The organism is Neisseria benedictiae (assembly GCF_958267435.1).
In the GTDB taxonomy this organism is placed as follows: Bacteria; Pseudomonadota; Gammaproteobacteria; order Burkholderiales; family Neisseriaceae; genus Neisseria; species Neisseria bergeri.
Genome location: NZ_CATQFV010000022.1, coordinates 1 through 55566, shown reverse-complemented (window position 1 = coordinate 55566; position 55566 = coordinate 1). Strand labels below are relative to the sequence as shown.

The window sequence follows — 55566 nt, the reverse complement described above, 5'->3', positions numbered from 1 at the left end:
CACTTCTTTTTGCAGCATAAAGTGCATATCGACGACATCGTCCGCCACCTCCGCCAGCTTGAACAAAAGCGGCGTGGAAATATTGTACGGCAGGTTGCCGACGATTTTCTTTTTGCCTGCGATGCCGTTGAAATCAAACTGCAATACATCGCCTTCGTGAATCACCAGTTTATCCGCAAACGGCAGCGTTTTCAGACGGCATACGATGTCGCGGTCGATTTCGACAACGTGCAGGCAGTTCAGTTTTTTCGCCAAAGGTTCGGTAATCGCCGCCAAACCCGGACCGATTTCAATCACGACATCATCCGCCTGTGGGTGCACGGCGTTGACGATATCGCTGATGATCCGCGTGTCCTGCAAAAAATTCTGCCCGAAACGCTTGCGGGCTTTGTGTTCTTTCATCGGGTTTCCTTGACCGGTGCAACCGGTTTTGAGGATACGGGCCGGATTTTTGGGAAGGTGTCCCTTCTGTTTCGAGGGAATCCGGCAAGCCGTATGGACATCTTGTTCGGCATTTAAATGTGAATATGTTTACAATATCGGTTTGATGTGGACATTGTAACCGAAAACGGCGGGGCTTGATAATGCTGTTTTGTTCGGTCTTATCCGTCGGTTTGGTATTTTTACGGTTGGATACTGTATGAGGACTTATCTGATTCATGTGAAGCTCTTGGGTATGGCGGTATTATGGGGTGCGTCTTGGCCTATGGGCAGGATATTGGGGCAGTCTCTGCCGCCGTTGACGGGCGGGGCGGTCAGGTTTCTGCTGGCTTCGGTTTTGTTGTCGGGTTGGTTGTTTGCGCGCAGCAGGTTTGCGGCTTTGTCGGTTTTGTCGTCGCGGCAATGGCTGGGTTTGGCGGTTGCCGCTTTGTTCGGCGTGTGCGGGTATGCCGTATTCTTCATGTTGGGCCTGCAGCAGATGCCAGCCGGCAAAGCCGCGGTCGTCATGAGCGTGAACCCGGTGTTGACGCTGCTGTTGGCGGTGTGGTTGTTCGGGGAATATTTGAATATGAAAATCCTGACGGGTATGTTGCTGACCGTCGGCGGTGCGGTCACTGCGGTTACGCAGGGTAATCCGGCAGAGGTGCTGGCGGACGGGTTGAAGCCCGGGGAATGGCTGATTTTCGGATGCGTGGTTTGCTGGTCAGCTTATACGTTGATAGGGCGCAAGGTTTTGCGCGGGATTGATGCGCTGACGGTTGCCGCGGTTACGTCGATGTCCGGTGCGCTGATGTTGTCCGCCGTGGCATGGTTTGCGGAAGGTTTGCCGCTTGGGGCGGTAGCAGTCATGGATGGGCGCGGCTGGCTTGCATTGCTGTGGTTGGCGGTCGGTGCGACTGTTTTGGCGTATGCGTGGTATTTTGAAGGCGTGAAAGTATTGGGGGCGGGCGGTGCGTCTGTTTATGTAACATTGGTACCGATTTTCGGTATGTTGTGTTCGGTCTGGTTTTTGGGGGAGCCGCTGCATATTTCTTTGGCGGCGGGTTGTGCGGCGGCAGCCGGCGGCATGATTTTGATACATTTGGGACAAAATGCCGCCTGAAGCGGGCGGCCGGGTATATGGGGTGAAAATGGAAAATAATGCGGTCGGGTTGGAAATTGAAAGTTATCCGTTCGATCCCGTTTTGCCGAACGGGGCATCGGTCATGATGATGGGGACGTTTCCGCCCAAGGAAGACAAACGCGCGATGCAGTTTCATTATCCGAATTTCCAAAACGATATGTGGCGCGTTTACGGACTGGTGTTTTTTAACGATGCGGCGCATTTCCAGATGCCGTCTGAAAAAGCATTCGACGGATGCAGGATAAGGGATTTCCTGAACAGGGCGGGGATAGCGTCCTGTCCGACCGTGTTGAAGGCGGTAAGGGAACACGGCAATGCGTCCGACAAGTTTTTAAAAGTAGTCGAAACCGTCGATTTGGCGGCGGTGTTGGCAAAAATACCCCGGTGCCGCCATATTTGTACGACGGGCGGCAAGGCGACGGAAATCCTGCTCGATATTCAGGGCGGCGGCATCAAAATGCCAAAAACGGGCGAAACCGTGCCGTTTCCGTTTGCCGGACGGGATTTGACCCTGACCCGCCTGCCTTCGACTTCGCGTGCTTATCCTTTGAGTTTGGCGAAAAAGGCGGCGGCGTATCGGGCGTTTTTCGAAATGGCGGGTTTGTGTGAAAAACAGTTATAATTGCCGACAATTTCCCGTTCAGACGGCATGTTTGCAAAAATGGAGAGGCCGTCTGAAAATTTGAAGCACAAGAAAGAAATCCGATGAAAAACTACCAAGCGCCCGACGAGAAGGGCTTTTTCGGCGAACACGGCGGACTTTATGTTTCCGAAACCCTGATTCCGGCTTTGCAAGAATTGGCAGAAGCCTATAAAGCAGCGAAAGAAGATCCTTCATTTTGGGAAGCGTTCCGCCATGATTTGAAACATTATGTCGGCAGGCCCAGCCCCGTTTACCACGCCGCGCGATTGTCCGAGCATCTGGGCGGCGCACAAATCTGGCTGAAGCGTGAAGATTTGAATCACACCGGCGCGCACAAAGTCAACAACACCATCGGTCAGGCATTGCTCGCCCGCCGCATGGGCAAAAAACGTGTCATCGCCGAAACCGGCGCGGGTCAGCACGGCGTGGCGAGTGCCACCGTTGCCGCACGCTTCGGTATGACTTGCGACGTGTACATGGGTGCGGACGACATCCAACGCCAAATGCCTAACGTGTTCCGCATGAAATTGTTGGGCGCGAACGTGGTCGGTGTAGAAAGCGGCAGCCGCACGCTGAAAGACGCGATGAACGAAGCGATGCGCGAATGGGTCGCCCGCGTGGATGACACGTTCTACATCATCGGTACCGCCGCCGGTCCCGCACCGTATCCCGAAATGGTGCGCGATTTCCAATGCGTGATTGGCAACGAAGCCAAAGAACAAATGTTGGAAGCCATCGGTCGCCAACCTGATGTTGCCGTTGCCTGCGTGGGCGGCGGCTCGAACGCCATCGGTTTGTTCTACCCCTATATCGAAGAAGAAAACGTGCGCCTCGTCGGCGTGGAGGCCGGCGGTTTGGGCGTGGATACCCCCGATCATGCCGCGCCGATTACTTCGGGCGCACCGATTGGCGTACTGCACGGCTTCCGCAGCTATCTGATGCAGGACGAAAACGGTCAGGTTTTGGGTACGCACTCCGTTTCCGCAGGCTTGGATTACCCAGGCATCGGCCCGGAACACAGCCACCTGCACGACATCAAGCGCGTCGAATACACCGTTGCCAAAGACGAAGAAGCACTCGAAGCCTTTGATTTGTTGTGCAAATACGAGGGCATTATCCCCGCGCTCGAATCCAGCCATGCCGTTGCTTGGGCGGTGAAAAACGCGCCGAAAATGGGCAAAGACCAAGTGATTTTGGTCAACCTCTCAGGTCGTGGCGACAAAGACATCAACACCGTGGCGAAGCTCAAAGGGATTAAACTGTAACCTCGTCCGTCTGATAAAAATGCCGTCTGAAGCCTGAGTTCAGACGGCATTTTTACGAACTTTCCTTTATGACGGTTTTTTGGATTTGCTTTATTATCCGTTTATTTTTGAAATATAGGGAGTGGGGAGACGTGTTCCGTCGTTGGTTTTTGCCGTGTTGGGTTGTCGGCGTGGCGGCTTCGTTTGCGCTGCCGGTCGTGCCGCATTGGCTGTTTTGGCTGGCGGCTTTTGCGGTTTTGGCTGTGCTTGCAAGGCGTTTTGCGTTTGCCGGTCTGATGCTGTGCGTGTTGGCGGGTGCTGCCTACGGTGTGTTCAGGACGGAGGCGGCATTGTCTTCCCAATGGCGGGCAGAAACCGTTTCAGGCGTGCCGTTGACGGTGGAAGTGGCGGATATGCCGAGGTCGGACGGGCGGCGCGTGCAGTTTGCGGCAAAGGCTGTGGACAGCGGTGGTCGGACGTTCGATTTGCTGCTGTCGGATTACAAACGACGCGAATGGGCGGTCGGGAGCAGGTGGCGGATAACGGCACGTGTGCACCCCGTCGTCGGGGAGTTGAACCTGCGCGGTTTGAACCGTGAGGCGTGGGCATTATCCAACGGGATAGGCGGCGTGGGGGCGGTCGGTGCAGACAGGGTTTTGCTGGATGACGGAAGCGGTTGGGGGATTGCGGTTTGGCGCAGCCGCATCAGCCGTAATTGGCAGCAAGCGGATGCGGACGGCGGGCTTTCAGACGGCATCGGGCTGATGCGCGCGTTGAGCGTGGGCGAACAGTCGGCATTGCGCCCCGAATTGTGGCAGGCGTTCCGGCCGTTGGGGCTGACGCATCTGGTCAGTATTTCGGGTTTGCACGTTACGATGGTGGCTGTGTTGTTTGCGTGGCTGGCGAAGCGGCTGCTTGCCTGTTCCCCGCGCCTTCCTGCCTGGCCGCGCGTGTGGGTTTTGGCGGCGGGGTGTGCAGGCGCGCTGTTTTACGCGCTGCTTGCCGGTTTTTCCGTGCCGACGCAGCGCAGTGTTTTGATGTTGGCGGCGTTTGCGTGGGCGTGGCGCAGGGGAAGACTGTCGGCGTGGGCGACGTGGTGGCAGGCGTTGGGGGCGGTACTGCTGTTCGACCCGTTGGCGGTCTTGGGTGTCGGTACCTGGCTGTCTTTCGGTTTGGTGGCGGCTCTGATATGGGCGTGTGCAGGGCGTTTGCATGAGGGGAAACGGCAAACTGCTTTGCGCGGGCAGTGGGCGGCTTCGGTGTTGTCGTTGGTTTTGCTCGGTTATCTGTTTGCCTCGCTGCCTTTAATCAGCCCTTTGGTCAATGCGGCGGCGATTCCGTGGTTTTCTTGGGTATTGACGCCGCTGGCGTTGCTGGGTTCGGTCGTGCCGTTTGCGCCTTTGCAACAGTTGGGGGCATTTTTGGCGGAATACACTTTACGGTTTTTGGTGTGGCTTGCCGATGTGTCACCGGAGTTTGCCGTTGCCGCCGCACCTTTGCCGCTGCTGGTGTTGGCGGTGTGTGCCGCTTTGCTGTTGTTGCTGCCGCGCGGCTTGGGTTTGCGTCCGTGGGCGGTGTTGCTGTTGGCAGGGTTTGTGTTTTACCGTCCGCCCGGCGTGCCGGAAAATGAGGCTGCGGTTACGGTTTGGGATGCGGGGCAGGGCTTGTCGGTGTCGGTTCAGACGGCAAATCATCATCTTTTGTTTGACACCGGAACTGCATCGGCGGCACAGACGGGGATTGTGCCGAGTTTGAATGCGGCGGGTGTCCGCCGTTTGGACAAGCTGGTTCTGTCGCATCACGACAGCGACCACGACGGCGGTTTTCAGGCAGTCGGCAAGATACCGAACGGCGGGATTTATGCCGGACAGCCGGAATTTTATGAGGGGGCGCGGCATTGTGCGGAACAGCGTTGGCAATGGGACGGCGTAGATTTCGAGTTTTTGAGGCCGTCTGAACGCAAAAACATCGATGATAATGGGAAAAGTTGTGTTTTGCGTGTTGTGGCTGGTGGTGCGGCACTGCTGGTAACGGGCGATTTGGATACGAAGGGAGAGGAAAGCCTGGTCGGCAAGTATGGAGGCAACCTGTACAGCCAGGTGTTGGTGTTGGGGCATCACGGCAGCAATTCATCATCTTCAGGCGTGTTCCTGAATACGGTTGCACCCGAATATGCCGTTGCTTCAAGCGGTTATGCCAACGCCTACAAACATCCGACCCAAGCGGTGCAGAATCGTGTCCGCGCACACGGCATCAAACTGCTGCGTACCGATTTGTCGGGCGCACTGGTATTTGGTTTGAGTCAAGATGGTGTGAAGGCCCAACGTTTGAGAGGGTATAAATTCTATTGGCAGAAAAAACCGTTTGAGTGAACGAAAAGGCTTGCGCCGGAACGGAAAATGCCGTCTGAAAGGGCTTCAGACGGCATTACGAAGATGAGCTTAATGCCAGTAACGCCACCAGGGCATATCGTCGGGCTGCCAAGCGTGCGTCAAAAACGGGCTTTTTGGAAAGTTGGCTTCCAAAACGCGGTGTGTGTCGGCGGCAAGCTGGGGCTTGTCCAACTTCTTGTAGGCAAGTTCCAATATGGCCAGTGATTCTTCGACATAGCGTGTATTTTGATAGCTGCCGATGATTTTTTGGGCGCGGTTGGCGGCGGCGATATATGCGCCGCGTTTCATGTAGTAACGCGCTACCGACATTTCATTGCCGCCCAAAGCATCGACCAGTTTGATCATGCGTGCGGTCGCATCGGCGGCGTATTTGCTGTTGGGGAAGCGTTGGACGAGTTCCGCAAAGGCCTGATACGCTTCGCGGTTGGCTTTCGGGTCGCGGTCGGACCAGTCTTGCGAGGCCAGTTTGTTCAAGAAGGACTGGTCTTCGTTGAACAGCACCAAGCCGCGCAGGTACAGCGCGTAGTCCATATTCGGGTGTTGAGGGTGAAGTCGGCGGAAGCGGTCAATGGCGGCCAGTGCCTTATCCTTCTCATCATCTTTATAGTAGGCGTATGCGGTATCCAGTTGCGACTGCCGGGCATGTCGGCTGGTGGGGAAGCGCGATTCCAAGATTTCGTATAACTTGACAGCCCGCGTATAATTGCTACTGTTCAATTCGTCCTGGGCTTCGGCATAGAGTTTTTCCACACTCCAGTCTTGGGTAATCTGGGCATCTTTATCGACCGTACCTTTGGTGGCACAGGCACTCAGTGCCAAACCTAATGAAACCGTTAAAAGAATTTTTTTCATGCAGAATACTTCCTTTGATAATGAATCCGATTATAGCGACGATTCAGACTTTGCGTCAGCTTCCGAAACTGAAAACCGTATCGGTCTGACCGTTCCGCTCGAGCTTGCCGGCGGGCGGCTGGATGCGGTGTTGGCGAAACTTTTGCCCGACTACTCGCGCAGCCGCCTGACATCATGGATTAAAGAAGGCGCGGTTATTGTAAACGATAAACCTTCGCAACCCAAAGACAAAATGATAGGCGGCGAGCAAATTTGTGTAACCGTCCGTCCGAGTGAGGAGAATCTGGCATTCATGCCGGAGCCTATGGCTTTGGATATTGTTTACGAAGACGATACCGTCATTGTTGTCAACAAACCGGCCGGACTGGTGGTGCATCCGGCGGCGGGCAACTGGACGGGGACGCTGCTCAACGGCCTCTTGGCGCATTGCCCCGAATTGAGCCAAGTACCGCGCGCGGGCATCGTCCACCGCCTCGACAAGGAAACCAGCGGGCTGATGGTGGTTGCCAAAACCCTGCCCGCGCAAAATTCCCTTGTGCAACAGCTTCAGGAGCGCACGGTCAAACGCATCTACCGTGCCGTCGCCAACGGCATCGTCCCCTTCGACGGCAAAATTGAAACCCAAATCGGACGCGATCCGCACAACCGCCTGAAAATGGCGGTCGTCAAATTTGGCGGCAAGCCTGCCGTAACCCACGTCAAAGTGTTGGAACGCTATCTGGCGCACAGCTATATCGAGTGTTCGCTCGAAACGGGCAGGACGCACCAAATCCGCGTGCATATGCGCGAAGCCAACCATCCGCTTGCTGCTGACCCGATTTACGGCAACCTGCGCCACCCGTGCAGCGAACCGGTGAAAGAAGCCGTTAAAAGTCTGGGCGCGCGTCAGGCATTGCACGCCTACCGCTTGAGTTTCGTCCATCCGGAAAGCGGCGAAACCGTTTCGTTTGAAGCACCGATTCCGGACGACATATATCATTTGTTGTCCGTTCTCCGTCTTGAAGCCGGTTTGGATTCGTCTTTGAGCAATGAAGAGGAATGGCAGGACAAACTCGGCGCGAACGACGATGATGATTGGAACGAAGACGACTACGATGTCGAAGTGGTTTATGTAAGGGAGTGAGGCGGCTTGAAAGGCGGGGCGAACGCAGGCAGCCGAATCGGAGCAGCCGGACAATCGTCCCTGCCGATTTCAAACAAAGGCCGTCTGAAGGGGTCGGGCAGAAACCGCCGGTTTCGTTTGCCCCGTTCAGACGGCATTATGATGAAAGGCGTTTAGGGTTTTTTTATGTTTACCGGCTTTAGCTGCCCAATAAGTTGCCAGCAGCGAACCGGAGATATTGTGCCACACGCTGAACAATGCGCCCGGAACGGCAACGACCGGCGCGGCGGCAAAGTGTGCGGCGGCAAGCGCGGCGGCCAGACCCGAGTTTTGCATACCGACTTCGATGGCCAGCGTTTTTTGTGCATCATAAGGCAGGCCGGTCCATTTGGCGGCAAAGAAGCCGAGCAGGTAGCCGATGCCGTTGTGGAGTACGACAACCGCAAAAATCAGCAGGCCACTTTCCATAATCTTGCCTTTGCTTGCCCCGACTACCGCGCCGATAATCAGCACGATGGCGGCAACGGAAACCAGCGGTAGTGCATCGGTCAGCTTTTCGGTTTTACTGCCCAAAACCTTATGGACAATCAAACCCAAAACAATGGGGAGCAAAACCATTTTGACGATGGACATCAACATACCGGCTGCTTGGATTTCCAGCATTTCACCGGCAAGCATCAGGAAGATGGCGGGAGTCAGCAATGGGGAAATCAGGGTGGAAACAGACGTAACGGCAACCGATAAAGCCACATTGCCACGCGCCAGATAGGTCATCACATTGGAAGCCGTACCGCCCGGGCAGCAGCCGACCAAAATCACGCCGACCGCGATTTCGGCAGGCAGGTCCAACAGTTTGGACAGCAGCCAGGCGGTTGCCGGCATAATGGCGAATTGTGCGATTACGCCGATGATGACGGCTTTGGGATGTTTGAACAAAATATCGAAGTCGGAAGGTTTGAGCGTCAAACCCATACCGAACATAATAATGCCCAACAGCCAAGGAATATAAGGCCCCGCCCATTTGAAGGTGTCGGGCGCGAAAAAAGCGGCGGCGGCAAAGAGCGCGGCCCAGAGGGGAAATGTTTTTCCGATAAAGTTGCTGATTTTACTGAGGATATTCATAATAATGCGTTGTGTATTTGTTTTTAAGGGAAGGCAAGCATACACGCCTTAACCTTAATTTGCAAAATGACCACGCCTAAACAATGCCGTCTGAAAGTGGAGATTAGTTTTCAGACGGCATCGCCCGAGAGGTGTCGGAAACGGACTGCATCCGGTTGAAACCCGTCTGTTTATAGCGATAGAATCTAATCGGAGGGTAGTCTCGTTCGGGCAACACGCAGTGCGGTGCTTGATGTGCCATCCCCTGTTGAAACATATAGTGGATTAACAAAAATCAGGACAAGGCGACGAAGCCGTAGACAGTACAAATAGTACGGAACCGATTCACTTGGTGCTTCAGCACCTTAGAGAATCGTTCTCTTTGAGCTAAGGCGAGGCAACGCCGTACTGGTTTTTGTTAATCCACTATATAAAGCTCGGAGAAGGTATATAAGGGCATCATTCCCGCGCCTGCAAGAATCCGAATCCGAACGTTTGAACAATTGAAAGCAATCCTGAATCTCCGAATTCCCGCCTGTGCGGGAATGACGAAAAAACAAGCATCCATTTGCCTCGAAGGTAGTTAATCAACCCTTTCCGCCACACACCTATTCCAATATCCAATGAAAACCATCACAGAAACCCTAAATCTTGCCCCGAAAGGCAAAAACTTCCTGACCGCCGATTGGCCCGCGCCCGCCAATGTGAAAACCCTGATTACCACGCGCAACGGCGGCGTGAGCCAAGGTGCGTATCAGAGTTTGAACCTCGGTACGCACGTCGGCGACAATCCCGAAGCCGTGCGCCGCAACCGCGAAATCGTGCAACAGCAGGTCGGCTTGCCCGTTGCCTACCTCAATCAAATCCACAGCACCATTGTCGTCAACGCTGCCGAAGCGTTGGGCGGCACACCCGATGCGGACGCTTCCGTGGACGACACGGGCAAAGTTGCCTGTGCTGTCATGACTGCCGACTGCCTGCCTGTTTTGTTTTGCGACAGGGCAGGTACGGCGGTTGCCGCTGCACACGCGGGCTGGCGCGGTTTGGCGGGCGGCGTATTGCAAAACACCATTGCCGCGATGAAGGTTCCGCCCGTCGAAATTATGGCGTATCTCGGCCCCGCCATCAGTGCGGATGCGTTTGAAGTCGGACAGGATGTGTTTGATGCGTTCTGCACGCCCATGCCCGAAGCCGCCACCGCATTTGAAGGCATAGGCGGCGGCAAATTCCTTGCCGACCTTTACGCGCTCGCCCGCCTGATTCTGAAGCGCGAAGGCGTGGGCGGCGTGTACGGCGGCACGCATTGTACGGTTTTGGAACGGGACACTTTCTTTTCCTACCGCCGCGACGGAGCGACAGGGCGTATGGCGAGCCTGATTTGGATGGACGGCAATGCCGTCTGAACACGCCGCTGATATAATCTACCGATTTTGTGCTTTTGAGAAAGGCAAGCCATGAACAAACTGTTTCTTACTGCCGCAGTGCTGATGCTGGGCGCGTGCGGTTTCCACCTGAAAGGTGCAGACGGCATTTCTCCGCCGCTGACCTACCGGAGCTGGCACATCGAAGGCAGACAGGCATTGCAGTTTCCTTTGGAAACCGCGCTGTATCAGGCTTCGGGCAGGGTGGACGATGCTGTCGGCGCGCAGATGACCCTGCGTATAGACAGCGTTTCCCAAAACAAGGAAACCTATACCATTACCCGTGCGGCAGTCATCAACGAATATCTTTTGATATTGACGGTTGAAGCGCAGGTATTGAAACGCGGCGAGCCAGTCGGCAAACCGATGACCGTGTCCGTCCGCCGCGTTCTTGCTTATGCGGACAACGAAATTTTAGGCAAACAGGAAGAAGAAGAAACCCTGTGGGCGGAAATGCGGCAGGATGCCGCTGAACAGATTGTCCGCCGCCTGACCTTTCTGAAGGCGGAATGACGTGGTGGCACATATCGGACGCATCGACACGGACACGCCTTTGAAATCTCTGTACGTCATCCACGGCGAGGAAGAACTGTTGCGTATCGAGGCATTGGACGCATTGAGGGCGGCGGCAAAGGAACAGGGCTACCTCAACCGCGAAGCCTATACCGCCGACGCGTCTTTCGATTGGAAAGAACTGCTGCAAACCGCAGGCAGTGCGGGTCTGTTTGCCGATTTGAAGCTGTTGGAACTGCATATCCCTAACGGCAAGCCCGGCAAAACCGGCGGCGAGGCGTTGCAGGATTTTGCCGCCCACCTGCCGGAAGATACGGTAACGCTGGTTTTACTGCCTAAACTGGAGAAAACCCAGCTCCAGTCCAAATGGTTTGCAGCATTGGCGGCAAAGGGGGAAGTGTGGGAAGCCAAACCGGTCGGCGCGGCGGCCTTGCCCCAATGGATACGCGGACGGCTGGACAAAATCGGTTTGGGTATCGAGGCAGACGCATTGGCACTGTTCGCCGAGCGCGTGGAAGGCAATCTGTTGGCGGCGCGTCAGGAAATCGACAAGCTCGGGCTGCTGTATCCGAAAGGGCATACCCTCACTATCGATGAAGCGCAAACCGCCGTCGCCAATGTTGCCCGCTTCGACGTGTTCCAACTGGCAGGCGCGTGGATGAAGGGTGATGTGCCGCGCGTATGCAGGTTGTTGGACGGATTGCAGGAGGAAGGCGAAGAACCGGTGCTGTTGCTGTGGGCGGTAGCCGAAGACATCAGGACGCTGATCCGTCTGGCTGCTTCCTTGAAACAGGGGCAGAGCATCCAATCCGTACGCAACAGTCTCAGGCTTTGGGGTGAAAAGCAGACGCTCGCACCGCTTGCGGTCAAGCGGATTTCCGTCGTCCGCCTGCTTGACGCGCTCAAAACCTGTGCCAAAATCGACAGGATTATCAAAGGTGCGGAAGAGGGCGATTCATGGGCGGCGTTCAGACAACTCGTCATTTCACTGGCAGAATAAAGCGGCAATCCCTAAAATCCGAAAATACTGTAAAATACCGTTAATCCTGAAAAGTATTCACCAATCCGTCCGAAAACATTTCAGACGGCACGACCACCTCAATAAAGGAACATCAACCCTATGGACAATAAGACCAAACTGCGCTTGGGCGGTCTGATTTTACTGACTACCGCCGTTTTAAGCCTCATTATCGTATTGATTGTCGATTCCTGGCCGCTTGCCATCCTGCTTGCCGCCATCATCGTCGCTGCCGCCGCGGGCGGTTTTGTTTGGACCAGCCGCCGTCAGCAGCGTCTGTTTGTCGAACGTCTGAAAAAATTCGATATCGATCCGGAAAAAGGCAAAGTCAATGAGGCCAACCTGCGCCGTATGTATCATAGCGGCGGACAATACCAGAAGGATGTCGTTACTTTAATCTGCCTGTCACAAAAATGTTCGGTTGACGAGGCGCATGCCATGTTCAAAAAACGTCCGTCCCGTCAGGAAATCAACCAAATGGCGGCAAAACAGTCGCGCGGTCAGAAACGTCCGCACCGTTAATCGTCCGAGGCATATTCCGACTGAAAAGATGATGATACTGAAAACCGCCCCGCTCAAACGCCGCTTTGCCGCCATGCTGTATGAGATGCTGCTGGTCGGTGCGGCAACCTGTCTGGCGGCATTGCTTGCCGGCATTGCCGCCATTTTCCTCAATCCCGTCTCCGCCGCGCTTTCGGCATTGGTTACGAGCATCCTGATTGTCAGTTCGTGGTGGCTTTATTTCCGTGCCAACTGGCACGGGCAGGGACAGACCTTGGCGATGAGGACATGGAGGATAGGCTTATGCGATGTTAACGGTATGCAGCCGTCTCTACACTTGCTCCGCCTGCGTTTTATTTGGGCATGCATATTTATCGTATTCATCCCTATGTTAGCCTATGCCGGATTACGCCACCTGCTCGGTATTTCACCCAAGGATGCATTCGGTGCGGCATTGATTTGGCTGATTTTACCGTGGGGGTTCGCACTGCTGAATCCCGATCGGCAGTTTCTGTATGATTTTCTTGCAGGAACAAGATTGGTGGAGGTCAAAGGAAAGCCTTAAGCCTTTATACCGCAAAGGTTTCAAACTGAAAAAATGCCGTCTGAAAGGGCTTTCAGACGGCATTTGGTTATCGGGGAAACCGATTATTCGATATTTTGCACTTGTTCCCGCATCTGCTCGATTAAGACTTTCAGTTCGACAGAGGCTCGGGTGCATTCGGCAGCAATAGATTTGCTGCCCAAGGTGTTGGCCTCACGGTTTAATTCCTGCATCAGGAAATCCAAGCGTTTTCCGCTGCTGCCTTTGTGTTCGGTAACGATGCGGCGTACTTCGTCGATATGCGTGCGCAGGCGGCTGAATTCTTCGTCGATGTCGGATTTTTGAATAAAGAGGGCAAATTCCTGTTGCAGCCTGTCATTATTGATGTCGCCGACTGCTTCGACGAGGCGCAAGCGGATTTTTTCTTTATGTGTTTCCAACAGGGTAGGAAAGAGTTCGCTTAATGCATCTATGATTTCTTCCATGCTTTGAAGGCGTTGTAACAGGTGCTCGCCTAATTTCTTACCTTCCCGCTTGCGTGCGGCAGTAAAGTCTTTTAACGCTTTTTCGGTCAGTTCGGTAATGCTTTTTGCCAATTCTTCCGTATTTTCCCTTTGGCTTGCCAATACGCCGGGAAAACGTAAAATATCGGCAACCCCCAATTTTGCCAGATCATGATGTTTACGGAGGGTTTGGTTGATTTCTGCAAGTTGTCCGACCAAGTCGTGATTCAGTTCCAAAGATTGGTTTCTGTTTTCCGTATCTTGAATTTGGATTTTGCATTCAACTTTGCCGCGCGCGATATGGGATGAAATTTTCTCGCGGATACCGCTTTCCAAATGGCGCAAATCATCCGGCATCCTGATTTGAATATCTAGAAAACGGTGGTTGACCGCACGCAGGTCGAGATTGATGCGTTTGCTGCCGCATTCTTCTGCCGTATTGGCAAATCCGGTCATACTGTGGATGTGGATGGTTTTGCTCATTTTCTCCTCCGAAGTCCGTTAAAATATAATCAATATATCACATCTGTATGGGACTAAGTGCTTCAGGATGTAAAAATTAAAGATTTGGCGCGCTATATGGGCACCATGAGCTCTTGTCACTGCAAGAAAGGGATGTGTATCAGGCAAAACTTCCAAAATTGGAACAGGCTATGGGTGTCTTTACCAAAATAATTTTGACAAGCCGTTGGTTGAAAGTACTGATTTATACAGATTTGATTGTGGTACAGGCAATTTATCAATTCGGTCAATCTTTCTGAGAAACAGTTATATGGCACTGTCTGATTCATGTTGGTTTTTTAATTTCGGCAATGGCAACGGCGTGGACGGATAAAATCGTGTGCAGCACGACACACAAGCCTCATCAGGGTTTCTATTATAAAAAAACACCCGACAAGCCGACTTGTCGGGTGTTTAATTATGCCTATTTCAAACCGCTTCGGCTTCTTCGGCAAGAAAACCACGCAGTTTCTGCATAGCTTTCGCTTCAATCTGGCGGATGCGCTCGGCAGAGACACCGTATTCTGCAGCAAGCTGGTGCAGCGTCAGACCGCCGTCATCTTGAAGCCAGCGGCTTTCCACAATACGGCGGCTCCTGTCATCCAGTTGCGCCAAAGCATTTTGCAGGCCTTCTGTTTGCAGCGCGTAATGTGCCTGTTTCGACAGTTGCCGGCTCGGTTCGGAATCGTGGTCGGCAAGCCAGTCGATAGGGGCGAAACTGTCCTCGTCGTCGCTGTTGTCTGCCATGATGGCGATGTCGTGTCCCGTCATGCGCTGTTCCATTTCCAGAACTTCGGAAAGTTTGACACCCAAATCGTCGGCGATGTCTTGTGCCTCTTTAGGAGACAGTGCATTAAGGTTTTTACGCATGCTGCGCAGGTTGAAAAACAGCTTGCGTTGCGGTTTGGTGGTGGCAACGCGGACAAGGCGCCAGTTTCTCAGGATGAATTCGTGAATTTCCGCTTTAATCCAATGCACGGCAAATGAAAACAGGCGTGCACCTCGACCTGGCTCGTAGCGTTTGACCGCCTTCATCAGACCGATATTTCCTTCCTGAATCAGGTCGGCCTGATTCAGTCCATAGCCGTCATAGCCGCGTGCAATGGAAACGACCACACGAAGGTGGGACAGGATAAGTTGTTTGGCGGCATTGAGGTCGCCTTTGCGTTGGCGTTCTGCAAGGTGCGTTTCTTCGTCCAATGTCAGCATGGGAATGCTGTTGACGGTGTGGATGTATTGTTCGAGGCTGCCGTTGCCGCTTTGGATGGCGGGTAATGCGAAAGCGTTATTCATTTGAGGCATTTCCTTTCGGCTGAAACTGCGTATCGGCGGTTTGGTGTGTTGGGATGCAGTATATCACTGCTTGGATTGTGTTTCGTACGTTTGATAAAAGATATGCGGTAGGGGTTGATAAATAGGGAAATTTTATATCTGATTTCGATTGATTTTTTAAACCTGATATTTTAGGTCGATTTGGATATTATATTACATTCGGTTCTGTATGTAAACAGTATCATGGAAAAGACTGTCCGCTTTGGCGGACAGTTCCGGCATTAGGATTTTTTGTTTCGGAAAAGGCAGCCTGAAACCGAGTTCAGAGAAACCAAAACCGCGTGTGCATAAATTACACCCTACCATTTCACATTTTTGGTTGGTTGCACAGGCTACGCTGGCTTAATCTAAATCCAAGAGTATTTCAGAACAATTTGAATATGACTTATCCCATTGAATTGAAAAGATTAAATCACAACCATTCCCAAACGAATCTATGTTTATAACAATATTGTTATCAATGCAAAAATATTTTCCAAAGGTTTTATGTTCTTTAATTGTTAAATAGCGGTATTGCTCAAATACCTGCTCTATATTATGTTTAGTATTAGGAGAACATTGCAGAAATCTAATTTTTCCATTAGAAAACTTAAATTCATTACTTTGATTGATACGTGGCTTACCCAAATCCCATGTTGCAGATCCCATTCTTCTCGATATATCAGAGATAAAATTAGTTGCATGGGTTTGCTTGATTTTAGCTATTCCAATCTCACCATCATTTTTTCCATTAGTATCTCCAAAATAAACCAAAATAATCAATAAAGGAATAGCCCCAAGACAAAACTCTCCTAATTTTACTTTTAATCGTAACCATGTTTTATTTACCATTATTTACTCTATTCATTGTTTTCTCAATCGATATGTTGTACCATGACTGAAAGAGGCATTTGGTGTACCTATACCTGTTTCTACTGCCCATCTACCATCTCTTGTTTTTATAATTTTAATATTCCCACCCCAATTGCCAAAACTTACTGTAGTACTTTCCCCTGGTAAAAAATCATTTGTTTCTTTTTTCCAAATATCAGATATTTCTTTTGTATAGTGTAATTTAGGGTTAGGAACATAGACACCTTGCTGGATAAGTTCATTACATTATGAAAAGTATCAGTGTGATAAGGGTCAATATTCCTATCAACGGCCATGAACTGCCGGTTTTCATATAGGGCGTTTCGCCGACATAGCCTTTTATGTGTCCTTCCAATATGGTTTCTGTATCGGGTTGGGCTTGGGCGATGATGTTGCCTTTGGGGGAGATGATGGCGGTTGCGCCGGTGTTGGTGGCGCGGACCATATAGCGTCCGAGTTCCATAGCCCGTGCCTGCGATTGTTGGAGGTGCTGGTACATGGCGTTGGATTTTCCATACCACGCCATATTGCTGGCATTGGCAAGCAGCGTGGCATCTTTGGCGGCAGCAATCAGTTCGTCGCCGAATCCGTCTTCGTAGCAGATGTTGAAGGCGATTTTTTGGTTTTTCATCAGCAGGGCGGATTGCTTGCCGCCGCCTTTGCGGAAGTCGGAAAGGGGCATATCCATCATTTTGTAAAGCGGCGTGGTCAGGAAGGGAAGCGGTTTGTATTCGCCGAAGGGGACGAGGTGGTTTTTGGCGTAGTAGGGGATGCCGTCCTGATTGTTTTCCTGATAACCGGTCAGGTTGATGACGGCGTTTTCGTAACCGTTGCCGTCCGAAGTGTATTGGCTGATGCCTACGGCGAGCGCGCTGCCGTTGTTTTGCGCCTGTTCGGCGAATTGCGCCAGTATGTTTTCCGGCAGGTTTTGGCGCATAACGGGGATGGCGGTTTCGGGCAGGATGACGATGTCGGCAGTGGTTTTGCCAACCTGTTCGTAATATTTCTGTATGGTCGGGATGACTTGGTCTTCACGCCATTTGATGGTTTGGGCGATGTTGCCCTGAAGCAGGGCGACGGTGCTACGGCTGCCGTCGGGGCGGGTGAAGTCGGTCTGTTGGGCGGTGTAGCCTGCGGCAAGCAGGGCGGCAATCAGGATAATTGGAAGCAGGCGTTTGCCCGAACGTGTAGTGTTATCATTCGCCAAAACCAGCCAGACACTGAGAAAGGCGGTCGCCAGTGTAACCATATGGATGCCGCCCAAGGGGGCGAAACCTGCCAGCGGGCTGTCCGGGGTGATTTGGGAGTAGCCGATTGCGCCCCAGCCAAATCCGGTCAGGAAACGTTCGCGGGCAAACTCGGTCAGTGTCCACAAAACCGGCAATGCCAAGCCGGTTTTTATGCTTCGCGGCAGGGTAAATTTTTTCCATAACCAGAAACAGAGTGCCGGATAGAGGGCAAGGTAGGCCGGGAGCAGGAAGGTCAGTGGTACGGCATAGAGGTTGGGGAGTCCGGAAATGTCGTGGAGGGCGGTGTGTACCCAGTAGAATTGTGTCGAATATGCAGTCAGGGCAAACAGGTAGGCGGATGAAACGGCAAAACGCGGACGCAGTTCGATGAGGCGGACAAAGGCACCGAAAATCAACGGCATCAGCCAAAAGTGGTAGTAGGGTGCGAAAGTGAAGGGGGTGGCGGCGGCAAAAAGGATGAGCAAAGGCCAGTAGAGGGCGGGGTGCCGCCAGTATTTGTCCAGTTTGGAAAACATATTCGTCTGTCTGTTCGGAAGATGCCGCCTGAACGTCTTTCAGACGGCATCGGTATTTGAAAAAGGAATCAATGCCTGCCGAAACGATTCATCAGAGGCAAGGCGGGGCGCAGGCAATCGAACCGGAAAGCAGCCCGACAACGAGGTTGGCGAAGTACTCCGCCCAGCCCGCGTCCCAGTGTTGCGCGTGCAGGAAATCGTGCAGAAGGCCGAGGTTGTGGGCGACCAGTCCGCCGCCGGCAAGAAACATGGCAAGCGTGCCGATCACGCTCAAACCGCGCATAAACCAAGGCATAAAGGCAGTCAGCATTTGCCTCGAACGGCGCGAAAAGGCTTGTGGGCGGCGCATCAGCAGCATGCCCAAGTCGTCGAGTTTGACGATGACGGCGACGATTCCGTACACCAAAACAGTCATGCCGATGCCGATTGCCGCCATCACGAGCGAGCGCGTTATCAGGCTGTATTGCTCGACCACGCACAGCGCGATGATGATGATTTCTGCGGACAGGATAAAGTCGGTACGGATGGCACCTTTGATTTTAGCCTGCTCGTCAACCGTCGTTTCGCCGCCGTCATCATGCACGTCATGTCAGTGCAGAAACTTGTGCGGCAGCTTTTCCACGCCTTCAAAGCACAAATAAATCCCCCCCCTGCCGTCAAAAGCGGCGTAATGAGTTGCGGCAGGAAGGCGGAAAGCAGCAGAGCCACAGGCACAAAAAACAGTTTGTTGACAAAAGAACCTTTCGCCACCGGCCAAACAATCGGCAACTCGCGTTCTGCCGATACGCCTGTAACCCGGTTGGCATTGGATGCCAAATCGTCGCCGACCATGCCGGCGGTTTCCTTTGCGGCGGCTTTGGTCATCAGGGCAACATCGTCCAAAACGGCGGTGATGTCGTCCGGTAGGGTAAATAGTGAGGCAAATGCCATTAAAGAATCCTGAAATGCGGCGCAAAGTCCGACATTATAATAGGAGAACGCGGGTTTGGGCGGTCTCAGGCGGCATGAAACAGGAAAATGCCGTCTGAAGGCGGTGGCGGACATGAAATAAAGTTTCGTGAAAAGAAAATGCCGTGTTACAATCTTTCGATTTTAATTTCATGAATTTTAAGGGAGAATCTTTGGCGTGGATTGGATGAACAGTCTGTTTCTGCTGGGTGGCGCACTGTTGTTCCTGAGCGTGGTTTCGACCACTTTGTCCGCACGTTTGGGAATGCCTTTGCTGCTGGTGTTTCTTGCCGTCGGCATGCTGGCGGGCGAGGAAGGCGTTGGCGGCATTGCCTTCAATAATGTCGTGATGGCGAATTTCATCAGCCAGCTTGCTTTGGCGGTTATTCTGCTCGACGGCGGTTTGCGGACGCAGCTTTCCAGTTTTCGGATTGCGTTGAAGCCCGCGTCGGTACTCGCTTCGTGGGGCGTGTTTGCCACCGTGCTTCCGCTGGGACTGTTTGCAACTTTTTACCTCGGTTTGGATTGGAAGTTCGGCGTGCTGATGGCGGCGATTGTCGGTTCGACCGATGCCGGCGCGGTATTCAGCCTTTTGCGCAACAGCGGCGTGCGTTTGAACGAACGGGTGCAGGCGACTTTGGAAATCGAATCGGGTGCGAACGACCCGATGGCGGTTTTTTTGGTTACGGCACTGATTACCATGATTATGCAGCCGGCGGAATCGGGTGCGGCGGCGTTTGTCCGGATGCTTGCGCTGCAAATCGGTTTCGGTCTGCTGACGGGTTGGGCGGGCGGAAAGATATTGGCAAAGCTGGTACGCCGTTTGAATCTTGCGGAAGGTCTGTACGCGCTGCTGATTATGTCGGGCGGGCTGCTTGTGTTTGCGTTTACCAATACCATAGGCGGCAGCGGCTTTTTGGCGGTTTACCTTGCCGGCATCATTGTCGGCAACCAGCGCAACCGTGCGACGGAACACGTTTTGCGCGTGATGGACGGTTTGGCTTGGCTGGCACAGGCAACCCTGTTCGTCATGCTCGGTCTGCTGGTTTCTCCCGCCAGCGTGTTGGACAGGGCGGCGGAAGCCTTGGCGATTGCGGCGTTCCTGATGCTGGTCGCGCGTCCGCTGGCAGTGTTCGGCGGTTTGTGGAAATTCAATTACAGCCTGCGTGAAAAGGCGTATATCAGTTGGTTGGGCTTGCGCGGAGCCGTACCGATTTCGCTGGCGATGATGCCGTTGGTAACGGGCGTTCCCAATTCGCACCTGCTGTTTGATGTGGCGTTTGCCGTGGTGGTGCTGTCGCTGCTGATTCAGGGAACGACGATTCCTGTGATGGCGCGGCTGTTGAAGGTTGCCATGCCCAACAAGCCCGAACCGAAAGATACGCATGATATTTGGCTGGCGGAAAAGGAAATTGTCAGAATGTCGGCGTTTAAAGTGGTTGCCGAATCTGAAGCGGAGGGACACCATCCCGATACGGTCGAACCGATTTCCGATTCGTTTGACGCACGCTGTTTCGCATTGATACGCAACGGCAGCCGAATCGAAATGCAGTCCGACACCGTGCTTCAGGCGGAGGATTTGGCGTGGTACATCCTGCCCGACGGCAAGGTCGATAAAATGGCGAAATACTTTACCGAGACGGGTATCGGCGTCCGTGAGAATTTTGATTTCTTCGGCGAGTTTGTCGTTTCGCCGGCAGCACGTTCGGGCGATTTGGCACTTGCTTACGGTTTGAAGCTGGAAGCGGGCGAAGAGGGTTTGAGCCTTGCCGAGCTTTTCGATAAGCGTTCCGACAGTCAGGAGCCGGTCGAGGGCGACCGTATTGACATCGGTGGCTTTATGCTGACCGCGAAGGAGGTTGACGGGGACGGCAATATCGGGTCTATGGGTCTGAAAGTACCGCGTTAGAAAGGTTTGGTTTGAATGCCGTCTGAAGCCGGATTGCCGGTTTCAGACGGCATTTTGTCTGTTTAGTTTTTTTTGCCTTTTGCCTGTTTTACGTCTTTTTCGGTAACGCTTCCGCCGCCGTTGTCAAAGGCGTTCATGATATAAGTGGCGACGGCGGCAATGTCCGCATCGCTGATGGCGGTTGCGGGCATGAATCCGTTGTAGGTTTTGCCGTTGACTTTGATTGTACCGTTGATGCCTTTGACCATGCTGTGCAGCAGCACCTGCGGTTTTTTCATGATGAAGTCGGAGCGGTAGAGCGGCGGAAACATGGTTCCGCGGCCTTCGCCTTTTTTGCCGTGGCAGGCGACGCAGTTGGATTCGTACACTTTTTGCCCTTTTGTCATGATGCTGTTGTCGGCGGCAGAAGCGGCGGCACAGAGGCAGCACAAGAAGAGGGCGGTCGGTAGTCGGGTTGTGTTCATTGGCATTTCCTTAATGTTTGAAACCTTGTTGTTGATTTTGCGTAGCGGGTGAAAGGTTTTTTTGCCGAATCGGTAGTATAGTGGATTAAATTTAAATCAGGACAAGGCGACGAAGCCGCAGACAGTACAAATAGTACGGCAAGGCGAGGCAACGCCGTACTGGTTTAAATTTAATCCACTATAAGGTTGCACTTGATGTGTTGTCCGGCATAGATGCCATCATACGCTAAAGTAGCGGGAAAATGCCGTCTGCACACGGCGTTCAGACGGCATTTTAGACATGAGTCAAACAGTTTCAACGCCAGCCGCCAAGGTTTTCTTCGGCAAGTGCGACGAGTGCGTCTATCCAGTCGGGGTTGTCGTTGAGGCAGGAGATATAGCGGTAGCTTTTGCCGCCTGCTTCATAAAACTGTTCCCGCCCCATCAGGGAGATTTCTTCCATGGTTTCCAAACAGTCTGCCAAAAAGCCCGGGCAGAATACGTCCAGCTCGGTTACCCCCTGTTTGGGCAGTTTGCCGAACAAATCCTGCGTGCTCGGTGTAACCCATTTTGCCCTGCCGAATTGGCTTTGGAAAGACACGACATATTCGTCCTCGGTCAGATTTAGTGCTTCGGCAAGCAGTTTGGCGGTATGGCGGCATTCATTTGGATAGGGGTCGCCGAGGTTGAAGTGTTTTTGCGGAATGCCGTGAAAGCTCAGCATCAGTTTCTTGCTGCGGCCGTATTCTGCCCAATATCGGAGGATATGGTTTTTCATTGCATCGATATAGCCCGTGTCGTCATAGAAGCGCGAAACGGTCCGTATGCTCATTTGGTTCCGTTGCAGCAGTAATTGTTCGCATACCTTGTCCACGGCGGCTCCACTGCTTGATGCGGCATATTGCGGATACAGGGGAATCGCAAGTAATCTGCCTACACCTTGGGATTTCAGCTCCGCCAATACATCCGCTATCGAAGGATTGCCGTAAGTCATGGCGTGGCGGACGATGAGGTCGGGCATACGTTCGGCAAGCGCGGCAGCTTGGCGTGCTGTGTAAACCTCTAGGGGCGAACCTTCCTTAAACCAGATTTTTTCATAGGCGCGCGCGCTTTTTTTGGCGCGGAAAGGCAATACGATGCCGCGTAAAACCGGCTGCCACAGCCATTTGGACAGTTCGACGACGCGCAAGTCCGACAAAAACGATTTGAGGTAGGGGCGGACGGCGCCGGCAGTCGGCGCGTCGGGCGTGCCGAGGTTCAACAGCAAAACGGCAGTACGGTTTTGTTGCGTATAGGAAAGGGAGGGTTCTGGAAGGAATGGAAGCATGATCGGTTTCTGAAAAATAGTGCGGGTAGGGTAAATCGACAAAATGCCGTCTGAAGCGGCTTCAGACGGCATTGCCGGGAATCAGTCTGTGCCGCGGGCGCGGTTTTCATGGAATTGAGCCTGCCAATCGGCAAATTTTCCTTGCTCGATGGCTTCGCGCATTTCTGCCATGATGACTTGGTAGAAATGCAGGTTGTGGATGGTATTCAATTGCGCGCCCAAGATTTCGCCGGCGCGGTGCAGATGGTGCAGGTAGGCGCGGCTGAAGTTTTGGCAGGCGTAGCAGGTGCAGCTTTCGTCTATCGGACGCTTGTCGGGCTTGTGTTTGGCGTTTTTGATTTTCAAATCGCCGAAACGGGTAAACAGCCAGCCGTTACGCGCATTGCGGGTGGGCATCACGCAATCGAACATATCGATGCCGTGCGCCACGCCGTACACGAGGTCTTCCGGCGTGCCTACGCCCATCAGGTAATGCGGTTTGTGTTCGGGCAGCATCGGACCGACGGCGCGCAACATACGGTACATTTCGGGTTTGGGTTCGCCGACGGACAGCCCGCCGACGGCAAGGCCGGGAAAATCAAATTCCTCCAAACCGCGCAAAGATTCTTCTCGCAAATCCTCATACATCGCGCCTTGCACGATGCCGAACAGCGCGTTCGGGTTTTTCAAATCTTCAAAGGCTTTTTTGCTCCGTTCCGCCCAGCGCAGGCTCATTTGCAGCGATTTTCGCGCCTGTTCGCGCGTCGCCTCGCCCGGCGTGCATTCGTCCAACTGCATCGCGATGTCCGAGTTCAAAACCGTTTGGATTTTCATAGAAATTTCAGGCGATAAAAACAGCTTGTCGCCGTTGATCGGGCTTTTGAACGTACAGCCTTCTTCCGTCAGCTTGCGCATATCCGACAAAGAAAAAACCTGAAAACCGCCCGAGTCGGTCAGAATCGGTTTGTCCCAGCCGATAAAACCGTGAAGCCCTCCAAAGCGTTCGATGACCTCCAAACCCGGACGCAGCCATAAATGATAAGTGTTGCCCAAAATAATTTGCGCCTTGATGTCGTGCAGGTTTTGCGGGTTCATCGCTTTGACCGAACCATATGTGCCGACCGGCATGAAAACCGGCGTTTCGATTTTGCCGTGGTTCAACTCCAGCGTGCCGCGTCGGGCGAGACCGTCTTTTTTGTGTAAAGTAAATTTAAGCATAAGATTGAATGTCAGTTGGGCGACAGGGGTCGAAATATATTTTAAAAGACGGCATTATAAATGATTTCCCACGGTTTTTCAGACGGTATCCCCAAATCTTGCCGCAATGTTGCATAAAGAAATGCACATGCCTCTTGCAAAAATTAAAACGACCCGATAAAATGCAAAAATTCTTTGAAGGCACGTAGCTCAGTTGGTTAGAGCACCACCTTGACATGGTGGGGGTCGTTGGTTCGAATCCAATCGTGCCTACCAAATTTCCCAAACGGCATTTATGCCGTTATTTTTTAATGTTTTGGAGCTTTTTGATGTTGAACATTACCTTGCCGGACGGCTCAGTCCGCCAGTACGAATCGCCCGTTACCGTGGCACAGATTGCCGCGTCTATCGGAGCAGGTTTGGCGAAGGCGGCAGTGGCAGGTAAGGTAAACGGCAAATTGATCGATGTGTGCGATCCGATTACCGAAGATTCAAGTGTCCAAATCATTACCCCGAAAGATCGCGAAGGCGTTGAAATCATCCGCCACTCTTGCGCCCACCTTGTCGGTCACGCAGTCAAGCAGCTTTATCCGAATGCAAAAATGGTTATCGGCCCCGTCATCGAAGAGGGCTTTTATTACGATATTGCTACGGAAAAACCGTTTACGCCCGAAGATGTTGCCGCCATCGAAGCGCGTATGAAAGAATTGATTGCACAAGATTATGATGTAATCAAAATCATGACCCCGCGTGCCGAAACCATCAAAATCTTCCAAGATCGCGGCGAAGAATACAAACTGCGCCTGATTGACGATATGCCCGAAGTGGAAGCAATGGGTATGTATCATCATCAGGAATATGTCGATATGTGCCGCGGCCCGCACGTTCCGAACACCCGTTTCCTGAAAAACTTCAAGCTGACCAAGCTGGCAGGCGCATACTGGCGCGGCGACAGCAACAATGAAATGTTGCAACGTGTTTACGGTACGGCTTGGGCAAGTAAAGACGAATTGAAAGCCTATATCCAACGCATCGAGGAGGCGGAAAAACGCGACCACCGTAAGCTGGGTAAACAATTGGATTTGTTCCACCTGCAAGATGAAGCACCGGGCATGGTGTTCTGGCATCCTAAAGGCTGGGCTTTGTGGCAAGTGATTGAGCAGCATATGCGCAAAGAGCTGAATGCTGCCGGTTATAAAGAGGTGAAAACACCTCAGATTATGGATAAAACCTTCTGGGAAAAATCTGGCCACTGGGAAAACTATAAAGACAATATGTTCGTGACCAGTTCAGAAAAACGCGAATACGCGGTTAAACCGATGAACTGTCCGGGCCATGTTCAAATTTTCAACAACGGTTTGCGTTCGTACCGCGATTTGCCGATGCGTTTGGCAGAATTCGGTTCTTGCCACCGCAATGAGCCGAGCGGTGCACTGCACGGTCTGATGCGGGTTCGCGGTTTTGTGCAGGATGATGCGCATATTTTCTGTACCGAAGACCAAATCGTCAGCGAAGCGCGCGCATTCAATGAATTGCTGGTCCGTATTTACAGGCAATTCGGTTTCCACGATGTATCTGTCAAACTTTCGCTGCGTCCCGAAAAGCGCGCCGGATCGGATGAAGTGTGGGATAAGGCGGAACAAGGTCTGCGCGAAGCATTGACCGCCTGCGGCGTAGAATGGGAAGAATTGCCGGGCGAAGGCGCGTTTTACGGGCCTAAAATCGAATATCACGTCAAAGATGCCTTGGGTCGTTCTTGGCAATGCGGTACATTGCAACTGGATTTCGTCTTGCCGGAACGCTTGGATGCAGAATATGTAACCGAAAATAATGACCGCGCGCGGCCTGTTATGTTGCATCGCGCCATTTTAGGTTCTTTGGAGCGGTTTATCGGCATTCTGATTGAGAATCATGCAGGCTCTTTCCCATTGTGGCTTGCGCCGGTTCAAATGGTGATTATGAACATCACCGGAAATCAGGCAGATTATTGTCGCGAAGTGGCTGCCAAATTGCAGGCGGCAGGATTCCGTGTCGAATTGGATTTGCGTAACGAGAAAATCGGTTACAAAATCCGCGACAACAGCCAATACCGCTTCCCTTACCAAATCGTCGTCGGCGATAAGGAGAAGCAGGAAAACAAAGTGGCGGTACGCCGCAAAGCAGAAGACTTGGGTTCTTTGGATTTGGATGATTTCATTGCACAATTGCAGCAAGAAATCGCGGATGCCCTCGTCAATCATTAATTTTTATAGGAGTACTCATCATCGCTCAAGAACGCGAAGCACGAATCAACGGCGAAATTACCGCCAAAGAAGTGCGTTTAATCAGTGAGTCAGGCGAACAGCTTGGTGTCGTATCGGTTCGTGAAGCTTTGGCTATGGCCGAAGGGCAGGATGTCGATTTGGTGGAAATTTCCCCTACCGCCAAGCCGCCTGTGTGCAAACTGATGGATTACGGTAAATATAAATACCAGCAAGCCAAGAAGCGCGACGAAGCCAAGAAAAATCAGAAGCAGGTGCAAATCAAGGAAATCAAATTCCGTCCGGGTACCGATGAGGGCGACTATCAAATCAAGATGCGCAACATCAACCGCTTCCTTGCCGACGGCGACAAAGTCAAAGTGACATTGCGTTTCCGAGGCCGTGAAATGGCCCACCAGCAACTCGGAGCGCAACTTTTGGAACGCGTGAAAGAGGATTTGGCGGAAGTGGCGCAAATCGAGTCCTTCCCTAAAATGGAAGGTCGGCAAATGGTGATGATGATTGCACCGAAGAAAAAATAAAGTTATAATTTTCAGCTTACTCCGATTGCCGCTTCGGAGTAAGTTTTTGATTGGCGGCAAAAACCGTGGCATTTTGGGTCCAAGTGTTGGAAACCGACGGTTTATAACCCCCTGATGCCTTATCCAATAACAAATGGAGTTTTCCTATGCCTAAAATGAAAACCAAGTCTAGCGCGAAAAAACGCTTCAAAGTACTGGGTAACGGTGGTGTAAAACGCGGTCATGCGTTCAAAAGTCACATCCTGACCAAAAAAACCACTAAAACCAAACGCCAATTGCGCGGCACCGCTATGGTGGATTCACGCGATTTGGCTTCTGTTGCCAAAATGTTGCCCTACGCTTAAGGAGTTTAGAATATGCCACGCGTAAAACGCGGTGTAACCGCCCGTGCCCGTCACCAAAAAATCTTCGCGTTAGCCAAAGGCTACCGCGGTCGTCGTAAAAATGTCTACCGCGTTGCCAAACAGGCGGTAATGAAAGCCGGTCAATACGCATACCGCGACCGTCGCCAACGCAAACGCCAATTCCGCCAACTGTGGATTGTCCGTATCAATGCAGGTGCGCGTGAAAACGGTTTGTCTTACAGCAAATTTATGAACGGCCTGAAACGCGCCTCTATCGAAATCGACCGCAAAGTATTGGCTGATTTGGCCGTGTTCGATAAAGCCGCTTTTGCACAATTGGTTGAAAAAGCCAAAGCTGCTTTGGCTGCTTAAGCCAAAAAATTGAAAAGGAAGCTGCGGCTTCCTTTTTTCTTTGTTTGCAGAAATTCTATGTGATTGATTTTCTTTCTTTAAAGTCTATTTTTTTAAATAAATTTGCGTTAAAATACAGAAAATTTATCCAATGGATTGGCCGTGAAGAAAATAAGGTCGTCTGAAGAGTCTGATATGTCAGGCTATACAGGCGGCCTCATTGTTTCAGGTGGCATATCATTAATTGACAGACTTGATATTATGGAAAATGTAAACCGTATCGTTGCAGAAGGCATTGCCGCAGTAGAAGCTGCGCAAGATTTCAATACATTAGAACAAATTAAAGCACGCTATCTCGGTAAAACCGGCGAATTGACCGGGCTTCTGAAAACTTTGGGTCAAATGTCGCCTGAAGAGCGCAAAACCATAGGCGCGCATATCAATGAGTGCAAAAACCGGTTTCAGACGGCCTTTAACGATAAGCGCGATGCCCTCAACGAAGCCAAACTTCAATCCCGGCTTGATGCCGAAGCCCTTGACATTACCCTGCCCGGACGCGCTCAGGAAGGCGGCAGCCTGCATCCCGTAACCCTGACCTTGCAACGTGTGGTCGAGCTGTTCCACGGAATGGGTTTTGAAGTGGCGGATGGACCTGAAATCGAAGACGATTTCCACAATTTCCAAGCCCTGAACATCCCTGCAAACCATCCTGCCCGTGCGATGCAGGATACGTTTTACGTTGAAAACGGCGATGTTTTGCGTACGCACACTTCCCCGATTCAAATCCGCTATATGCTCGATAAAAAAGAGCCGCCCATCCGCATTATCGCCCCCGGCCGCGTTTACCGTGTGGACAGCGATGCCACGCACTCGCCTATGTTCCATCAGGCGGAAGGTTTGTGGGTAGAAGAGGGCGTAACTTTTGCCGACTTAAAAGCAGTGTTCACTGACTTTATCCGTCGCTTCTTTGAACGCGATGACCTGCAAGTACGTTTCCGTCCGTCTTTCTTCCCGTTTACCGAGCCTTCTGCCGAAATCGACATCATGGGCGAAAACGGCAAATGGTTGGAAGTAGGCGGTTGCGGTATGGTACATCCTAACGTATTGAAAAACGTCAATATCGACCCTGAGAAATATACCGGTTTCGCTTTCGGTATCGGCCTCGACCGCTTTGCCATGTTGCGCTACAACGTCAATGACCTGCGCTTGTTCTTCGATAACGATTTGAACTTCTTGAAGCAGTTTGCAAAATGATCGTGCAGGTTGTCTAAAAATGAAAAAGCAGTCTGTGCCTGTTTCAGGCAACCTTGAGTTTTAGAAAAGAATGAGATTTTGAGAATGGATAATGGGAAACTGAGTTTTAAGGAATTAGCAATTTTGGCGCTGAAAGAGGCCAATCGTCCCATGATTGCATCTGAATTGTGGGAATTTGTTTTAAATAACAACTTGCATTATCAATTAGATAGTTTTGATATTCAGACAAAAACGTTTTTCGGCAAAACGCCTGAAGACAGTTTTAAGTCGCAATTTGCATCGTCCAAGCGTCCTGAGTGTGTTGCGGTAGTTCCGAATACCAAGCCTCAGCAATACATTTTAAAAGAGCAATTCAAACACAACTCCATCTCGAAGCAGTCTGCGCTCCCTACTAATATCAAAAAATCCGCTTTTCATGAGCGCGATTTACATCCGGTTTTAGCGTATTTTTTGAAACACAGCGACTATTTCAAATCTTATCCCAAAACAATTTTCCATAAAGAAAGTTCCAAAGGGCAGAAGGGTGAGGACAAGTGGCTGTACCCCGATATGGTGGCAGTGAATTTTGAATATGCTAATTATCAGAAAAACAATGTGTTGCCATTTATCGAAAAATTTGATATTTCGCCAATCAAGATTTTTTCGTTTGAGTTGAAAAAAGAACTGAATACTTCCAATTATAAGGAATATTTCTTTCAGGCAGTGAGTAATTCCAGCTGGGCAAACGAAGGCTATTTGGTTGCCTTGTACATTAAACAGGACAGCCAGTTTGTCGAAGCATTGCAAAAGCTTAGTCAGAGTTTCGGCATTGGAATCATCCATTTGAATATTGAAAATATTGAGAAAAGTGCAATTTTGTCTCCTGCGAAATTTAAAGAGAAAATGGATTATTCGGTGGTGTATGAATTGGCGGACAAAAATCCTAACTTTAAGCAATTCCTAAAAACCGTTACTGATTTCGCGCCACAATCTCCTGAAAGGTTCAGTAGTGAGTTTGACGAGATTTTGACGGAAGATAAGCTGCAAGAATATTTGAATACTACGTTGCAGGCTGCTTGTAAATAAGCATTGGTTATTAAGCAGCAAAGGCCGTCTGAAAACAAAATCTGATAAAACAAAAGTTAATTAGTTGATTGAGAACATAACATGCAATTCTCCTACTCATGGCTGAAAACCCAAGCCGATACCGAACTTTCCGCCGATAAGCTGGAACATCTGTTAACGATGTCCGGCTTGGAAGTGGAAGAAGCCGAGACTGCCGCGCCTGCGTTTGCGGGCGTGGTGATTGCCGAAGTGAAATCCGTTGAAAAACATCCTGATGCCGACCGTTTGAACGTTACCCAAGTTGATGCCGGTACGGGTGAGTTGGTTCAGATTGTTTGTGGTGCGCCGAATGTCAAGCCGGGCATTAAAGTACCGTGTTCGTTGCCGGGTGCCGTTTTGCCGGGTAATTTCAAAATTAAGCCGACTAAAATGCGCGGCGTGGTGTCGAACGGTATGCTGTGTTCCACCGACGAACTCGGCCTGCCCGACGACGGCGTGAATGGCTTGCATATTCTGCCGCAAGATGCTCCTGTCGGTGTAAACATCCGCGAATATCTGGATTTGGACGACACGGTGTTTACGCTGAAAATCACGCCGAACCGCGCCGACTGCCTGAGCATCAAAGGTATTGCGCGCGAAGTGTCCGCGCTGACGGGGTGCGCGTTCAGGCAGCCCGAAATCCGGAAAATGCCGTCTGAAGGCGGTAAAACCCGGACTGTGAAAATTGACGCGCCTGCCGATTGCGGCCGCTTTATCAGCCGTGTGATTGAAAACGTGAACGCGCGTGCCGCCACGCCGGATTGGATGAAGCAGCGTTTGGAGCGCAGCGGTATCCGCAGCATTTCCGCATTGGTAGACATCGGCAACTATGTGATGCTGGAAATCGGTCAGCCGATGCACGTTTTCGATGCCGATAAAATTTCGGGCAGTTTGATTGTCCGCCGCGCTAAAAATGGCGAAATATTGGAATGTTTGAATGAAAAAACCGTGTCTCTGTCCGACAATACATTGGTCGTAGCGGACGAAAAAGGCGCGTTGAGTTTGGCGGGACTGATGGGCGGCGCGGCGAGCGCGGTTTCAGACGGCACGCAAAATATCGTGCTGGAAGCGGCTTGGTTTGCGCCCGAAATCATCGCCGGCAAATCGCGCCAATACGGTTTCGGTTCGGATTCGTCGTTCCGCTTTGAGCGCGGCGTGGATTACCGTTTGCAGGCGGATGCCATCGAACGCGCCACCGAATTGGTGTTGCAAATCTGCGGCGGTGCGGCGGGCGAAATGGTGGAAGCTCTGGGCGAATTGCCTGAAGCGAAGCAGGTCGGATTGCGTTTGGGCCGTCTGAAAACCGTGTTGGGCGTGGACATTCCTGCCGAACAGGTGGAAACCATTTTGCAACACTTGGGTCTGCAGCCAGAGAAAACGGCGGAAGGCTTCCGCGTTACCGCGCCGAGCTTCCGTTTCGACATTGAAATTGAGGTCGATTTGATTGAAGAAATCGGACGCGTTTACGGCTATGAAAACATCCCCGACGATTACACGTCAGGCCGTCTGAAAATGCTGGAACTGCCCGAAACACGCCGTCCGCGTTTTGCCGTTTACAACGAAATGGCGGCGCGCGGCTACCGCGAAGTAGTCAGCTATGCCTTCGTTGACGAGCAGTGGGAACAAGATTTTGCTGCCAACGCCGACCCCATACGCCTGCAAAACCCGCTGGCGGCGCAATATGCCGTGATGCGTTCCACACTCATCGGCGGCTTGGTGGAAATTCTGCAAAACAATCTGAACCGCAAGCAAAACCGCGTGCGCGTGTTTGAAATCGCCCGCGTGTTCGGCAAAGGTTCAGACGGCCGGTTTGTCCAAAACGAACGCATCGGCGGTCTGTGGTACGGTGCGGCGATGCCCGAGCAATGGGGCGAGAAAACGCGCAATGCGGATTTTTACGACATTAAGGCGGATGTGGAAAATCTGTTGAAAAACAAAGCAGTCGAGTTCGTCAAAACCGAACATCCCGCCCTGCACCCCGGACGCGCCGCCAATATCGTTTCAGACGGCAAAGTCATCGGCTTTGTCGGCGAACTGCATCCGAAATGGCTGCAAAAATATGATTTGCCGCAAGCGCCGCTGGTATTTGAAATCGATATGGCGGCCGTGTTGGAATGTGGGAAAACGCGCTATCGGGCCGTATCGAAATTCCAGCCGGTGCGCCGCGATTTGGCGTTTGTGATGCCGGAAGCAATGTCCCATAACGAGTTGTCGGCAGCCTTGAAGGGCGCGGCAAACAAGTTGGTACAGGAAATCAGCGTGTTTGACGTGTATCGCGGCACAGGCCTGCCCGAAGGGATGAAGAGCGTGGCGGTCAAAGTGATTTTGCAGGATATGGAAAACACGCTGACGGATGAGGCGGTCGAGCCGCTTATCGGAAAACTGGTTGGCGCGGCAACGGCGGCAGGGGCGCGGCTTCGCAGCTAAAAATAAATATTCGCTTGAATTTTAAATAAAAATTGGTAATAATCTACAACTATTACAACAGAAGGTAATCATATGACTCTCACTAAAGCCGAATTGGCCGATATTTTGGTAGATAAAGTCAGCAACGTCACCAAAAACGATGCCAAAGAAATCGTCGAACTCTTTTTTGAAGAAATCCGCAGCACTTTGGCGCGCGGCGAGGAAATCAAAATTTCCGGTTTCGGTAATTTCCAGTTGCGCGACAAGCCGCAACGCCCGGGCCGCAATCCGAAAACCGGCGAGGAAGTGCCGATTACCGCCCGCCGCGTGGTAACTTTCCATGCCAGCCAGAAACTCAAAGGCATGGTGGAACACTACTATGACAAACAACGTTGATTTGACGCTTCCCGCAAAACGCTATTTCACGCTGGACGAGCTGTGCGGACTGTTGCAAACCAGCCCCTATGGTTTTGCGCAATGGCAGCATGATCACGGTGTGGTTGTCGGTTACGGCGGCGAACGCTACACCCGTTTGGATGTGGTGAAACTGTTGAAATTGAAGAGCACGTTTGCACCGTATGCAGAAGGTGCGGAGTCGGGTTCGGACGGCAACCGTCCGGTTACGCTTCAGGAAATCGGAGACGGTCTGAAAGACCTGTTGGCTGATTTTGATAAGGAATTGTGCTGATTTGAGGCCGGTTGCAGGTATGCAGCCGGTTTTGTTTTACACGCTAAAAAATAAGGGGCTGTCCTAGATAACTAGGATAAACTCGATTTTACTAATTGTTTTAAAATGGAAATTTGAACTTTTATCTCACTGTTGTTAAAACGCCGTTCGCACTCCTTTAAATACAGCTCAAAATGCTCTTTGGGAATGCCGTTAAACTTGCGTAAATGACGTTTTGCCCGGTTCCCAAAGTTCCCAATTCCATCGATATGGTTTTGTCGTTCAGCAAAATGTGTGCTGTGATTGATACGAAAACGAAGTTTCAGTGAAGCTAAAATGGCTAAATTCGCCCACATCCAATACATCATAGCTACGATAACAATCCGTATAAACAATGCTGTCAGGTTTCACCTGTTCACGGATAATAGGAAATAAAGTAGCGGTTTGAGTATTCGGTACAGCAACCGTATAAACCTTATATATTGCGTCCTATCAGAGGGGCGCATTACTTTTCTTACCATTTCGCTTCAAAAGACCGAATACGGCGACTTTACCGGCAGCACCGCGTTTGCCTTTGCGTTGCCCGCCAAAATAACTTTCATCTGCTTCTGCTTCGCCATCAAACATTTCCAAATGCGGACTGTTTTGATAAATAAGTAATCGTACACGATGAAAATAATAGGCTGCGGTATTTTTATTAACGCCTACTAACTCTGCTGCTGTTCTTGCAGTTACACCTGCAACAAATAGCTCAATGAGTTTATTTTGTTTATACCGGCTTAGACGACTTTTTCTCATAGGGATAATTCTAACTTAATTTGAATTTCCCTAGTTATCTAGGACAGCCCCTAAAGTTATGATACCTCCAAAGCCTAAATATATCGCAAATATTATTTGCATAATCGTTGTTTGCAGAAAGTTAGAACCCGTTATCACGTCTTGGATAAAGGCCAAAACTATTGTGATTCCGAAAATTAAAAAGAAAAATTTCGGAATCCTCATCCTTTTCTGAAACCTGATTGCGGTATCCATGGCTTTGTCTTTGTCATTTAAGTTTGTGTTCATGTTTTTAACTTTCTTTGTTGCTAGAATCCTTTTTAAATTGCAGACTTTACCAGTAATATTTGCTTCTCAACTGACAGGCATATTAAATGCCCAACCATAGACCTACTTTCATTCCAGTATCTATGCCAATACATTTAGCATATACAACACCAAAACCCAACGATAATAGGCAATCAATTGGTAAAATAGAATATATACCTATGCAGGAATATATATCCGTGTATACAAACGGAAATTGAAAATGTCTCCGATATAATCGGAGACATTTTGAATTGGCACGCCCACGGGGAATCGAACCCCGGTTACCGCCGTGAAAGGGCGATGTCCTAACCGCTAGACGATGGGCGCATGTTGTGTATTCTTGTTGGCGCACCCGGAGCGATTCGAACGCCCGACCCTCTGGTTCGTAGCCAGATACTCTATCCAACTGAGCTACGGGTGCAGCAAAATCACTTGTTCAAGTGATTAAGAAAGCGTAATAATACGGATTTATCTGAGTTCTGTCTATTGTTTTAGGCTTTTATTTTCAGTTATTTTTTTAACTAATTGATTTTAAAATAAACTATTTTTCGACGCAAGTTGCAGCAATTCTGCCGCATGTTGCCGCGTCGTATCGGTAATGATTTCCCCGCCCAGCATACGGGCAACCTCTTCGATCCGTTGGATTTCATCCAATATACTGATTTCGCTGACGGTTTGCTCTCCCTCGCTGTGCTTGCGCACCCGCCAGTGGTTTTCTCCGCAGGATGCGACTTGCGGAAGATGGGTAACGGCAAGCACCTGATGTTTTCTGCCCAACGCACGCAAGGCTTTGCCGACCATTTCGGCTACTCCCCCTCCAATACCGGTATCGACCTCATCAAAAATCAGGGTGGGAACTTGGGTATATTGGCTGGCAACAACCTGCAAGGCAAGGCTGATACGCGCCAATTCACCGCCGGAGGCGACTTTGTTCAGCGGGCGGGGCGGATTGCCTTTGTTGACGGCAACTTGAAACTGTACCTGCTCCAAACCGTGTGCCGTCGGGGAAGACGGCAGCAGAACGATGTCGAAACGCGCGCCTTTCATAGCGAGATGCTGCATATTTTCCGTTGTCTCTTCGCCAAGCCTGCCGGCAGCCTGATGCCGCATGGCGGAAAGGATGTGGGCGGCTTCCTGATATTCGGCAAGGTTGCGGGCAACGGTTTGCGTCAATGCTTCCAAATCGGCGGCAGCTTGAAGGCTTTGCAGGCGTTCTTCGATTTCTGCCAACTTGGCAGGCAACTCTTCGGGCTCGATACGGTATTTCCGCGCTATCCCCATCAGTTCGCCCATACGCTGTTCCTGTGCCGCCAATTCATTGGGGTTGATGTAGCTGCGTCCTGCCACATCGCGCATATTGGCACTGATTTCGCCCAATTCGGCTTCGATGCTTGCCAACATATTCAGGCTCTCGGCAAAGCGCGGCTCGATGTTTTGCAGATTGGCCAATAGTTTTTGACATTGATAGATATGGCGTTGGATGCCGTTGTCGCCGTCAATCTTGCTTCCGACTTCTTCGGCGGCCTGCAACAGCTCGGCAGAATGGGCAAGGCTGTCGTGGCTTTGGCTGAGGGCTTCCCATTCGCCTTGTTTAATGTCCAATTGATTCAATTCGTTGAACTGCCATTCCAGACGCTCTTGTTCGAGGGCAATGTTTTCTGCCTGTTCCTGCGCTTCCTGCAATGCTTTTTTTGAGTTTGCCCAATTTTGATAAAGCTGTCTGACGGTTTCCGCCTGCACCTTGCTGCCCGCAAATGCGTCCAACAATTCGCGCTGGGCGGCTTCCTGATTAAGCGAATGATGGGCGTTTTGCCCGTGGATGTCGATAAGCTGCCCGCCGACGGCTTTAAGCTGCGCCAAGGTAGCCGCCTGATTGTTGATAAAGCTGCGGCTTTTGCCTTTGGCATCGATAATGCGGCGGATACTGAGTTCTTCCCCGCCCTCATCCAACAGCCCTTGCTCACGCAATTCTTCTTTTAAAACAGGCAAATGGGAAATATCAAACAACGCCGACAATTGGGCTTCTTTTGCACCGCTGCGGACTTGGCTGTAACCGGCTTTGTCGCCCAACAGCAGACCAATTGCATCCAAAGTAATGGACTTGCCCGCGCCGGTTTCTCCGGTCAATACGGTAAAGCCGCTTTGAAAATCCAGATTCAGATTTTCGACAATGACAAAATCACGCAAAGAAAGTGTTAGAAGCATTGTGAGGATTCCTTAGCAATTCTACCGACAAAAGCAATATCAACTTTAGATATACGAATTATAACTAAGATTTTTTAAATTAAAAATAAGTCTTTCCTTAATTTTGCTTAGTGCTTGTTTTTATCTGCTTATTTGTTGCAATGCCGTCTGAAGCAATGTGCGTTTCAGACGGCATTTGGAATTTCAGTTGGGCAGGGTATCGGACGGTACGGTTTCCGGCTCTTCTTCATCCGTAGGCGGCATTTCTATCAAATCGGGCAAAACCAGTTCGCCCAGTTCAGTCAGCGGTGGCAGTTCTTCCAAACCGTCCAAGCGCAAATCGCTGAGAAACGTTGCCGTTGTTGCCCACAATGCGGGTTTTCCCAATGTGTCCCGATGTCCGATGACTTCAATCCACCCCCGATCCTGCAAGGTCTGCATCACGTTCTGCGACACCGCCACGCCGCGTATGCCTTCGATGTCGCCGCGCGTTACGGGCTGCTGGTAGGCGATAATCGCCAGTGTTTCCATCACGGCGCGGGAATAGCGCGGCGCACGCTGTTCCTGAAGGCTGCCCAGCCGCTCGAATGCCGTCTGAACAACCTGAAAACGCCAGCCCTCTTGCGTATGCACCAATTGCAACGCCCTATCCTGCCAACGCGTTTTCAACTGCGCCAACACATCAATCAGTTTGTCTTGCGACAGCGGAGGCACACACAGTTCGCGCATGGATTTTTCGTTCAGGGGTTCGGTTTGGGTCAGAAGCGCGGCTTCAATCAGCGCGTCGGGAGAAATTTTGTCGGTCATACGGGTATCCGTGCTGAAACGGCATGGGTTTGGATATGCCGTCTGAAATCGGTTGGAATGGGGAGAAGCTGCCTGAAAAATATTTTTCAGACGGCATTCTTTATGCCTCCGAAGGTTTCTGCCCTTTGCGCTCTGCTTTTCTGGCTTCGCGAATGGCTTTGAGTTCGGCTTCTTTCTGACGTGCTTTTTTAAGCCAAGTTTCCCATTGGTTCGGCGTTTCGAGGGTGATTCTGCCGATTTTGCCTTCGCGGAAGTCGGTAAGGATGTTTTCGGCGGCTTTTTGGTAATTGACCCGTCCGCCGCTGAGGACTGCGCCGCGTTTTTTGGCTATCCACTCGAGCCACGAGTTGTCGTCCCAGTGGCTGCCGGGGTCTTTGTCGGCCTGGTAGCGTTCTTGCAACATAGGGAGGTAGTGGCGGCGGAGGTAGTCTAAGAGTTCGAGGGCGACTTCTTCTTCGTCCAACGCGTTGCGTCCGACTGCGCCGCCGGCAGCGAGGTTGTAGCCGCCTTCTTCGACGATGATTTTCGGCCACAGCATTCCGGGGGTGTCGTACAGCCAGAAGTCGTCGGCGAGGAAGAGGCGTTGTTCGGCTTTGGTGATGCCGGGTTCGTTGCCGGTTTTGGCGGATTTTTTGCCTATCATTCCATTGATGAGGGTGGATTTGCCGACGTTGGGAATGCCGCAGATGAGGACGCGCAGGGGTTTGTCTATGCCTTGCCGATGGGGAATCATCGCGCGGCAGACTTGGGTGATTTTGCCGTGCGCGCCGGTTTCGGAGGAATCGAGGGCGATGGCGCGCGTGTCGGACAGGCTGTTGTAGTGTTCAAGCCAGACCTTTGTGCGTTCGGGGTCGGCAAGGTCTTGCTTGTTGAGGATTTTGAGTTTGGGCTTGCCTTTGGAAAGCTGCGCCAACAGTGGATTTTCGCTGGAGGCGGGCATACGCGCATCCAGCATTTCAATCACCATATCGACGCTTTTGGCGCGCTCGGCGATGGCTTTTTTCGCCTTGTTCATATGGCCGGGAAACCATTGGATTGCCATGTCTGTTCTTTCTTCTCAATATTTGAAATGCCGTCTGAAACGGAGAACGGGGTTTCAGACGGCATAATGGTTTGACGGGATTAGCGGCCCGACAGGTTTTGTGCCTGTCTGTGCCGTATCAGCAATTCGTAACGCCCTTTCAACCTTCGGGCGAGTTTTTCGACAATATAGACCGAACGGTGCTGCCCGCCGGTACAGCCGATGGCGACGGTAACATAACTGCGGCTTTCGTCCTCCAAACGCGGCAGCCAACGCGTAACAAACCTTTCGATGTCGTCAACCATTTCCTGCACAAGCGGCTGTCCGTCCAAATAATCCCAAACGGGCTTGTCCATACCGGTGTAAGGTCTCAACTCGGGATCGTAATACGGGTTGGGCAGACTGCGCATATCAAACATAAAATCGGCGTTGTTCGGCACACCGTATTTGAATCCGAAGGACTCCAAAACCACCAGCAGTCCGGTACGCTCAACCCTCAGCCACTGCCGGACTGCATGGCGGAGCTGTTGGGCATTCATCTTGGAAGTGTCGATACAGTAGGCGATTTCCTTAAGCGGGAACAGCCATTCGCGCTCTTTTTTCAGGCTTTCCAACAGCGTCATGTCCTGACCGGCCAGCGGATGTCCGCGTCGGGTTTCGGAAAAGCGGCGGACCAGCACGGCCTCTTCCGCCTCGACAAACAAAACTTCAACCCTGTGCCCCAGTCCGCGCAGATAGGCAATCTGCTCGCGCGCTTGGGCAATGTCTATGCCGGAACGCACATCGACGCTGACCGCCAATTCGGTTTCGTCCGCACGTTCGATATGGTACGACACCAGCGACGGCAGCATTTCCAAAGGCAGGTTGTCCACGCAAAAATAGCCCAAATCTTCCATTTGGCGCAGTGCAACGGATTTGCCCGAGCCGGAAAGCCCGCTAATCAGGACGATTTTCATGATTCTGTTCGTTTTCTTTAAGTTGCGTCTGATGGCGTTCCAAAAATTCGCGCGTACTGTCTTTGCCGCGCAACTGGAGGATATAGTTGCGTACCGCCGCCTCAACCAAAACGGCGAGGTTGCGTCCGACGGCGACGGGCAGCGTTACCGAACGGACGTTGACGTTGAGGATGGATTCTGTTTCTGTACGTATGCTCAAACGGTCGAGCTGTTTCATGTACTCGTCGTCTGCGGCAACCAGGTTGATGATGAGTTGCAACACTTTTTTCGGCCGGATAGAAGTTTCGCCGAAAATATGGCGGATATTGAGTATCCCCAAGCCGCGCACTTCCAAAAAGTCGCGCAACATGGGCGGACAACGTCCTTCCAATGTTTCCGGACCGATGCGGAACAGCTCGACCGCATCGTCGGCAATCAGGCTGTGGCCGCGCGAAATCAGTTCCAATGCCAATTCGCTCTTGCCCAAACCAGAATGTCCGGTAATCAGTACGCCGATTTCAAACACATCGAGAAACACGCCGTGTTTGACGGACGATGCCGCCAAGGTGCGTTGCAGGTAAATCCGCAACACGTCCATCAGATAGGGGCTTTCGAGTTTGGAAGTCAGCAGTGGAATATCGTTTTTGTGGCAGTAGTCGCGCAGCCCCGGGGAAACCGGCAAGCCGTTTGCCACAATGACCAAAGACATAGAAATGTCGAACAGGTCTCCGAACTGATAACCCGTTTCCCCCGATTCGAGACGGTTCAGATATTCCGACTCTGCCAAACCGACCACTTGGATTTGGTTGGGGTGGATGAAATTCAGGTGTCCGACCAAGGCGAGGACGGGTTTGTCCGCCTCTACGCCGATACGGTTGTCCGCACCCGAATTGCCGGCGGCCCAGGCAAGCTGCAGCTTGTATTGGTTGTCGGAAAAGAGACGGCGGACGGAGATACTGGGCATATTACTCTTCAGTCAGGATGGCGCGGACTTCTTCCGCAGAGGAAACAGTCATCAGTGATTCCCTGATGCTTTTTTGAGAAAACTTGCCGGCCAATTTGGATAAAACCTCCAAATGCTCGCCCGTCGCATTTTCCGGAACCAGCAAAATAAAAACCAGGGAAACCGGCTTGCCGTCGGGCGCGTCGAATACGACGGGTTCGCGCGTGCGGATGAACGCGCCCGTCGCCTGCTTCACGCTCGCGTGGCGGCCGTGGGGGATGGCGACACCCTGCCCCAAACCGGTCGAACCGAGTTTTTCACGGGCAAAAAGACATTCGAAAACATCAGCATGAGGCAATGATGCCTCGCGTTCCAAAAGCAGACCCGCTTCCTCAAACAGCCTTTTTTTACTGCCCACCTCCATATCCAAAACGATATGGGACAAAGGCAAAATTTCGCCGATAAGGCTCATAAGCTTCTCTTTTCAGACATCGCAAAACAGAAAGATTGTACCGACTGCCGGGGCAAATCTCAATCCCGCATACGGTACGGGCTGACATAACACAGCGTTTTGAAAACATATTTTAACGCTTTTCGGCACAGATAGAAATGCCGTCCAAAGCAGTTTACGGCTCTTCAGACGGCATTGCCCTGCCTTATTTCGCGAAAAACGTATGGGCAAAAATGGCGGCAAACCACACCCAACCGATTCTGTTGTTTGCCAAAAACGTTTCAAAACAGATTTGCCGGACGCGGCTTTTGATGGCGGCATATTGGCGGTATTGCAGCAGCAGGACGATGGGGATTGCCGTCCAATATGCCCATGTCGCACCGATAACCGCCCCCAATACTGTCATCAGCAGGATAAAGCCGCCATGACACAGCATAACGGCGGCGATGTCGTAACGCCCGAACGTGACGGCTGAGGTTTTGATGCCGATTTTCAAATCGTCTTCTTTGTCCGCCATCGCATAGACGGTATCGTAAGCCAACGTCCACAATACATTGGCAGCAAATAGGATCCACGCTTCAAAAGGTACGTTTCCGACGACTGCGGCAAACGCCATCGGAATGCCGAAGGAAAAGGCAAGCCCGAGATAGAGTTGGGGAATCGGAAAAAAACGTTTGGTAAACGGGTAAGTCAGCGCAAGAAACAGCGCGGGCAGGCTCATCAGCCATGTCAGATGATTCAGCGGAATCAGGCACAATGCGGCAAGCAGGCACAAAAATGCCGTCAGCAGCAGGGCTTCTTTTTTCTTGACCCTGCCCTGTGCGAACGGACGGTTTTTGGTACGCTCGACAGCCCCGTCAAAATCGCGGTCGGCAAAATCGTTGATGACGCAGCCGGCACTGCGCATTAAAAACGTGCCGATTGTAAACGCCGCCAATACCGCCAAATCGGGAATGCCGTCTGAAGCCAGCCACAATGCCCAGTAGGTCGGCCACAGCAAAAGCAGCGTCCCGATGGGCTTGTCCGCCCTCATCAGCCGGATGTAAACGTCCAAACGATCGGACAGTCGTAAAAATAAAGGGGATTTAAGATTCATATTGCCGCACAGCTTGAAAAAACGGTATTTTATCCGATAAAGCGTTTCAGTTCGGGCAGAAAATACTCGGTCAGCAGCATTTCCTCGCCGTGATGGGAAAACTGCGAACGCCGCGCGGCAAAGTACCGCCCGCATCCTTCGCCGTAAACGGCAAACTCAAACGCCGAACGCGCCCCTTCCAAATCTGCCTGAAACAGACGCTCACCTAAAGGACGCGTGCCGCAGTCCAAAATGTTTTGCCAAAACGCCGAACCGACGCTGCACGCGCTTCGTGCCTGCACAACGGCAGTGCCGTCCAGTTTCAGAAGCACATCGCGCACCAGCCTCCCTCCGCATTCCGTCTCCAATTCGCCCAGTTTCAGCAGTTCCACCGAAAATGTATGCGGCAAGGCGCGCAATGCTGCGGTCAGCGACTGGGCTTTCAATAACCGGCTCATCGGCAGGCTGATGCCGTCTGAAACGGAGGCAGGCAAGTCGGGCAGCCATTTCCCAAATAGGTGTTCCATATTTTTCCCAATCTTTATACCGCGTCTGTTTTATCCAACTCCATCCATTCCGCTTCGGAAAAATCGGCTTTCAGACGGCATTGCAGATAGTTCAGGCTGTCTTGCGCAACGCATTCGTCAGAGCTGTCATGAATATGGTTAAACACGAGGCTGTGCAAGCGAATGCCGTATTGTTTGAGCGCGGCGAAACTGAGCAAGGTGTGGTTAATGCTGCCGAGCCGTCCGCTGGTAACAAGAATGACGGGATAAGCCTGTTCTTGAATATAATCAATGGTTAACAGATTTTCCGTCAGCGGAACCATCAAACCGCCCGCGCCTTCGACCAAGACGATTTCGTATTGCGCCACCAGTTGCTGCGTGGCGGTGCGGATTTTGTCCAAATCCAAAGCCCTGCCGTCCAGTCGGGCGGCGAGGTGGGGCGAAGCGGGGTAGCTGAAGATTTCAGGCATGGTCAGCCCTTGTTTGTCCGCTTCCTGCATGGGTATGCCCATAATTTTGCGGTGGACGGCGATGTCGTCGGCGATGTTTTGGCAACCGGTTTGCACGGGCTTTTGCGTGATCACGCTTTTGCCCTGCTGCAACAATTGTTTTGCCAATACGCCGGTGGCGACGGTTTTGCCGATGTCCGTGTCTATACCGCTGACGAAGTAAACGCCTTTCATTTGCTGTGCTCCTTCAAGATTTGCACGGTTTTGTCGGCAAGTTCGGTCAAAATGCCGTCTGAAATGATATAGGGCGGCATGAGGTACACCAGCCTGCCGAACGGGCGTACCCAAATACCCTGCGCCACGCAATCCGCTTGAAAACGCGCCATATCCACGCCTTTTTCCAGCTCGATTACCCCGATAGCGCCCAAAACGCGCACGTCTTTCACGCCGAGAATGTCCCACGCAGCTTTCAGACGGCCTTTTAAGATGCTTTCAATGCGGCGGATATTTGCCTGCCAGTCTTGAGACAAAAGCAGTTTGACCGAAGCGCAGGCCACGGCACACGCCAGCGGGTTCGCCATAAACGTCGGGCCGTGCATAAACACGCCCGCTTCGCCGCGCGAAATCGTTTCGGTAACTTTTTGCGAAGTGATTGCCGCCGCCAGCGTCATATAGCCGCCGCTCAAACCCTTGCCGATGCACATAATATCCGGCACGACCTCCGCGTGTTCGCAGGCAAACATCTTGCCCGTGCGCCCGAATCCGGTGGCAATTTCATCAAAAATCAACACGATATCAAATTCGTCGCACAAATCGCGCAAGCCGCGAAGATACTGCGGATGATAAAAATACATGCCGCCCGCGCCCTGCACGACCGGCTCTAAAATAAAGGCGGCAATATCCGCATGATGCGCTTCAAACAAGGCGCGGACAGGCTGCAAATCCGCCCCGTCCCATTCATCGTCAAAACGGCTTTTCGGATTATCGACAAAATAACGCTGCGGCAACGCACTGCCGAAAATATGGTGCATCCCCGTTTCCGGATCGCAGACGGACATCGCGTTCCAAGTATCGCCGTGATAGCCGCGCCGCACCGTCGCCATATTTTGTTTTGCACGCAAACCCCGCGCCTGCTGGTATTGCACCGCCATTTTCAGCGCGACTTCCACCGAAACCGAACCCGAATCCGCATAAAAAATACGGTCCAGCCCCTGCGGCAAAATCCCGACCAATAATTTGCCCAGTTCCACCGCCGGCTCATGCGTCAAACCGCCGAACATCACATGCGCCATTTGTTTCATCTGCGCTTCAACCGCCTGATTCAAAACAGGATGATTGTAACCGTGTATCGCACACCACCAAGACGACATCCCGTCAATCAGCCGCGTGCCGTCCGCCAATTCAATAAACACACCTTCTGCACGTTTGACAGGATAAACGGGAAGCGGATCGGTCATGGAAGTATAGGGATGAAGCAGATGGGTACGGTCGAAATCAAGCAATGATGATATGTGTTGATGTTCAGACGGCATAAGTTTCTCTCTTTTCTTCTTACTGTATTCAAACTCAAACGCGTATTCTACTCCGACAGACCGCTTCCCACACCTTTCCATCCGTTTTGGGCGCAAAACCGCGAAACAAATCGTTCCGCAGCATAAGCGCACACCGTTTCGCATTCCTCAAGCCTGATTGGAATCAGACGGCCCAACGCCCAATACCGTTTCACACAGCCTCCGCCTGACGCTTCAATCAGTCATAGATATAGTGGATTAACAAAAATCAGGACAAGGCAACGAAGCCGCAGACAGTACAAATAGTACGGCAAGGCGAGGTAACGCCGTACTGGTTTTTGTTAATCCACTATATTTTCAAACCGGAAAAATGCCGTCTGAACCTTCAGACGGCATTCCATTCATATTTATTCGTCTTTTTTGTGTTCGATGGCATTTCGGGAAAGATTGCCGCCGTAAGGCTCTTCAACCGTATATTCCCCCTCGATAATATCGTCATCGTGGGAAAACCCCTCTTTTCTGCCCGATTGGTTCATGTTGAAAAAATTTTCCGCACCTCCTGCCTGCAACACTGCCCCTCCCTTAAACGGCAGCAGCAGCAATACCGCCAACACCGAGGATACGAATCCCGGACTCATCAGGCAGACCGCCGCCACCGTATAACGGATAGGCCACAACATCTGATAAACAGACACCTTCCCGCCGCTTTTTACCGCCGCACCCGCCAATAAAAGACCGGACAGCCCCGTATGCCTGAGCATCAGCACGCCGGCAGCAAAGCCTGCCGCCATCAAAAACAGCGTCCAACCGCCGCCCAGCCAATCAGCAACCCACACAATCGACATAATCTCCAAAAACAGCAGCACTAAAAAACCGATACCGAAAAATCTCATTGACCGTCATCCTTATATTTAAGTAAACAGCAAACCGCCCGAACAGGACTCCGGGCGACCTGCCTGTAAATGATTACAAAACCATGTGCTTCAAGCCGAAACAATGTGAAATCACGCAATAATTATGGGTCTGTCCTAGATGACTAGGATAAACCCGATTTTACTAATTGTTTTAAAATGGAAATTTGGACTTTTATCTCACTGTTGTTAAAACGCCATTCGCACTCCTTTAAATACAGCTCAAAATGCTCTTTGTGAATGCCGTTAAACTTGCGTAAATGACGTTTTGCCTGGTTCCAAAAGTTCTCAATTTCATTGATATGGTTTTGTCGTTCGGCAAAATGTGTACTGTGATTGATACGAAAACGAAGTTTCAGCGAAGCTAAAATGGCTAAATTCGCCCACATCCAATACATCATAGCTACGATAACAATCCGTATAAACAATGCCGTCAGGTTTTACCTGTTCACGGATAATAGGAAATGAAGTAGCGGTTTGAGTATTCGGTACAGTAACCGTATAAACCTTACCATTTCGCTTCAAAAGACCGAATACGGCGACTTTACCGGCAGCACCGCGACCGCGTTTGCCTTTGCGTTGCCCGCCAAAATAACTTTCATCTGCTTCTGCTTCGCCATCAAACATTTCCAAATGCGGACTGTTTTGATAAATAAGTAATCGTACACGATGAAAATAATAGGCTGCGGTATTTTTATTAACGCCTACTAACTCTGCTGCTGTTCTTGCAGTTACACCTGCGACAAATAGCCCAATGAGTTTATTTTGTCTATACCGGCTTAGACGACTTTTTCTCATAGGGATAATTCTAACTTAATTTGAATTTCCCTAGTTATCTAGGACAGCCCCTAACTTAAACTCAACAAGTAGCATATGTGCAGAACGCACGCATGCGGTTCTCAAGGTTTGAGCTAAGAGGCCGTCTGAAAACAGAAAAACCCTTTCAGACGGCCTTTGTTTAACGTCACCAAGTCAGTAATGCCGCCACGCCCTATGCCTCCGAAGCAATAGGCAGAACATTCGGCCACGGAGAAAACAAAAACGAAACCGCCCGGGCAATCGGACATTTCCTTTTAGGTGCAGCGGTTGCCCGCGTCAACGGTGGTAATTTTGCTGCCGGCGGCTTGGCAGCAGTTGCAGCTGAAAAGGCAGCGGAACATCTTGGTCAACAGTATAACGATGGTAAAACCGCAATCGATCCGCAAACAGGCGAGTTCAATGCCAACCTGCTGCCGGAACATATTAAAGAAGAAATCAAATCAAAGAGCGGGGTGATTGCATCACTGGCGGGAGCGGCCGTGGGCGGCACGCCGATAGACGTGCAAATCTGAGGGGCGGTCGGATAGAATGGAGTAGAGAATAATTTAGTGGATATATCATATGTTGTATTGACTGATTTTTCGCATACTCACTGATTTTTTAAAATCTTTTTACATGGTTATAGAAATTTCGGTGTGGGAAAGTGATAAAAGTTTTAGGTTGTGTATGGGTCGCAGCATTGAGACCTTATCTAAGATATGAATATTAGCTTAGAGTTTCAAAGAGTATGCGGCAAAGGCTTAAGGAGTCAGGTTTTGCCTTCTGACGATGGCGCGGATAACGGTGCGGTTGGGGTGGAGGGCGTGGCGCAGGCGTTTTGAGAGGGGATGGGGCAAGCCTAGGATTTCGGCTGCAACGGCGGCGGCGCATATGGGGGCGGTGGCGAGTCCGCGGGTACCGTGCGCGGTGTTGGTGTAGGCATTGGGCAGGTACGGGCAGGGGGAATCTATGCGGTAGTTTTTGTCCAGCGCGAGTTTGGCGTAGGTCTGCTGCATAGCGGCAATGTTGCCGAGTGCGCCGACGACGGGGAGGTGGTCGGGGCTGTCGCAGCGTATGGCGGCGTGCCCTTGGTGTTTTTTGGAGTTTGGGTTGGCGGCAAACAATGATTCGGCAAGGGCGGGGTTAAGGTGTGCCAATGCTTGGCGGTTTGAGGCTTCTTCGGCTTCGTTCCATCCGGTATGGCTGCTGTTGGGAATAAAACTCGCGCCGTAGCAGTGCAGTCCGTGCCACGACGGGCTGATGTAGCTTTCGCCTGAAACGGCGCAACGCAGTTGTTCGGAAAACGGGATGGACGGTGTGAGTCCGGTTTGTCCGCGTATTTGCCTTAGGGGCAGGGCGGCGAGGTTGGCTTCGGGCAGGCAGGGGCTGTGCGCGCCGGCGCAGTAGATGATGTGTGTGGCGGTAAATGTGCCGTTTGGCGTGCTTGCAATCCACTTTTCCCCGTCGTGGGAAATGTCGGTTAACGGTGTGTCTTCGTGCAGTCCGATCAGCGGATGGCGGAGGAGGGCGCGGACGAATGCGGGCGGATTGAGCCATACGCCGTGCTGCCAAAACAGTCCGCATAATGGTTCGGTGTAGGGCGTGTTCAGCGGGATACCGGCGATTTTTTCGGCTTCTGCAGACGTGATGCTGCGGTAGAGGTGTGCATGGTGTTTTTGTAACCCCAATTCGTGATTGCGACGGTATTCGTCTTGGTTGTAATTGAGGTGGATGATGCCGTTTCCGCCCCATGTGTCGGAGTCGGGCAGGATGTGTTCGAGCAGGCGTTTGGTGTAACCGTAGCCGGTGAGCAAAAGTTCGGTTTGTTCGGTATCGTGTGGCGAGATTTTGGCATAAAGCAGCCCTTGGCGGTTGCCGCTGGCGGCTGATGCGGCTTTGCCTGCGTCCAATACGGTAACGGAAATGCCGTGTGATGCTAAGGCGTGGGCGGTTGCCGCGCCGGATATGCCTGCGCCGATAACGAGAACGTGTTCTGGTTTTTGCCGTTCGGATGTTTGTGGAAGTGCAAACCAGGGTTTGTCGGACTTGCTTTCGGTTTGCGGGATGGCTTCGGTCTGCCAGGAAATGTGGTGGAAATGTTCGTGCAGGCGGTGGGTGCGTGAAGGGGGAACCAGCCAGAAACGGACATCGGGCAGGATGTGTTCGATCAGATTGATGCTGTTGAATTGTAGGCACTGCAGTGCTTGTTTCAAACGGTGTTTCAGACGGCATTCTCCGTCCGAAGCATCTTGTGCGGTTTGAAAATCGGGAATCTGATTATCGGGAAGGCAGATAATCAGGTTGAGCGGTTGCGCGCGTTTGTCGATAATATTGTAAAGTGTGCGGATGTCGGGAATGCCGTTCCATGCGAGATTGTCCATATCAATGCCGTCTGAAATGTGGGTTTGAATATCGGTATCGGGATAAAGCTGTTAAAATACCCGCCGTTTAAAGGCACGCATGCGCCTGCCGGATATTGTATGCCGAATCGAGGTGTTTTTTGAATAATATTCCTGTTGAAATCCGCTTGTTGAAAAACCGTACCGTGTTGGTTTTGACTTATGGGGACGAACCTAAAAATCTGTCCGCCGAATTTTTACGCGTCTATTCGCCGAGTGCGGAAGTGCGCGGACACGGTGTGGGACAGGATGTTTTGCAGACCGGCAAGGCGGATGTCCAAATCACGGATTTACAGCCTGTCGGACAGTATGCGCTGAAAATCAGTTTTTCGGACGGGCACGACAGCGGTCTTTACGATTGGGACTATCTGCACGGGCTGGCATACGGACGTGATGCCATGTGGCAAAAATATCTGGACAGGTTGGCGGCGGCGGGCGCGTCGCGTTTTGAAGAGAAATAAGACCGGTCGGATAGCAATCTGACGGACAACGGTATCAGAGAGGTGGTTAGAATATGGGCGGACAGAAAACGCATTTCGGGTTCAGTACGGTCAACGAAGATGAGAAAGCCGGAAAAGTGGCGGAAGTGTTCCACTCCGTCGCCAAAAACTACGACATTATGAACGATGTGATGTCGGCAGGGCTGCACCGCGTATGGAAACACTTTACCATCCATACGGCGCACCTGAAAAAAGGCGATAAAGTGTTGGACATTGCGGGTGGTACGGGCGATTTGTCGCGCGGTTGGGCAAAACGCGTCGGCAAAGAGGGCGAAGTTTGGCTGACCGATATTAATTCTTCTATGCTGACCGTCGGGCGCGACCGTCTGTTGAACGAAGGTATGATTCTCCCCGTATCGCTTGCCGATGCGGAAAAACTGCCTTTCCCCGACAATTATTTCAACTTGGTTTCCGTGGCGTTCGGCTTGCGGAACATGACGCATAAAGATGCCGCGCTGAAAGAGATGTACCGTGTTTTGAAACCGGGCGGCACGTTGCTGGTGTTGGAGTTTTCCAAAATCTACAAACCGCTCGAAGGCGCGTATGATTTCTATTCGTTCAAGCTGCTACCGGTCATGGGCAGGCTGATTGCGAAAGATGCGGACAGCTACCAGTATCTCGCCGAATCCATCCGCATGCACCCCGACCAGGAAACTTTGAAACAGATGATGCTGGATGCGGGCTTCGACAGCGTGGATTATCACAATATGAGTGCGGGCATCGTCGCGCTACATAAGGGCGTGAAATTTTAAACAGACTGCCTGTGCGGCCAATGCCGTCTGAACACGTTTCAGACGGCATTTTTGTGTTTTTTGAGACAAAGGTTTTAAATCTTAAAAATTAATTCACATATATATCAATAAGTTATAAACTTTTTAAAAAATAGGAACAATTATCATTTGCAAGATTGGGAGATGTCTGTATAATGCATTCAATCCAGTAAACAACGCAGCAGACGAAAGGAGGGAAAAATGCCGGAAAGTATTTTCAAACAGATTTCCTCCGATATTTTGAGGCTGCACCGTGATTCTGTTTATTCCCTGCTTGCCACTTCCGGCTGCAATTGTCAGGTGCATGAGGCGGCGTATGTCAACATCGACGGCAAATATTATATTGCGCTTTCATGCGAGCCCGAGGTGGGGGAAGTTAAAACAGGCATTTTGCTGATTGAAGATGAAAGCCGCAGCATCCGCTTGAGCTGGGTCGGCAGTGCGCGGGAGCTTGACAGAAAGGATAATGCCTATCGGCGCGCCCTGTTCGCGTTGTCCAGAAAGCTGGGGCGGTGTAAGGACAGGCTGCATACGGCGGTTCAACCGTTTTTGTTGGAGCTGGTGCCGGAGAAAGGCAGGTTTTCTGTCGGGGATGAAGAAGTTTGGATTTCTCGAAACGATTTAGTGAGGGCTTTATATCCTGTCGGATACAGTATGCGGCAGGCAGTGTTGCAGATTTAAAGTTTTGGTAGTGGTTTGTGTTCCTTTTGCGCCCCTTTTCCAAGGGGCGATTTTTTTGCACGCGTGTTGGCGGCAAAGGAAAAATGCCGTCTGAAAGGCTTTCAGACGGCATCCGCGTGCGGAATTACCTGTCCGGTAAAAGACGGATGCCTTGATTGCCCAGCCGTTTTGACAATTCGGCAACCTTTCCGTGTTTTCCTAAAACAAAATCAGGGAGGATTTCTGCCAAAGGGCGGATGACGAAACTGCGTTCGTGCGCGCGCGGATGCGGCAGGGTGAGTCGGGGGGCGTCGCTGGAGATGCCGTCAAAGTCGATGATGTCCAAATCCAATGTGCGCGGCGCGTTGCGGAAGCTGCGTTCGCGTCCGAAATCGGCTTCGATACGGTTGAGTTCGGTAAGCAGGGCAATGCCGTCCAAGGTGGTGGAAACGGTGCAGACGGCATTGATGAAATCAGGCTGATTGTCGTAACCGACAGGTGCGGTCATATACAGTGAGGAAGCCTGTTCAAGCCGGATGTCAGGATGGGACGACAGCGTGTCCAATGCGGCGCGTACCTGTTGGGCAGGGTTTTCAAGATTACTGCCCAGGGCGATGACGGCGAAATGTCTGTTGTTCATGGCAGTGTTTCAGAATGGCACGACTTTGGTTTTTGCAAGGTAAACGATACAGGCGACGCAACACATAGCAAGCAGGTAAACGGCATAGAATTTGGCAGAACGTGGGCGGGCACGCATCATAATCATACCTAATGCGATATAGGTGAGCAGGAGCAGAATTTTTGTACCGAGCCATGGTGCGTTGAACGGGGAGAAATGGGTAATTTTCATTAACCACAATCCGGTAAACAGCAGCATGGTGTCGTTAAGGTGGGGTAGTGCCTTCCAAAAGCCCGCCAAGGGTTTTTCGGGATTTTTCCAAAGCAGGAAAAAGCGGATGTTGAACAACAAAATGGTAACGGTAACGAAGATTTGGTGGCTGTATTTGACAATCAGATACTGCATAGTCGGCTCTTATTAAAATAAGGGTTGGAACCGGCCTATTTTACCGCAAACATTTATTTTTGACGTAACTTTTCAAATGCCAACAGATAGGGCGGGTTGTTTTTCCGGTTGGTAAAGCCGTAACGCAAAACGGCAAACTGTTCTTGAGGCAGGTTTTTTGCCCATTGTTCGATTGCTTCTGCCTCCTGTTTGCCGTTTTCGTGTCCCGGATAGAGGACGGCAATAAGCATACCGCCTTCCTTCAGCAGGGAGAGGGTTGCGCAAAGGGCGGGAATGCTGGTTTCCGTGCGGGTGGTAAGGCTTTTATCTCCGCTGGGCAGCCAGCCAAAGTTGAAAATGGCGGCATTTAACGGTTCTGAAACATATTGTTTCAGGTTTTCGTGTCCGTCTAAGATGAGTTGCACATTCTCGTATCTCGCCTCTTTCAGACGGCATCGGGTGCGGCTCAGGGCTTGCGGTTGGATATCGAATGCCCACACTTTTCCCAGAATGCCTGCTGTTTGTGCAAGAAAAAGGGTGTCATGTCCGTTGCCGGCTGTGCCGTCTAAGGCGTTCCCGCCTTCGGGCAGTGTTTGCTGTAAAAGGTAATGGGCGAATGGAATGATGTTTTGCAATAACATTTTTAAATGCTGTCAGAAAATAAAAATACCTTACCGATGCCGGTAAGGTATTGGAATATATTGATTTGTGCGGATTATTCAGCAGATTGTTGGACGGTTTCCACTTGGACGAGGGTTGATGCAGGTGCGGTTTGGGGTCTGTTTTCGTGTTGAAGGTTGACAGAGCGTGCCGGTACGATGGTGGAAATGGCGTGTTTGTAAACCATTTGGGTTACGGAAGTGTTTCTCAGGAGAACAACGTATTGATCGAAAGACTCAACCTGACCTTGCAATTTGATACCGTTAACTAAGTAAATCGAAACCGGAACATGCTCTTTACGCAATGCGTTCAGGAAGGGATCTTGCAACATTTGTCCTTTAGCTGTCATATTTTTTAACTCCGCTATTATGATTGTGAAATCGGGCAAATGCCCTGTATTTGTAGAATTGTAGCCTTTAATAGGAAAAATTACCAATTTTTTTTGTGCTTAAAACGGATTTCTACGCTAATTGTTTGCATACATTAAGAACGTTGCTGCAGCATCCATGATTCGATTTTGCGTGCGTCGTTGACCCGCGTGGCGGATGTAGGCGAATTTAACAATATGATGGTAACCGGTTGGTTTTGAATATTGGCTTTGACAACCATAGACCTGCCCGCCTCGCGTATGTAGCCGGTTTTCTGCAATTCGATGTTCCACATGCCTTCCCTGACCAAGGCATTGGAGTTTTTGTAGTTCTGCTGCCCGTTTTTGGTCTGTACCGAGGCGTAGTTGGAAGTCGAGTTGGTGCGGATTTGCGGATATTGGGCGGCGGCGTTGACCATGAGGCTCAGGTCTTTGGCTGTGGAAACGTTTTGGAAGTTGAGTCCGGTCGGTTCGTAAAAGCGGCTGCTGTACATGCCCAGGCTTTGGGCTTTGCGGTTCATGGCGGCGACAAATGCGCCCATGCCGCCGGGGTAGGTTCTGCCCAAGGCGTGGGTGGCGCGGTTTTCGCTGCTCATCAGGCTTAAGTGAAGCAGCTCTTTCCGAGTAAGGGACGTGCCGATGGCAAGGCGGCTGCCTGTCCCTTTGATGCGGTCGATTTCATCTGGTGTAATGGTAACGGTTTCATCCATGTTTAAATTTGCATCTAAAACGACCATTGCGCTCATGAGTTTGGAGATGGAGGCGATGGGCATGATTCTGTCGGCACTTTTCTGATACAGTATTTGTCCCGTTTTATTATTGACAACCAGTGCGGATTGGGAGGAAAGAATCAGTCCGCCTGTAATGGCTTGGGTGTTGGTGGGGTGTATCGGACTTTCTGCAAATATTTCTATCGGGTCGGAGGATGTGAACAGGGTATGTTCCAAAAATTGTCCTAAAATATCGTCTTCGGCAAAGAGATATGCCGAAGGCAGGGATAGGCATAAACCGAGTAGCAGAGACGAAGGCAGATGTTTTAAGGTGCGGATGGACATTTTTGATTCCATTGATTGAATGTTGGCATTATTTTGTTGAAAAAACAGATATATGTAAAGTATGTTGTCAGGGAGATAGGTTGCTTGTATCCGTAATGTAAGATTGTTTTATTAATAACATATTGTTTTTATTAAAAACATTTATTGTGATTTAATTTCGGCGGTTTGATTTGAAACAGAGGCCGTCGGTTGAATCTATGCGCCTCGAGGCGGTAGAATCGGAGTTGGCTTAGATATCAAACTAATGCACAGGTGCGTGCTGATGCATTGTTTTAATCGTTGAAATATTGGGAGTACGGATAATGGGTTTGAAATATGAATTTACCCTGCCTTCAAGCAGCGGTGCGGATTTCCATTCGGCAGAACATCTGCCTTTGGTTGTGTATTTTTATCCGAAAGACAGTACGCCTGGTTGTACGACGGAGGGGCTGGATTTTAATGCGCGATTGGCGCAGTTCGGCGACTTGGGTTATACCGTGGTCGGCATTTCGCGAGATGGGGTGAAGGCGCATCAGAACTTTTGCGAGAAACAGGGTTTCCGGTTCGAACTGTTGAGTGACAAGGATGAAACAGTGTGCCGCCTGTTTGATGTCATCAAATTGAAGAAACTGTATGGGAAAGAGTCGTTCGGTATCGAGCGCAGTACGTTTGTTCTGAATAAGGACGGTGAAATCGTCCATGAATGGAGGAAGGTCAAGGTGGCGGGTCATGCGCAGGAAGTGCTGGAAACGCTTTCCTGATTATGCGGGTTTCGCTTCCTAACCTGTTTCAGACGGCATTTGTTTGGAATAATATGGAAGAAGATTTGATTGACAGGCTGCTTGAAACCTTGTGGCTGGATCGGCGGCTTAGTCGGAATACCTTGGACAGTTACCGGCGGGATTTGGAAAAAATTGCCCGCCGGTTGTCTTTGTGCGGTCAAACCCTGAGGGATGCGGACGAATCGGATTTGGCAGCGGCGGTTTATGTTGCCAGTGAGGAGCGAAGCTCTCAGGCTCGTGCATTATCAGCATGCAAACGCCTGTATATATGGATGGAGCGTGAAGGCATGAGGACGGACAATCCCACCCGTTTGCTGAAACCGCCCAAAATCGACAAGAATATTCCGACCCTGATTACCGAGCAGCAGATTTCCCGACTGCTTTCCGCACCGGATACGGATACTCCGCACGGTTTACGGGATAAGGCATTGCTTGAATTAATGTACGCAACCGGCTTGCGTGTTAGCGAAGCGGTCAGGCTGAGTTTTGGCAATCTGGATTTGGACAGGGGGTGTATCACTACCTTGGGCAAGGGTAACAAGCAAAGGATAGTGCCGATGGGGCGGGAGTCCGTATATTGGGTGGAACGTTACTACAAGGAGGTGCGCCCGTTGCTGTTAAAGGGAAGGTCTTGCGATGCATTGTTCGTCAGTCAGAAAAAAACAGGCATTTCCCGACAGCTGGCATGGATGATAGTTAAAGAATATGCAAGTCAGGCAGGTATCGAACACATCAGCCCGCACAGCCTGCGCCATGCTTTCGCCACACACTTGGTGCAGCACGGATTGGATTTGCGCGTGGTTCAGGATATGTTGGGACATGCCGATTTGAACACGACTCAGATTTATACCCATGTTGCCAATGTGCGGCTGCATAGCGTGGTTAAGGAACATCATTCCCGAAATTGAGGCTCTGTTCCCTCATCTGCTTCAGATTAATAAAAAACCAATCGAAAATAGAAATACGATAAAAAAATACCAAGAGAACCGAGTATCTTAACCTTGCAATACGAACTGTTTTTATTTATATTTGCGTACGATAATAAAAGCCGCTATCAGTATGATAGTTTGAGAACACACGGAGTATAAAATGTTTATCTGTATCTGCAATGCCGTTACCGACCATCAAATCAAAGAAACTATTGCCGCAGGTGCGACCACAATGGGTGATTTGCAATCTCAGTTGGGCGTGGCAACCTGTTGCGGCTGCTGCGGGGAGCTTGCTGCTTCGTTTTTGACGGCACATAACGCTCAACCGACGGTTACGGCAGGTATTAGCGTTCAAGCGTAAAACGGTTTTAAAAATGCCGTCTGAACAGTTCAGACGGCATTTTGCTGTTTTTTGGTTGCGTGTTAAGACAGTGCCGATTTACTTCAATGATGATTCCGCTATGTATTGGGACGATAAAAGGGATAATAGTTATCCAAGATAAAAATTCTAATGATGGAGGTGCGGCATTCAGACCGACATCAGGCGAACAATATACAGTAATACAAATAGTTGGCGGAGATAATATTGTAAGGCATAAACTTTATATCCTTGGATTTTATAAAGGAAAAGATGGAAATTTTGAATATATCAGAGAAGCAGATGGAAAAATTAATCATAGATTATTTGTCCCTAAGCAGCAATTTCCTGAAAAATAGCAGATAGAGATTAATATGTTAAATGAGATTTTTGAAATTTATTCGAGACAAGGGGAATCTTTGATAGGAATTGGAATTAGAGAAGCCGCATTACCCGTCCCCGCTGCAATAGATATATTAAATTTATTTATCAATGAGAGAATACTTGTATTGGGGGGAGATATTTATGTCAAGAAAGATAATTATTTTTATCAAACATATGATAATTGGTATTACGAGGGAAGTAATTTATTTAACAGTATCGACAAAGCAATGCATTATTTATCTCAAATAAAATTAGAGAATGCATACGTATCTTTTGTTTTAAAATTTATCTAACAAAGGAAGCACAAAAATAGATTTATAGTAAAACATCAAGATGTTGAATATCATGACTTAAAAGTCAGGTGTTGGAGTCACAGCTCAGGAGGTGCGAGAAATACATAATAAAGCAAAAGAACTATATGACCAAACAAGAAAGGATAGATGATGGGTTACCATATTAGGATAATAAATACCAGCAAAAAAATTTCAGACGAAAATAAAATAT

The 55566-nt window shown here is 50.9% G+C and carries 57 protein-coding genes, 3 tRNA genes and 4 pseudogenes (1 of these 64 only partly in view); 30 read left to right on the top strand and 34 right to left on the bottom strand.

The features are described from left to right. Positions 1-402 carry the 5' portion of a 16S rRNA (adenine(1518)-N(6)/adenine(1519)-N(6))-dimethyltransferase RsmA gene (gene rsmA, locus Q3O12_RS01580; protein WP_301669005.1) on the bottom strand. It extends 378 nt beyond the left edge of the window, so the window shows 402 of its 780 coding nt (coding positions 1-402); its start codon is at positions 400-402; the stop codon falls past the left edge of the window. A gap of 238 nt (positions 403-640) precedes the next feature. Between rsmA and Q3O12_RS01575 the strand changes: the two genes are divergently transcribed. From Q3O12_RS01575 to Q3O12_RS01560, 4 genes are all read left to right on the top strand, one after another. Beyond that, entirely contained in the window at positions 641-1543 is a 903-nt protein-coding gene (locus Q3O12_RS01575) for a DMT family transporter (protein WP_301669004.1), read from the top strand. Beyond that, positions 1533-2186: a DNA glycosylase gene (locus Q3O12_RS01570; RefSeq protein ID WP_301669003.1), complete on the top strand. Its 654-nt coding sequence runs from the start codon at positions 1533-1535 to the stop codon at positions 2184-2186. Before Q3O12_RS01575 ends, Q3O12_RS01570 begins: the two co-directional genes overlap by 11 nt. A gap of 83 nt (positions 2187-2269) precedes the next feature. Beyond that, positions 2270-3472 carry a tryptophan synthase subunit beta gene (gene trpB / locus Q3O12_RS01565; protein ID WP_301669002.1) on the top strand — a complete coding sequence of 401 codons (1203 nt, stop codon included), beginning with the start codon at positions 2270-2272 and terminating at the stop codon, positions 3470-3472. 131 nt (positions 3473-3603) lie between these two features. Further along, positions 3604-5823, top strand: coding sequence for a DNA internalization-related competence protein ComEC/Rec2 (locus Q3O12_RS01560; RefSeq protein ID WP_301669001.1), 2220 nt, complete (start codon positions 3604-3606; stop codon positions 5821-5823). Positions 5824-5892: 69 nt separating this feature from the next. Here Q3O12_RS01560 and Q3O12_RS01555 read toward each other — a convergent pair whose 3' ends face one another. Next, the gene (locus Q3O12_RS01555) at positions 5893-6696 is read right to left on the bottom strand and encodes an outer membrane protein assembly factor BamD (protein WP_301669000.1); all 804 of its coding nucleotides are present in this window, start codon (positions 6694-6696) and stop codon (positions 5893-5895) included. Between Q3O12_RS01555 and rluD the strand changes: the two genes are divergently transcribed. Then, positions 6695-7819 carry a 23S rRNA pseudouridine(1911/1915/1917) synthase RluD gene (gene rluD, locus Q3O12_RS01550; protein WP_301668999.1) on the top strand — a complete coding sequence of 375 codons (1125 nt, stop codon included), beginning with the start codon at positions 6695-6697 and terminating at the stop codon, positions 7817-7819. The genes Q3O12_RS01555 and rluD overlap by 2 nt on opposite strands. A gap of 126 nt (positions 7820-7945) precedes the next feature. Here rluD and Q3O12_RS01545 read toward each other — a convergent pair whose 3' ends face one another. Together Q3O12_RS01545 and Q3O12_RS01540 are read right to left on the bottom strand one after the other, a co-directional pair. Then, positions 7946-8920 (bottom strand): bile acid:sodium symporter family protein, encoded by a 975-nt coding sequence (locus Q3O12_RS01545; RefSeq protein ID WP_301668998.1) that lies wholly within the window; start codon positions 8918-8920, stop codon positions 7946-7948. A gap of 103 nt (positions 8921-9023) precedes the next feature. Further along, complete coding sequence (locus Q3O12_RS01540) at positions 9024-9161, bottom strand: hypothetical protein (protein ID WP_199901167.1); 138 nt, start codon at positions 9159-9161, stop codon at positions 9024-9026. 361 nt (positions 9162-9522) lie between these two features. Here Q3O12_RS01540 and pgeF point away from each other — a divergent pair, with 361 nt between their 5' ends. The 5 genes from pgeF (at position 9523) to Q3O12_RS01515 (ending at position 12917) form a co-directional block, all read left to right on the top strand. Continuing rightward, positions 9523-10302 (top strand): peptidoglycan editing factor PgeF, encoded by a 780-nt coding sequence (gene pgeF / locus Q3O12_RS01535; RefSeq protein WP_301668996.1) that lies wholly within the window; start codon positions 9523-9525, stop codon positions 10300-10302. A 51-nt stretch (positions 10303-10353) separates the two neighbouring features. Continuing rightward, on the top strand, positions 10354-10833 hold the full coding sequence (locus tag Q3O12_RS01530; protein ID WP_301668995.1) for an LPS-assembly lipoprotein LptE: 480 nt from the start codon (positions 10354-10356) through the stop codon (positions 10831-10833). Between the two features lies 1 nt (position 10834). Further along, on the top strand, positions 10835-11833 hold the full coding sequence (gene holA, locus Q3O12_RS01525) for a DNA polymerase III subunit delta (protein WP_301668994.1): 999 nt from the start codon (positions 10835-10837) through the stop codon (positions 11831-11833). A gap of 120 nt (positions 11834-11953) precedes the next feature. Beyond that, positions 11954-12373: a hypothetical protein gene (locus Q3O12_RS01520; RefSeq protein WP_118997511.1), complete on the top strand. Its 420-nt coding sequence runs from the start codon at positions 11954-11956 to the stop codon at positions 12371-12373. Positions 12374-12401: 28 nt separating this feature from the next. Then, the gene (locus tag Q3O12_RS01515) at positions 12402-12917 is read left to right on the top strand and encodes an RDD family protein (RefSeq protein ID WP_183503682.1); all 516 of its coding nucleotides are present in this window, start codon (positions 12402-12404) and stop codon (positions 12915-12917) included. A gap of 83 nt (positions 12918-13000) precedes the next feature. Here Q3O12_RS01515 and Q3O12_RS01510 read toward each other — a convergent pair whose 3' ends face one another. The 5 genes and pseudogenes from Q3O12_RS01510 to Q3O12_RS01490 all read right to left on the bottom strand — a co-directional run bounded on the left by Q3O12_RS01510 (position 13001) and on the right by Q3O12_RS01490 (position 18779). Next, entirely contained in the window at positions 13001-13882 is an 882-nt protein-coding gene (locus Q3O12_RS01510) for a YicC/YloC family endoribonuclease (protein WP_301668993.1), read from the bottom strand. Between the two features lie 447 nt (positions 13883-14329). Then, the gene (rpoH, locus tag Q3O12_RS01505) at positions 14330-15193 is read right to left on the bottom strand and encodes an RNA polymerase sigma factor RpoH (RefSeq protein ID WP_301668991.1); all 864 of its coding nucleotides are present in this window, start codon (positions 15191-15193) and stop codon (positions 14330-14332) included. A 381-nt stretch (positions 15194-15574) separates the two neighbouring features. After that, entirely contained in the window at positions 15575-16063 is a 489-nt protein-coding gene (locus tag Q3O12_RS01500) for a hypothetical protein (RefSeq protein ID WP_301668285.1), read from the bottom strand. 262 nt (positions 16064-16325) lie between these two features. After that, positions 16326-17849: an apolipoprotein N-acyltransferase gene (gene lnt / locus Q3O12_RS01495; protein WP_301668990.1), complete on the bottom strand. Its 1524-nt coding sequence runs from the start codon at positions 17847-17849 to the stop codon at positions 16326-16328. A gap of 68 nt (positions 17850-17917) precedes the next feature. Beyond that, positions 17918-18779 (bottom strand): annotated as a pseudogene (locus tag Q3O12_RS01490) (DUF808 domain-containing protein). 205 nt (positions 18780-18984) lie between these two features. Here Q3O12_RS01490 and Q3O12_RS01485 point away from each other — a divergent pair. Next, positions 18985-20706, top strand: a complete 1722-nt coding sequence (locus tag Q3O12_RS01485; RefSeq protein ID WP_301668989.1) for a potassium/proton antiporter — start codon at positions 18985-18987, stop codon at positions 20704-20706. A 62-nt stretch (positions 20707-20768) separates the two neighbouring features. Here Q3O12_RS01485 and Q3O12_RS01480 read toward each other — a convergent pair whose 3' ends face one another. From Q3O12_RS01480 to tgt, 3 genes are all read right to left on the bottom strand, one after another. Further along, on the bottom strand, positions 20769-21170 hold the full coding sequence (locus Q3O12_RS01480) for a c-type cytochrome (protein ID WP_308447780.1): 402 nt from the start codon (positions 21168-21170) through the stop codon (positions 20769-20771). 295 nt (positions 21171-21465) lie between these two features. Further along, positions 21466-22548 carry a ferrochelatase gene (gene hemH, locus Q3O12_RS01470; RefSeq protein WP_301668988.1) on the bottom strand — a complete coding sequence of 361 codons (1083 nt, stop codon included), beginning with the start codon at positions 22546-22548 and terminating at the stop codon, positions 21466-21468. 9 nt (positions 22549-22557) lie between these two features. Continuing rightward, complete coding sequence (gene tgt / locus Q3O12_RS01465; RefSeq protein WP_301668987.1) at positions 22558-23673, bottom strand: tRNA guanosine(34) transglycosylase Tgt; 1116 nt, start codon at positions 23671-23673, stop codon at positions 22558-22560. Positions 23674-23851: 178 nt separating this feature from the next. On the opposite strand from tgt, the gene Q3O12_RS01460 reads away from it, so the two are divergent. The 10 genes from Q3O12_RS01460 (at position 23852) to Q3O12_RS01415 (ending at position 32560) form a co-directional block, all read left to right on the top strand. After that, a tRNA-Val gene (locus Q3O12_RS01460) sits at positions 23852-23928 on the top strand. 53 nt (positions 23929-23981) lie between these two features. Next, the gene (thrS, locus tag Q3O12_RS01455; protein ID WP_301668986.1) at positions 23982-25895 is read left to right on the top strand and encodes a threonine--tRNA ligase; all 1914 of its coding nucleotides are present in this window, start codon (positions 23982-23984) and stop codon (positions 25893-25895) included. A gap of 17 nt (positions 25896-25912) precedes the next feature. Next, on the top strand, positions 25913-26434 hold the full coding sequence (gene infC, locus Q3O12_RS01450; protein ID WP_010951024.1) for a translation initiation factor IF-3: 522 nt from the start codon (positions 25913-25915) through the stop codon (positions 26432-26434). A gap of 146 nt (positions 26435-26580) precedes the next feature. Beyond that, a complete protein-coding gene (rpmI, locus tag Q3O12_RS01445) occupies positions 26581-26778 on the top strand; it encodes a 50S ribosomal protein L35 (RefSeq protein ID WP_003675505.1) in 198 nt (65 codons plus the stop codon). Between the two features lie 12 nt (positions 26779-26790). Continuing rightward, positions 26791-27150, top strand: coding sequence for a 50S ribosomal protein L20 (gene rplT, locus Q3O12_RS01440; RefSeq protein WP_002214103.1), 360 nt, complete (start codon positions 26791-26793; stop codon positions 27148-27150). A 240-nt stretch (positions 27151-27390) separates the two neighbouring features. Then, positions 27391-28383 carry a phenylalanine--tRNA ligase subunit alpha gene (gene pheS / locus Q3O12_RS01435; protein ID WP_301668982.1) on the top strand — a complete coding sequence of 331 codons (993 nt, stop codon included), beginning with the start codon at positions 27391-27393 and terminating at the stop codon, positions 28381-28383. Between the two features lie 84 nt (positions 28384-28467). Further along, on the top strand, positions 28468-29448 hold the full coding sequence (locus Q3O12_RS01430) for a hypothetical protein (RefSeq protein WP_301668981.1): 981 nt from the start codon (positions 28468-28470) through the stop codon (positions 29446-29448). Between the two features lie 81 nt (positions 29449-29529). Continuing rightward, positions 29530-31893 (top strand): phenylalanine--tRNA ligase subunit beta, encoded by a 2364-nt coding sequence (gene pheT / locus Q3O12_RS01425; RefSeq protein WP_301668980.1) that lies wholly within the window; start codon positions 29530-29532, stop codon positions 31891-31893. A gap of 72 nt (positions 31894-31965) precedes the next feature. Continuing rightward, positions 31966-32268 (top strand): integration host factor subunit alpha, encoded by a 303-nt coding sequence (locus Q3O12_RS01420; RefSeq protein WP_003675494.1) that lies wholly within the window; start codon positions 31966-31968, stop codon positions 32266-32268. Continuing rightward, positions 32252-32560 (top strand): hypothetical protein, encoded by a 309-nt coding sequence (locus tag Q3O12_RS01415; protein WP_301668979.1) that lies wholly within the window; start codon positions 32252-32254, stop codon positions 32558-32560. The genes Q3O12_RS01420 and Q3O12_RS01415 overlap by 17 nt, the downstream gene beginning before the upstream one ends. A 71-nt stretch (positions 32561-32631) precedes the next feature. Here the strand turns inward: Q3O12_RS01415 and Q3O12_RS01410 are convergent. The 16 genes and pseudogenes from Q3O12_RS01410 to Q3O12_RS01335 form a co-directional block, all read right to left on the bottom strand. Beyond that, positions 32632-33337: pseudogene (locus tag Q3O12_RS01410) on the bottom strand (IS1595 family transposase). A gap of 540 nt (positions 33338-33877) precedes the next feature. Then, positions 33878-33952, bottom strand: a tRNA-Glu gene (locus Q3O12_RS01405). Between the two features lie 17 nt (positions 33953-33969). Continuing rightward, positions 33970-34046, bottom strand: a tRNA-Arg gene (locus Q3O12_RS01400). A gap of 110 nt (positions 34047-34156) precedes the next feature. After that, complete coding sequence (gene recN / locus Q3O12_RS01395; RefSeq protein WP_301668978.1) at positions 34157-35830, bottom strand: DNA repair protein RecN; 1674 nt, start codon at positions 35828-35830, stop codon at positions 34157-34159. A gap of 183 nt (positions 35831-36013) precedes the next feature. After that, positions 36014-36616 carry an SMC-Scp complex subunit ScpB gene (scpB, locus tag Q3O12_RS01390; protein ID WP_301668977.1) on the bottom strand — a complete coding sequence of 201 codons (603 nt, stop codon included), beginning with the start codon at positions 36614-36616 and terminating at the stop codon, positions 36014-36016. Beyond that, a complete protein-coding gene (locus Q3O12_RS01385; protein WP_300905493.1) occupies positions 36582-36713 on the bottom strand; it encodes a hypothetical protein in 132 nt (43 codons plus the stop codon). Before Q3O12_RS01385 ends, scpB begins: the two co-directional genes overlap by 35 nt. Positions 36714-36716: 3 nt before the next feature. Then, on the bottom strand, positions 36717-37658 hold the full coding sequence (gene ylqF, locus Q3O12_RS01380) for a ribosome biogenesis GTPase YlqF (RefSeq protein ID WP_301668976.1): 942 nt from the start codon (positions 37656-37658) through the stop codon (positions 36717-36719). Positions 37659-37738: 80 nt separating this feature from the next. After that, complete coding sequence (rapZ, locus tag Q3O12_RS01375; RefSeq protein WP_107819676.1) at positions 37739-38593, bottom strand: RNase adapter RapZ; 855 nt, start codon at positions 38591-38593, stop codon at positions 37739-37741. Continuing rightward, positions 38574-39536, bottom strand: coding sequence for an HPr(Ser) kinase/phosphatase (gene hprK, locus Q3O12_RS01370; protein ID WP_301668975.1), 963 nt, complete (start codon positions 39534-39536; stop codon positions 38574-38576). The genes rapZ and hprK overlap by 20 nt, the downstream gene beginning before the upstream one ends. 1 nt (position 39537) lies before the next feature. Next, entirely contained in the window at positions 39538-39987 is a 450-nt protein-coding gene (ptsN, locus tag Q3O12_RS01365; protein WP_301668974.1) for a PTS IIA-like nitrogen regulatory protein PtsN, read from the bottom strand. Positions 39988-40171: 184 nt separating this feature from the next. Next, positions 40172-41062, bottom strand: a complete 891-nt coding sequence (ubiA, locus tag Q3O12_RS01360) for a 4-hydroxybenzoate octaprenyltransferase (protein WP_301668973.1) — start codon at positions 41060-41062, stop codon at positions 40172-40174. A gap of 29 nt (positions 41063-41091) precedes the next feature. Continuing rightward, positions 41092-41568, bottom strand: coding sequence for a chorismate--pyruvate lyase family protein (locus Q3O12_RS01355; protein WP_301668972.1), 477 nt, complete (start codon positions 41566-41568; stop codon positions 41092-41094). Between the two features lie 14 nt (positions 41569-41582). Beyond that, complete coding sequence (gene bioD, locus Q3O12_RS01350) at positions 41583-42230, bottom strand: dethiobiotin synthase (protein WP_301668971.1); 648 nt, start codon at positions 42228-42230, stop codon at positions 41583-41585. Next, positions 42227-43528, bottom strand: coding sequence for an adenosylmethionine--8-amino-7-oxononanoate transaminase (bioA, locus tag Q3O12_RS01345; protein WP_301668970.1), 1302 nt, complete (start codon positions 43526-43528; stop codon positions 42227-42229). Before bioA ends, bioD begins: the two co-directional genes overlap by 4 nt. Positions 43529-43914: 386 nt before the next feature. Beyond that, positions 43915-44400: an FxsA family protein gene (locus Q3O12_RS01340; protein ID WP_301668969.1), complete on the bottom strand. Its 486-nt coding sequence runs from the start codon at positions 44398-44400 to the stop codon at positions 43915-43917. A 143-nt stretch (positions 44401-44543) separates the two neighbouring features. After that, positions 44544-45216 (bottom strand): annotated as a pseudogene (locus tag Q3O12_RS01335) (IS1595 family transposase). 326 nt (positions 45217-45542) lie between these two features. Between Q3O12_RS01335 and Q3O12_RS01330 the strand changes: the two are divergent. Further along, positions 45543-45749, top strand: coding sequence for a VENN motif pre-toxin domain-containing protein (locus tag Q3O12_RS01330; protein WP_301668968.1), 207 nt, complete (start codon positions 45543-45545; stop codon positions 45747-45749). Between the two features lie 228 nt (positions 45750-45977). On the opposite strand, the gene mnmC1 is transcribed toward Q3O12_RS01330, so the two are convergent. Then, positions 45978-47597 (bottom strand): FAD-dependent 5-carboxymethylaminomethyl-2-thiouridine(34) oxidoreductase MnmC1, encoded by a 1620-nt coding sequence (gene mnmC1 / locus Q3O12_RS01325; protein ID WP_301668967.1) that lies wholly within the window; start codon positions 47595-47597, stop codon positions 45978-45980. Between the two features lie 119 nt (positions 47598-47716). Between mnmC1 and Q3O12_RS01320 the strand changes: the two genes are divergently transcribed. From Q3O12_RS01320 to Q3O12_RS01310, 3 genes are all read left to right on the top strand, one after another. After that, positions 47717-48076, top strand: a complete 360-nt coding sequence (locus Q3O12_RS01320) for a gamma-butyrobetaine hydroxylase family protein (RefSeq protein WP_301668966.1) — start codon at positions 47717-47719, stop codon at positions 48074-48076. Positions 48077-48129: 53 nt separating this feature from the next. Next, positions 48130-48867, top strand: coding sequence for a bifunctional demethylmenaquinone methyltransferase/2-methoxy-6-polyprenyl-1,4-benzoquinol methylase UbiE (gene ubiE / locus Q3O12_RS01315; RefSeq protein WP_301668965.1), 738 nt, complete (start codon positions 48130-48132; stop codon positions 48865-48867). Positions 48868-49086: 219 nt separating this feature from the next. Beyond that, positions 49087-49566 (top strand): NGO0322 family iron-responsive protein, encoded by a 480-nt coding sequence (locus Q3O12_RS01310; RefSeq protein ID WP_301668963.1) that lies wholly within the window; start codon positions 49087-49089, stop codon positions 49564-49566. 124 nt (positions 49567-49690) lie between these two features. On the opposite strand, the gene folK is transcribed toward Q3O12_RS01310, so the two are convergent. From folK to Q3O12_RS01285, 5 genes are all read right to left on the bottom strand, one after another. Continuing rightward, positions 49691-50185: a 2-amino-4-hydroxy-6-hydroxymethyldihydropteridine diphosphokinase gene (gene folK, locus Q3O12_RS01305; protein WP_301668961.1), complete on the bottom strand. Its 495-nt coding sequence runs from the start codon at positions 50183-50185 to the stop codon at positions 49691-49693. A gap of 9 nt (positions 50186-50194) precedes the next feature. Further along, complete coding sequence (locus Q3O12_RS01300) at positions 50195-50569, bottom strand: SirB2 family protein (RefSeq protein ID WP_118820059.1); 375 nt, start codon at positions 50567-50569, stop codon at positions 50195-50197. Positions 50570-50622: 53 nt separating this feature from the next. Further along, on the bottom strand, positions 50623-51189 hold the full coding sequence (mnmM, locus tag Q3O12_RS01295; protein WP_301668960.1) for a tRNA 5-(aminomethyl)-2-thiouridylate-methyltransferase MnmM: 567 nt from the start codon (positions 51187-51189) through the stop codon (positions 50623-50625). Positions 51190-51263: 74 nt separating this feature from the next. Further along, positions 51264-51557, bottom strand: a complete 294-nt coding sequence (hfq, locus tag Q3O12_RS01290; protein WP_118820057.1) for an RNA chaperone Hfq — start codon at positions 51555-51557, stop codon at positions 51264-51266. Between the two features lie 134 nt (positions 51558-51691). Next, positions 51692-52630: a serine hydrolase gene (locus tag Q3O12_RS01285; RefSeq protein WP_301668958.1), complete on the bottom strand. Its 939-nt coding sequence runs from the start codon at positions 52628-52630 to the stop codon at positions 51692-51694. A 302-nt stretch (positions 52631-52932) separates the two neighbouring features. Here Q3O12_RS01285 and Q3O12_RS01280 point away from each other — a divergent pair, with 302 nt between their 5' ends. From Q3O12_RS01280 to imm40, 5 genes and pseudogenes are all read left to right on the top strand, one after another. Then, complete coding sequence (locus tag Q3O12_RS01280; protein ID WP_003677534.1) at positions 52933-53370, top strand: peroxiredoxin; 438 nt, start codon at positions 52933-52935, stop codon at positions 53368-53370. A 53-nt stretch (positions 53371-53423) separates the two neighbouring features. Then, complete coding sequence (gene xerD, locus Q3O12_RS01275) at positions 53424-54299, top strand: site-specific tyrosine recombinase XerD (RefSeq protein ID WP_301669020.1); 876 nt, start codon at positions 53424-53426, stop codon at positions 54297-54299. A 181-nt stretch (positions 54300-54480) separates the two neighbouring features. Beyond that, positions 54481-54681, top strand: a complete 201-nt coding sequence (locus Q3O12_RS01270) for a (2Fe-2S)-binding protein (protein ID WP_301668956.1) — start codon at positions 54481-54483, stop codon at positions 54679-54681. 185 nt (positions 54682-54866) lie between these two features. Beyond that, a pseudogene (locus Q3O12_RS01265) lies at positions 54867-55037 on the top strand (MafB); the annotation flags it as partial. Between the two features lie 15 nt (positions 55038-55052). After that, complete coding sequence (imm40, locus tag Q3O12_RS01260; protein ID WP_301667934.1) at positions 55053-55355, top strand: Imm40 family immunity protein; 303 nt, start codon at positions 55053-55055, stop codon at positions 55353-55355. The last annotated feature ends 211 nt before the right edge of the window (positions 55356-55566 follow it).

Bases quoted from the DNA above. Each gene is read 5' to 3' on its own strand.
- Q3O12_RS01575 (WP_301669004.1), top strand. From the start codon at position 641: ATGAGGACTTATCTGATTCATGTGAAGCTCTTGGGTATGGCGGTATTA.
- Q3O12_RS01570 (WP_301669003.1), top strand. From the start codon at position 1,533: ATGCCGCCTGAAGCGGGCGGCCGGGTATATGGGGTGAAAATGGAAAAT.
- trpB (WP_301669002.1), top strand. From the start codon at position 2,270: ATGAAAAACTACCAAGCGCCCGACGAGAAGGGCTTTTTCGGCGAACAC.
- rluD (WP_301668999.1), top strand. From the start codon at position 6,695: ATGCAGAATACTTCCTTTGATAATGAATCCGATTATAGCGACGATTCA.
- Q3O12_RS01555 (WP_301669000.1), bottom strand. From the start codon at position 6,696: ATGAAAAAAATTCTTTTAACGGTTTCATTAGGTTTGGCACTGAGTGCC.
- Q3O12_RS01545 (WP_301668998.1), bottom strand. From the start codon at position 8,920: ATGAATATCCTCAGTAAAATCAGCAACTTTATCGGAAAAACATTTCCC.
- Q3O12_RS01540 (WP_199901167.1), bottom strand. From the start codon at position 9,161: ATGGCACATCAAGCACCGCACTGCGTGTTGCCCGAACGAGACTACCCT.
- pgeF (WP_301668996.1), top strand. From the start codon at position 9,523: ATGAAAACCATCACAGAAACCCTAAATCTTGCCCCGAAAGGCAAAAAC.
- Q3O12_RS01530 (WP_301668995.1), top strand. From the start codon at position 10,354: ATGAACAAACTGTTTCTTACTGCCGCAGTGCTGATGCTGGGCGCGTGC.
- Q3O12_RS01520 (WP_118997511.1), top strand. From the start codon at position 11,954: ATGGACAATAAGACCAAACTGCGCTTGGGCGGTCTGATTTTACTGACT.
- Q3O12_RS01515 (WP_183503682.1), top strand. From the start codon at position 12,402: ATGATGATACTGAAAACCGCCCCGCTCAAACGCCGCTTTGCCGCCATG.
- Q3O12_RS01510 (WP_301668993.1), bottom strand. From the start codon at position 13,882: ATGAGCAAAACCATCCACATCCACAGTATGACCGGATTTGCCAATACG.
- rpoH (WP_301668991.1), bottom strand. From the start codon at position 15,193: ATGAATAACGCTTTCGCATTACCCGCCATCCAAAGCGGCAACGGCAGC.
- Q3O12_RS01500 (WP_301668285.1), bottom strand. From the start codon at position 16,063: ATGGTAAATAAAACATGGTTACGATTAAAAGTAAAATTAGGAGAGTTT.
- lnt (WP_301668990.1), bottom strand. From the start codon at position 17,849: ATGTTTTCCAAACTGGACAAATACTGGCGGCACCCCGCCCTCTACTGG.
- Q3O12_RS01485 (WP_301668989.1), top strand. From the start codon at position 18,985: ATGAACAGTCTGTTTCTGCTGGGTGGCGCACTGTTGTTCCTGAGCGTG.
- Q3O12_RS01480 (WP_308447780.1), bottom strand. From the start codon at position 21,170: ATGAACACAACCCGACTACCGACCGCCCTCTTCTTGTGCTGCCTCTGT.
- hemH (WP_301668988.1), bottom strand. From the start codon at position 22,548: ATGCCGTCTGAAGCCGCTTCAGACGGCATTTTGTCGATTTACCCTACC.
- tgt (WP_301668987.1), bottom strand. From the start codon at position 23,673: ATGCTTAAATTTACTTTACACAAAAAAGACGGTCTCGCCCGACGCGGC.
- thrS (WP_301668986.1), top strand. From the start codon at position 23,982: ATGTTGAACATTACCTTGCCGGACGGCTCAGTCCGCCAGTACGAATCG.
- rpmI (WP_003675505.1), top strand. From the start codon at position 26,581: ATGCCTAAAATGAAAACCAAGTCTAGCGCGAAAAAACGCTTCAAAGTA.
- rplT (WP_002214103.1), top strand. From the start codon at position 26,791: ATGCCACGCGTAAAACGCGGTGTAACCGCCCGTGCCCGTCACCAAAAA.
- pheS (WP_301668982.1), top strand. From the start codon at position 27,391: ATGGAAAATGTAAACCGTATCGTTGCAGAAGGCATTGCCGCAGTAGAA.
- Q3O12_RS01430 (WP_301668981.1), top strand. From the start codon at position 28,468: ATGGATAATGGGAAACTGAGTTTTAAGGAATTAGCAATTTTGGCGCTG.
- pheT (WP_301668980.1), top strand. From the start codon at position 29,530: ATGCAATTCTCCTACTCATGGCTGAAAACCCAAGCCGATACCGAACTT.
- Q3O12_RS01420 (WP_003675494.1), top strand. From the start codon at position 31,966: ATGACTCTCACTAAAGCCGAATTGGCCGATATTTTGGTAGATAAAGTC.
- Q3O12_RS01415 (WP_301668979.1), top strand. From the start codon at position 32,252: ATGACAAACAACGTTGATTTGACGCTTCCCGCAAAACGCTATTTCACG.
- recN (WP_301668978.1), bottom strand. From the start codon at position 35,830: ATGCTTCTAACACTTTCTTTGCGTGATTTTGTCATTGTCGAAAATCTG.
- scpB (WP_301668977.1), bottom strand. From the start codon at position 36,616: ATGACCGACAAAATTTCTCCCGACGCGCTGATTGAAGCCGCGCTTCTG.
- Q3O12_RS01385 (WP_300905493.1), bottom strand. From the start codon at position 36,713: ATGCCGTCTGAAAAATATTTTTCAGGCAGCTTCTCCCCATTCCAACCG.
- ylqF (WP_301668976.1), bottom strand. From the start codon at position 37,658: ATGGCAATCCAATGGTTTCCCGGCCATATGAACAAGGCGAAAAAAGCC.
- rapZ (WP_107819676.1), bottom strand. From the start codon at position 38,593: ATGAAAATCGTCCTGATTAGCGGGCTTTCCGGCTCGGGCAAATCCGTT.
- hprK (WP_301668975.1), bottom strand. From the start codon at position 39,536: ATGCCCAGTATCTCCGTCCGCCGTCTCTTTTCCGACAACCAATACAAG.
- ptsN (WP_301668974.1), bottom strand. From the start codon at position 39,987: ATGAGCCTTATCGGCGAAATTTTGCCTTTGTCCCATATCGTTTTGGAT.
- ubiA (WP_301668973.1), bottom strand. From the start codon at position 41,062: ATGAATCTTAAATCCCCTTTATTTTTACGACTGTCCGATCGTTTGGAC.
- Q3O12_RS01355 (WP_301668972.1), bottom strand. From the start codon at position 41,568: ATGGAACACCTATTTGGGAAATGGCTGCCCGACTTGCCTGCCTCCGTT.
- bioD (WP_301668971.1), bottom strand. From the start codon at position 42,230: ATGAAAGGCGTTTACTTCGTCAGCGGTATAGACACGGACATCGGCAAA.
- bioA (WP_301668970.1), bottom strand. From the start codon at position 43,528: ATGCCGTCTGAACATCAACACATATCATCATTGCTTGATTTCGACCGT.
- Q3O12_RS01340 (WP_301668969.1), bottom strand. From the start codon at position 44,400: ATGAGATTTTTCGGTATCGGTTTTTTAGTGCTGCTGTTTTTGGAGATT.
- mnmC1 (WP_301668967.1), bottom strand. From the start codon at position 47,597: ATGGACAATCTCGCATGGAACGGCATTCCCGACATCCGCACACTTTAC.
- ubiE (WP_301668965.1), top strand. From the start codon at position 48,130: ATGGGCGGACAGAAAACGCATTTCGGGTTCAGTACGGTCAACGAAGAT.
- Q3O12_RS01310 (WP_301668963.1), top strand. From the start codon at position 49,087: ATGCCGGAAAGTATTTTCAAACAGATTTCCTCCGATATTTTGAGGCTG.
- folK (WP_301668961.1), bottom strand. From the start codon at position 50,185: ATGAACAACAGACATTTCGCCGTCATCGCCCTGGGCAGTAATCTTGAA.
- Q3O12_RS01300 (WP_118820059.1), bottom strand. From the start codon at position 50,569: ATGCAGTATCTGATTGTCAAATACAGCCACCAAATCTTCGTTACCGTT.
- mnmM (WP_301668960.1), bottom strand. From the start codon at position 51,189: ATGTTATTGCAAAACATCATTCCATTCGCCCATTACCTTTTACAGCAA.
- hfq (WP_118820057.1), bottom strand. From the start codon at position 51,557: ATGACAGCTAAAGGACAAATGTTGCAAGATCCCTTCCTGAACGCATTG.
- Q3O12_RS01285 (WP_301668958.1), bottom strand. From the start codon at position 52,630: ATGTCCATCCGCACCTTAAAACATCTGCCTTCGTCTCTGCTACTCGGT.
- Q3O12_RS01280 (WP_003677534.1), top strand. From the start codon at position 52,933: ATGGGTTTGAAATATGAATTTACCCTGCCTTCAAGCAGCGGTGCGGAT.
- xerD (WP_301669020.1), top strand. From the start codon at position 53,424: ATGGAAGAAGATTTGATTGACAGGCTGCTTGAAACCTTGTGGCTGGAT.
- Q3O12_RS01270 (WP_301668956.1), top strand. From the start codon at position 54,481: ATGTTTATCTGTATCTGCAATGCCGTTACCGACCATCAAATCAAAGAA.
- imm40 (WP_301667934.1), top strand. From the start codon at position 55,053: ATGTTAAATGAGATTTTTGAAATTTATTCGAGACAAGGGGAATCTTTG.